Consider the following 56,255-nt stretch of genomic DNA (forward strand, 5'->3'; position numbering starts at 1 on the left):
TATCCCTCCGACAGCTACGCCAGCCGCCTCTCGTCGGCGGCGATGTGGGAACTCCTCATGAAACCGCTCGGTGATGCAGAACGGATTGATTGTCCGACACTTGACGCGATTATTTCGCATGCGACCAGCGAATGGCCAGATTCGTGGGCTCCGCCTGTAGGCCCCTAAGGCAACAGGGAAGCTATAACAACATCAGACCAAGGTTGTTGTCGCCCGCCACCAGATCGGTCAGCGCTCGTGGTTGTCTTGGTGGATTTGCTTGGTCCGGGATCTCTGCGGCCAACAACGCCTGCGGGTCCGAGTTGGCCAAATCGTCGTCGCAACTGCTCTCAAGGAGGCAGATGAATGTCGTGCCTTCACTTGCTTGTCCCATCGCTACGTTGATGTCGTCGTGAATCCCAACCACTTCAGTTGATTCTGGGTCCAAGTTTGGAACGGGAGGAAGTGGAACAACAAGCATCCAATTGATGCTGTTCGTGAGATCCCAATGTGGCTCGGTCATATCGCCGGTTACAATGCCGAGCCACATCCTCAAGCGAACTTCTCCTGAAGCCACGCGCCCGCGGTTTCCGAGCACAAAGCCTTGTGCTGGGTCAACCATCCACGCACGTTCCCCGGTCCAGTCGAGAGACACGGGCGCGTAGCTGCCTGGCCCGTAGTGCAAGGTGCCACCGAGCACGTCGTCTTCCTCTGGTCTGCCGTCCCGCAGATAGACATCAACGGGTGCAGCGCGGCCCGGGCCGTTTGTTGTTTGCTTGACCTCTTCAACAAACATGCCTTGCGCTTCAAAGGACCACCGCACGACTTTATGCGATATCCCGCCCGACCACGTATCCCCGGCTGTCAGCGCGGGTGTGGTGTCGAGTGTACCCGGTGCCGGTGCTGGAATGCCGACGGCTGTGTTCATTAACAGGCTCGCGTCTTCCATCGCTAGCTCGAGCATCTCCGCTTTCGACGGGGATTGCGCAAAGGATGCTATCGCACGGACCAGAAGGAAGAGCGTCATAAAGGAAGCACGATAGCGGATGTAGCGGTCTGGTTTGCCGTCCTGAACCGTGTCGCCCCCAAGTGCGAGATATAGCCGGAAGACAGTAGAGGACAGAATCTGTTCGCTCAGATACCCTTTAAGGGTATCGCAGCTGGTTGGAGGTGCGGCAATCACTGAGCGATTGAGGGCTCCATACCACGCCCAACCCAGTAGCGGGGACCGGTCATGTCTTCGTGTTGTGAAAACAAAGGGGTATGTGATTCCCCGGAACTGTGGGCCGAGACCGTCTGACGGACCACCCAGCCGAGAAAAGGGATCATACCAAACCGCCGCCAGCGCATCTCCCGCACTGTGCGCGAAATCGAATTCCAGTTTGCCGAGACGCGCGGCAATCAGATAGTGCCCCATTTCGTGCAGCATCCAGCGCCCACTGGATGCAATTCCAAGTGGCTCAAGTGGCAGAAATCGTTTGTCCGGATGTGTCGACCCTGTGGCGGCGGGGTTCTCTGGCCGTGCCCAACGGTTAAGATTGGCCAATGCCAGCCGGATTTGTACTTTTGGCTGAACACCTTGTGAGGCCTCAGCACAATCGAATGCAACCTGTGCATTGACCGTTTTGCCGTCCCGCCCTGGGCCCGGAAAAATTCCGTATCGATAGAAAATCTCGACCTTCTTTTGTGCGCGCACCGCGTAAAGAGCCGGCGGCAACCCGACTGCTTCCATGAAGTGAAAGAAATCGAGGCTGTGGCAATAGGTCATGATCGCAGAAAAGTCGTTGCGGCGTGGCGCAGGGTCCTCTCCGCCTGGAAGCGGGACAGTTTTCACGCCGGGGCCGTCCTCTTTGTCTGCAATCACGTAGTCCGGGCAGCGGCGGACTTCAAAACCGTCATCTTCCAGCTCCATTTCCACTTCAGGCCCGATGTCGCGGGCGACACGGTACGCCTCAAGGACCTTGTCTTCGCGCGAGGGACGTCTCAGCGTGTACTTGTAAAGCTGACCATCTGCCTCAATCCAACCTGGCGGTGTTTTTACGAAAACCTCCGCGGCCCCCGGGTCCGCGCCATGAGAAACCAGCGGGCCGACCTCGGTAGATATGGGTGTGTCTTCAGGTTTCAGAGGCAACGAAAGCTCAAAATCGGAAACGATCTGATAGCTTTGAGGAATTGGATAGCCCGGTCGCACATTGTATTGCGTTGAGTTCTGAGGGGCGGAATTGGCTTTCGAAGACAAGGCAAATCGAAATACCTGGGTCTCGCTTGTCCCGACTGGAACTGCTGGTATGAGAAGTTGTTCCGCGTTCATTGTATTTTCGTCAACAAACGCATCTTTGGCACTTAATGCCGTGAGTTCACCCAAGATCGACTGAAATGAGCCTACATCGCTACGAGCCAGAAGTGCCTGAATGTATGCTTCTTCGTCAGGGTCACCATTCATCAAAAGTTCGCTGGCGCTGATATAGCCTTCAGCAGGACGCTCGACCGTGACAGAGCGGACAGTTACGCGGAAACCGCCATCGTAGGACGTCACCGACATGGGAACGCGCACTCCGAATGAGTAAGACGCCACCTTGTCCACAACGGAATAGGTTTCTGCGGCTGTCATGATCACTGTGGCTGGCAGCTCGCCGTTTTCTTGCCGCGACAGGTTCCACGACGCAAGTGTCGGCGGATTGGCACCGACTGCTGAGCCAATGGCAGGCCAGATGTCGAGCCAGCTAATGAGACCGGGCTGGGGCGTGGGGGGCACAGGACCAAGCGCATCATGCCAGCTCGTCGGCATCAACGGAGTTACAACTGGTTTTTCTTCCGTAGGGTCAGATGACTTCCAGTCAGAGTCCAGCAGATCGCGAATTGCTTCGACGTATCGAGCTGCGACGGTTTTCAGCGCAGCTTCCAAGTCGTCTTCACCTGTTATAATCGCAATGTATGGCACATTTTTGTGCGCGATCAGTCGCGACGGATGACCTGATCCCGGATACCCATCTTCTTCGCGTAGCCAGTTTGGAGGCCAAAAATCCTTTTGATACTCGTCGGGCGGCCATTTGAGAGATGTAATCGTCAATGTGGGTATCCTGTCGGCATCGGCAAAAAAGCGGCGTTTAAATTGTAAAAAGGTTAACACAAGAATTGCGTTCTGAACACTGGAACGGGGGCAAGACGAGGAAGCAACAGCCGAGACACCCGCCGTGAACGTCGGCTTGGTCCGCAAAGCCGACGTTCATGCTTGGCGCAGCGGGCGACCGCTCTGAGCCCAAAGTTACCAGGTGCTGCAGTCCGCGCTAAGGACGGCAATGCGCAGAGACCCGACCCATGATCTCACGCCGGCCTCATCAGTTGTATCGACCGGTGCGATCTGCACTCCGCCGTCGATTTCGTCTGCCGCCGCATGCAACTTGGCAGCGCTTCGGCTGGCGATGGTGATCTTTGCCCCGAGGGCGGTGGCCATCTCTGCCGTTGCCTTCCCCATACCACTGCTACCGCCGACAATGACAATATGCTTGCCTTTCAGGGCGGTCTCGAAAACCGTACTCATTGCTATTGCTCCTCTTTTTTTGTTGGATTGATCAGTCGATGCTCAGCACCAGTTTGCCGGTGGTTTCACCGGCTTCCAGACGACGGTGTGCCTCGGCGGCTTGAGCGATGGGCAAAGCGGCGACTTGCGGACGCAGAACGCCCGTCTCAAGCAAATCAAACACTATGGCCATATCCGCGCTAAACTGATCGGGTCGGTTACCAAAATATGTGTATATGTCGCTGACTCGGATCGAGATGGATTTCTGGAAGTGCTTCGCCAAGTCTTCGGCAAAACTGCCTGCTGGCAGACCGGCAAGGAACCCGAACAGAACTGCAGTGCCCATAGGTGCCAGCATTTCGAGATCTGATTTCAGAGACTCGCCCGAGATTGGGTTCAGCGTCAGATCCACGCCGCATCCATTGGTGATTTCCATCACCCGTGCGGTTACATCCTCGGTGCGATAATCGATGACATGATCGGCACCTTGATCTTTGGCATACCTAACCTTGTCGGTGCTGGTCGAAGCGATCACGGTCATGCCCAGATGCTTTGCGATGTGCAGTGCCATGGTCCCTACGCCCCCGGCTGCCGCGTGAACCAGCACGGATTTGCCCACCGCAGCGCCGCCCAGATTGACCAGCATGTGATGCGCGGTCGTCCCGTTGACGGGGATTGCGGCCGCGGTTTCGAATTCCACGGTATCGGCCAGCCGGGTGACATAGGGCGCAGCGATCACCGAATGGGTACCGTATCCACCGGCTCCAATCGGCCCCATCCACGCCACGCGGTCCCCAACAGAGAAGCCTTCGACCCCCGCACCCAGCGCCTCGACAACTCCGGCTCCTTCAACTCCGGGTATATGAGGCAGATCGGGCATCATCCCCTCAGGCATCTCACCGCGACGGATGATCGTGTCGATAAAGTTGACCGCTCCGGCTTTGTTGCGGATCAGGATTTCCCCGGCGCCGGGGGTCGGCGTCGCCCTTTTGGTTTTGCATAAATCGTCCGGTTTGCCGGTCTGGGTGATTTCAATGGCGAAAGGCATGAGCTGTCTCCTTCTGTCGCGCAGAAGGTAGAAGTCACGGCATCGAATGATAATAGTTGATATTGAGAGATATAATCCCAAAAATAGGATAATGATCTATAACGACCTTGCCCTGTTTACTGTCGTCGCCAACCATCTCAGCTTTTCCAAGGCTGCGGACCGTTTGGGCATACCGCTCAGCCGGGTCAGCAGAAGGATTGCAGAGTTGGAAGACCACCTGGGCACCAAACTGTTCGAGCGGACAACCCGCCAGGTTCGCCTGACGGAGGAGGGCCGTCGCGTTCTGGACCGATGCCAGAACCCGATTGAGGCGCTGCAAGGTGTTGCGGGATTTACCGACGATACCAGGCGCCAGAGCATCCGCATCACGGCACCACCGTTGGCCGCGCGCACGACCATTGGCCCTCGGCTGTTGGATTTTGCGGAACAGAATCCGGATGTGGCGCTGGAGATGACAACGACCAACATCATGCTGGACTTCTTTCGCGACAATATCGACCTGGCCTTTAGGGTCGGCCCGCTGACGGATTCCAGCCTTGTCGCGAAACGGCTTTGGTCGGTACCCTACTGCTTTTGCGCAGGAAAGGGCTTCATTCAGAAGTGCTGGTTGGATGGACCGATATCCAGGTTGGACTTCCTAACCTTGCCCGCCCTGACAGCTGGTCAGCCGTGGGTGCTTGAGAGCGGGGAGACACTACACCCTAAACATACCGCGCACAGTTTAACCGACCTTGATGTCATTGCGCAGGCGGCCCGTCGAAACCTGGGTGTCGCCATGCTGCCTTTGGATATGATGGACGGTGATTTGCAACGGCTGCAGGTCACAGACGCTACACCGATGACGCGGGACATGTTCGCCGTCTATCCCAGTCGCCGCCTTTTGCCCACGCGGGTCAGGAAGCTGATTGATTTCATGACACCCGGCTAAACTTACCAATCAATTGCGACGCCATCGCGAAAGAACCCTCCGGTCGGGCCGCCTTTCGGCAAGGTCGCTGCCCAGACAACGCCCTTGGCGCCCTCGGAAATCGGACGTCCCCCGCCGCCCATATCCGTGGCAACCCAGCCGGGACACACGGCATTGACGAGAATACCCTGAGGTTTCAACGCGGCAGCGGTCTTGAGGGTGAGCGCGTTCAAAGCCGCTTTGGACACGCCATAGCCGGGTGTGCCGGCGGACATGCTGGTCAGCGACCCCGCGCCAGATGAGACGTTGACGATCCGGGCATCCGTGCCTCGTTGTAACAGTGGCACCGCCGCGATTGTGGTATCCCAAGGGCCAAAGAGGTTCGTATCAAACGCCCGGCGCACCCGATCCAGATCGGCGAGGTGGACCTGTTGGTCGGTGTCGTAATCCAAGCCCGCGTTGTTCACCAAAACATCAAGGCGACCAAAGGCGGCTTCAATCTGCTCGAAAGCCGCAGCGACTGAGATGGGATCGGAGACGTCCAAACGCAACGCTTCCGCCCCATTTCCGATCTCATCCGCAGCAGCCTGCCCTTTGACCAGATCGCGCGCACCCATCAAAACCTTCATCCCGTGGTCTCGGGCCAATTGCCGGGATACTTCTTTACCAACACCGCGATTGGCTCCGGTCACGAGTGCGATGCGCTGACTGGTCATGGTTCCTTCCTTCAATTCGCCTCGGCCGCGCGCTGGCCGGCAAGAGCCACTAGCCCACGGTCACCAGATTCCCAGATTCCCGTCATGGTCATCGATGTGACAACCCAGCGGCCGTCTGATTTCGCAAGCTCATAGTCGTAGCGGCCACCCAGCACCCACAGGTCGTCATCAAGACGATGGGTTGCTGTGAAATCAGCCTGTGCCGTGGCGGATGTGTCGGACAGAGAGGTGATCGTATGATTGGTCACCATATGGTGCGTCGCGTCGAAACCGGGCAAGAAAGCGGACCAACCCGCCACAAGCTCATATGCGGGTTGTGTAACCGGTCCTCCGCCCCAGAGGCTGGTGTAATCCGTCGTGACGGTATCGGCAAACGCGCCGCGCACACGGGTCCAGTCGTGGCGGTCAGCGCCTGCTGCGATGTCGGTAATGGCGGTCGAGATATCGGCTTGCTGCTCGGCAAACGCTGCGGTTCCGATCATCGAGACGGCTGCAAGGGTCGATGTGAGTTTTCTACGCATGAGGATGCTCCGAATAGTTGAGGGTGGACGCCGATCGATTACTCGGCGTCCGGACAGTGCTTAGTTGCTCGAACCGGCGCGGAAGTGGTCAGCGACGGTATCTGCCGCACGGGTGACATCCTCGGGGTTGTCGTAGAAATCGAACTGCGTGACATCCTCCAGCCATTGCGCGGTCGCATCGCCTGCGAAACCGGCAAGAAATGTCTGTACGCCTTGTGGGATCGCCGCGCTTTCCGAGTGCACAATGGCCAGTGGCTTATCCAATCGCTGCGGATTGTCGGCGGGATGATAGGTCAGCCAGCCCTCCCAGCCCGCATTGTTCCACTTGTCGTCATATTCCGGGATCGCGCCGCGGTCGGCCTCATAGTAGTATCCGCCGATCGGCATCAGCACGCCCTCGGCACCCTCGGGGCCTGCCGCCGGAATGATCTGGCCACCAGCGGCCTCGGCGGCGTGGGACACCTCAATCAGCCCGGCGACACCTTCTGCACCGCCATAGACTGCCTCGACAATCTCTTCATTCTGCAACCATGGTGCAACCAAGCCCAGCGCCTGAATCAGCGGGTTGCCGGAAACCGCATCCACCATGTACCCGGCCGAAGCGCAGATCCCCAGACCGTTGATGTGATCGGCGTCCACTTCGGGTAGCGTCGCGACGAATGCGATGGCTGCTTTAATATCCGATGTCTTCGCCTCTGGGCTTTCGACGAAGCGCACGTTGTTCGGCAGATCACCCGATTTGCCCCAGCCGCGGAAATCAAAGGTGAAGGCAGCAAAGCCGCGCTCGGCCATCTCGCGGGCATAGTTCGCAGGCATCTGTTCCTGAACCGAGGTCCAGGCCCCGGTTACGACGACTGTGGGCAGCGGTTCAGATCCGCGCTCTTCCGGCAGGTACAGCGTGCCGGACAGGGTAGCGCCTTCGTTCTCGAACGTGACCGTGCGGGTTTCTACCTGAGCAACGGCGGCTGTTGATGCCATCAGCGCTGCGGCAGTAGTCAGAGTGAGTGTGTTCATAGCGGTATCTCCCAAAATCTGTCTGGATGGGCTCAAGCCCGATGACATATGAGATACGCCGCCGGTGGCAGGGAAACTTGCACCGGACTGCCGCGTTTTTGAAAGATTCTGCTTTATACAGCATTCGCCGCACGGAACGCGCGCGGGGTCTGCCCTACCACCTGTTTGAAACTGCGCGTGAAATGCGCCTGATCCGAAAACCCACAGGCCAAAGCGATATCCCCCAGTGGGCGCGCGGGGTCTTCGATCATCTTCATAGCCTGTTCGACCCGGTAGGCCATGACATATTGCATGGGGGTCGAGCCCAGCGTTTCCTTGAAAACCCGCGCGAAATGCGAAGGGCTCATGCCCGCCTCAGACGCCAATTGATCGACGGTGATCGTCTGATCCAAACGGTCCTGCACATAGGACAGCACCCGTTGATAGTGCTGCGAGGTAAAGCGCGAGGACAGCTCAACCTCTTCGGCGCGGCGTTTGCCGTATTTCTGCAGCAGTTTGACCAAAAAAACCCGGCTCATGGCTTCGAACATCACCGCCGAGGACATGTCGTCGGTCGCAAGCGCGTCGCGCAGGATGACGCCCGCAGCACATAGGTCAGGATCAGAAAACTGCGGTTGGTCGTGAAACTGCTCCGGAGCCAGCAGCATACCAAGTTCAGACTGCGCAAAGTGCTGAACCTTGTCCGGATGCAGGGTAATCACAATCACATCGGACTGTCCGTACCACCGCCACCCCGACCGCATACCTGCCGGGGTCACGATGACCTCGTCCTTGCAAAAGGTGAAATCCCGCAGCGTGCCATCCCGCCAGTTTTGCACGCGATGCCCCTTTTCCTGCAGGTTCAGAAGGACGTGGTGTTCTGCAAACACCTCCTCTGGCATCCGATCAGGTTCGGCCCGAAAATAACGCACTGACATCAAACCAGCCGCCGAAGGGCGCTGCATCGCATCGCTGTTCAGCAAAGGTTCTGACGGGTAGATATCAGCGTATCTTAGGGGCAAAAAGCGGCTCCGGCTTGCAATACTCGATATGTGAGGTCTGAGCGTGCAGGGTCAAACAGGTTGCTGGTGCTTTATGTGGTCGATGAATAACCTCAAGGGCATCATAGATTTATACTCGCGCGGGAAATACATGAAAATTCCTGGGGTGGGGGCCAAATGGTCATCCAGAACCGGCTGCAACTCTCCTGCTGCGATCTGCGTGTCGACATAGGCCTTGAAGGTATAGGCCAGTCCCAGTCCTCGCTTGGCCAGATCGACAGAAGCTGGAAGAGCGTTCGCGATCAGATTGCCTTGCACATCGACAGAGTACTCCCCTTCGCTCGATTGAAAACTCCATGGCGCAATCTGACCTGAAGACTGAAATCTATAGCGGATGCAGTTGTGCCCAAGCAAATCACGCGGCGTTTCCGGGATACCCTGTGCCGCAAAGTAGTCCGGGCTGGCGACAACGGTCACCGGAAGCGGCGGCGTCAACCGCACCGCCACCATGTCTTGCGCCACACGATCCCCCAGACGGAATCCAGCATGCAACTCCTCGCCGAGTATGTCTGACAGCGCATCGGTCAGCGACAGTTCCAGTTCGATTTCTGAATATGCGCCGCAAAAACTCTTGAGCGCCGGACCAACATACAGGTGGTAGGCGAATTCCGGCATCGCCAGTTTCAACGTGCCCCGCGCGGCGTGACCGGTGCTTCGGGCACTTTCGACTGCTTCGGACAATTGGTCGAAGGCAGGGCCTGCGCCACGGATCAGGGCCCGTCCGGATTCTGTTAAGCTGATTGAGCGGGTCGTCCGGACAAAAAGCGCGGTGCCCAGCTGTTCTTCCAGCGCTTTCAGCTGATGGCTGACGGTCGACGGTTTGATGCCCAGCACCTCTGCCGCAGCACGCAACGACCCATGGCGCGCGATGGCGGTAAAGATCTCAAGGGTGGAAAGTGGCAGGCGCATCGTGTCCCCGAATTACTCCATTATTAGACTGTATACATGAAAGAGGTGAATGAAGAGTGAATTATCACGTGCGACCGGAGTTATTATCTTTGTGTCATCGCAGCCCAGAAGGCTGTCACCAAGTATTCAGGAGGACACAAGATGAACAGTCTGACCAAAGTTGCTGCCCTCACCGCTGCTTTGATCGCAGGAGATACCGCCATGGCCGCATCCTCCGAAGACAATATCAAAGTCGTACAGGACTTCTTTGCCGCCTATGGCACCAGTGATCTGGACGGCATCGCAGCCGTGATGGACGAAAACGTCAAATGGCACATCCCGGGCCGCCACCCCTTGTCCGGAACTAAGATTGGTCGTGATGAGGTGCTGGCCTTCTTCGAACAACTGGGCAAAGCCGGATTTCAGGCTGAACCCATCTATTTCGGAGCGGACGAGACCCATGTGGTTGATATCCACCGTGGCTGGTCGAACGCAGACGGCAAACCGAATGTCGATACCACATGGGCCCTCGTCTATCGGATTGAGAATGGCAAGATCGTCGAAGCAACCAACTTGTCCGCCGATCAGGACGCGGCAAACACGTTTTTCTGGTCCCAATACTCGCTGGCTCCGGTCCCTGAGCGACTGGCCAAATAAACGATTAACAGGTGTTTCAAGTGCCCGATTACCCCGAAATCCGCAGTTTCATCGCAGACTGGTTTGCCCGGTTTGACAAGCTGGATCCGATCGGAGAATTCCTGCCTGATCTCCACCCAGACGTGCACTGGGACATGCCTGACGTCGACACCACACTCAGCGGGCATGACCGCGTGCGGGCCTGGTATCGTGGCGTGCTTGAGACTTTGCAGCGCCCAACCGAGCATCACGTTAGCAAGGTTGCAATCAAGCCCGGTGTCGCACATTTCGAAGTTCTGTTTCGTGCCACGACCGTTTCAGGAGACCACATTGAAGCCCGCGTTCAGGAACACTGGCGCTTCGAAACCCGCACAGATGGCCGCCAGCTGATCACTCATTATTCCGCTAAGTTCCTGCAAGAGGCAGACACATGAAAACTCTCGTACTCACCGCTCACCCGGACCTGGGCAAATCGCGCATCAACCGCGCCTGGTTTGACGCACTTTCAGAGGCCGCCGACGTGACAACCCGCGATCTGGCCGCCATTGGCCGCGGCGATATGCGTTTTGACGTCGAAGCCGAACAGGCCCTCTTGCTGGCCCATGACCGGATCGTGTTCCAGTTTCCATTCTACTGGTATTCAGCACCCCCGGTGATGAAAGCTTGGATGGATCAGGTGCTGAACTATCGCTTTGCCTATGGGCCGGGCGGCGACCAACTAAAAGGTCGTGAGTTCCTCATCCTTGTCTCGACCGGAGGTCCCGAGCACAGCTATCACGCAGGCGGATACAACAACTTTACGATGGCCGAGTTTCTGAAACCGTTCCAACAGACAGCGAACCTGGCCGGAATGACGTATCTAAGGCCGTTCGTGGCTCATGGCATGGCTGTGGCCACTCAGGAGCAGATTGACGCGAACGTCCCCCATATGTTGGCGTATTTGAGCGACCCCGAACTGGACCCCAAGGTGAGACAGGCCCGTTTGCTCAAACAATTGGAAGGCGACCCCTCACTGGCAGCGGCAGTAAGCTGAGGCCGACCTATCCTGCGCCCGGCATAAAAGCACAGGTTTTTCCAGCCGGCGCGGGTTTTCTAACTACCAATGACGGGTAAACTATCAGCGCGGAACAAGAGTGTGAGAGCCCAGTGACCGAGATTGATCGCCTGAACCACTGGTTGATTTCCGATGGTCGCCTGCTGGGCGACGAGAGGCTCATCGTCAAAGGGTATTGCGAAGGATTGACCGCGCTTGGCGTACCTTTGGCCCGCGCAAGGATTGCACAGAATTACTCTAACCCTTTGCTCAGCGCGTGGGGGATCATCTGGACACCCGAGGAAACCCGCCGTTACACCGTACCGACCACGGTTTTGTCGACCAGTGCGTGGCAAGGCAGTCCGTTCGAATATGTCGTCACCCAGCGGCGCCCATTGCGCAAGCGTCTGACCGATCTCAATGTCCAGGCAGAACATCCGGTCTATGCCGAGCTGGCCGAAGCAGGCGCCACCGATTTTCTGGCCATCCCGCTAGAACATGGAAACGGCTCGGTTCAGGGCACCAGTTTTACCTCTAACGCAGATGCTGGATTTTCGGACTCGCATATCCGATACATCGAAGACACGCGATACGCACTTGCCGCTGCTTTGGAACCCATTGCGATACGCCAGTCGCAAAAGAGCCTTCTTCAAACCTATCTGGGGCACGGCCCCGCAGAAGAAATCGATCAGGGGCACATAAAGCGCAACGAACACAGAACAGTTTCTGCCGCAATCCTGTTTGCGGATCTGCGCGGTTTCACTGAGAAAGCTTCATCCTGGTCCGAAAGCGACTTGCTTTGCATGATGGGTGAGTATTTCGAGATGGCGGTGTCACCCATCCAGGACAATGGGGGTGATGTTCTTAAATTCATGGGGGATGGCATACTCGCTATTTTCAACGTTGATGACGATGCGGCAGCCTCGTGCAGATCTGCGGTACAGGCGGCAGAACAAGCCCTGGCCAATCTGCGCGACTACAACGATGCAGCAGTCGAAAAGAAAAAAGAGCCAATCAAATTCGTAGTCGGCATTGATTTCGGTCGCGTCACCTTTGGCAACATCGGCAGTCCGGACCGTTTGGATTTCACGGTCGTCGGTCAGGCTGTGAACGTGGCTAGTCGGGTTCAGGACCTGTGTAAGAAACTGGACGAAAAGATATTGGTGGCACAGAGCGTCGCCGAGCACATGAAGCGAAAAATCCAGTCAGCCGGCTATCATTCTGTTCGCGGCTTGCCTGAGGAAATCGAGGTGTTTAAGACCCGAGAGAAACGCTCCTGAAATCAACTAGTCGGCGAACTCAATTGTTATTTTCGTACCGATCGCAAGAATATATCTTTTCGCCGGGAAGGTAGCTATTTCTGCACTTTGATACCAGTCGGCGAAAGGTAGGAAAGAGCACAGGTTGGCCACGTGCCTCTGGATTTGGTTGAAATACCAATTTCTGTTTTGGGTGAAGTTAAACCACTGAATCGGGTCAATAGAGAATGACCGCAGCCTACCCTTGGTGTGATTTCGCTGATGGTGCTGACTCCAAGGCAGACGTAGAGGGGAACGGCAGCTTCGTTCCCCGGTGTTGGCCTACTTCAACTTCCTCATGATGCGCTTAATGAGAATGCTCGCAACGTCGGTGATACTGGAATGCAGCGACTTCAATCAATGTCTGCTTTGAGGAAGCTTCAACGCAGCGGATACGGTTAGGATGAAAAACCACAATCGGTTGGTTTTTCGACGTTGAAGCTTGCGGCCCGACTGTCTGGTTCGTCCGCAAAAGGGTCATTCTCGGTGCAGTGCATTAATGACGACTCTGCGGACAAACTTGCCGTTCGTTTCCTGAGCCACGAGGCCCGCTTTGGAATGAATACGGCCCCTCGGCAGCGTCTAGCGAAACAACGCTCCATATACCACTCTTTCCGGTCTCAAGAACGGCACTTCCCCTGGCTATTCAGTCTCTTACCGGCAACCATATCAGTTTCGATATGTTGGCTATATTGGCAGACCTATGGAGCCTCACAATGGTGGCGGAACTGAGCCTCCCGGAACAGATTTCCAGTTCGTTGAGTGCAATCCTAGCCAAGACCGGGATAAAACCACTTACACCTGTTTCCGCAGTTTATCTGTCTTTGAATATTGGTTGAGTTGTCTTGGACGGTTTGCGATTGGTGCCAAATTAGTATTCGAAACCAAGGGTGGGCCAACCTCCGCGTGTTGGAAACGCTAATGCGGCGCTGGGTCGTGCGGAAATTGGCAGATTAGGACGTTGCTTGAAGATCTGTATTTCGGCAGTGAAGCTCAAAGCGCTCAAATGAACCCTGTCGCTTCTTCGGACATATCCCACAGTTTTGTCATGACTGTCTTTTCATTAGCGTAGGAATGCATCATGCCTGCGCAAGTGCCCCAACGAAGTCCAATATTCCGGTAGGACCATATAGCGCTCGCGCTCGTGATCTATTTTGTCGTCGGCTTCATTCTGATCGATACGTCTCAGGTTTCGTTAGAGCTTATTCACGCAATCACGACCGCGCTGGATGATGCGTTCCGGCTGTTCTGGTCATTATACTGGCCGTCATGAAACAACCTCCAATCTCGTCGCTGTTTGCTGGACTGTTGCGGGCGGCTCCATGGCCATTTTTTTCAGGCGGCCGGACTGCTTGAAGCGTTCACTTTCGGCAAGAACGGCTATTTTATCAATGCCGGGTTTCCTGAGATTGACCTCCTTTTGAACCGCAGCGGCATTCAGTCGATGATGTGGACAATCTCATTGGTGCTGTTGGCCCTGGGTTTCGGCAGAGCGCTTGAACGCGTGAGTTGCCTTAAAGCCATCATCAAAGTGGTCCTTTCAAAGGAAAAGACCTTCGCCGGTGTTCCGACCTCGGCGGTCCTGAGATCCGTTGCCACCAATACCGTTACGGGTGATCCATATTTGTCAATCGCACTGCCGGGGCGAATGTATGCGCCGGTCTGTCGCGCCATGGGCTGTTCCCCGTTGAACTTGTAACGTGGCCTTGAGGAAGGTGGACATTGGTTTCTCCGCTGATCCCTTTGAATGCGGGCGGTGCGTTCGTTAGCGCGGCGCTTGGCTTGGGTATCGCAGACAGCAATTTAGTAAACCTGCTGTATATTCCGCTCGCATTTGCTTGCTTGCTGGCCGTCGCCAGTCATTGGTATCATTTACGCCATGACGGGCTCTTCTGACCCAGAGCGAGCAACGATGGGATACGGTCCTGGGAGGAAAGCGGTGAACCTGTTGCGCAGATGAGCACCTGACCGTCCTGCACCAAAACTCAATGCGTATTGGTGCCTTCCATCCGTCCTGATCCAAGCTGGGAGCAGCGAAAATGAACCCAAGAAACTTTGTCCCAAAGGGCGCCGCCAGCTATCGTATAGAGTATGATGGGTCGGCCAGAGAAATCTATTTCCTGCTGCTGCCAAAGCTGACCATGCTGGCCTTTAGCGCTGCGGTGGAACCCCTGAGGATCGCCAATCAGGTTACAAACAAGGAACTGTATAGGTGGTTTCTGATCACGGAGGACGGAAGACCGGTTTCTTGTTCGAACGGGATAGAGATTACGCCGGACTCTGCGTTGCACAATTTACCGAGATCCTCGCGACTGCTTGTTTGTTCAGGAATTGAACCGGCGGAAAGTACGAACCCGAAAGTCCTGTCGTGGATCAGGCGTCAGAGAACCTTTGGGTGTAATTTGGGTGGTATTTGCACAGGAGCTTTTGCCCTTGCAAAGGCCGGAGTTCTCACAGGCAGACGGTTCACATTGCATTGGGAGAACCATCCTGCATTTGTCGAACATTTTAATGATTTGGAACCGTCGGCAAACCTGTACGAGATCGACGATGAGCTTATGACATGTGGTGGTGGCAATGCCGCTACCGACATGATGCTGGACATGATCGAATCCGATTTTGGAAACGAACTGGCGGTCATCGTGTCAGACATGTGCATCCACTTTCGGTCCAACAATAGTAAAACGCTTCAGAAATCAGCCTTCTCGGTGGCATTGGGCAGTCGCAACCAGCACCTGATCAACGCCATGCAGATCATGCAGGCAAACCTGGAAGATCCGTTGGATGTCTCTGAAATAGCCGAAGCCGTGCAGATATCTCGTCGCCAGCTTGAGCGTCTTTTCCAAAAATATGTCGAAACTTCACCTGTTCAGTTTTACATCGAACTGCGCGTTTCGCGGGCTTACGCATTGCTCAGCGAAACTGAGATGACGGTTGCCGAAATCGCGGCCGCGACAGGTTTTGGCAGCGCGACACAGCTTACGGTGCGGTTCAAAAAACGCTACGGCGAGGCGCCAACGTCATTCAGAAGGGGGTGGTCGCACAGGCGTGCATGATTGGCGTCTGGCCGGGGTTTGAATTCTTGGCTTCTGGATTTTGACACAGATTCGGTACGGCCAGCCAGGGTCCGCTTTGGGTCCGCGCATTGAAACAACGGACGCATAGCCTTGGTTTACAGTGTTTAAAGTCGATCAGTGAGGCATTGTTGAACAGCCCCGGCCTCAGCTTGGTTCACCGGCCAGCTCCTGGGCGAAGGGCTGGACATCCCCGATATGTGCTTTGACCCAATCTGGATCGTAATACGTATCCAGATACCGATCTCCGCTGTCGCACAGCAGGGTGACGATCGAGCCGTTCCGGCCGGCGTCCATCATCTCGTTTGCAATCTGCAACGCACCCCAAAGGTTGGTTCCCGTCGACGCGCCGGCGCGTCGTCCGATCCGCTTTTCCAGCCAGAGCATCGTGGCGACACTTGCTGCGTCCGGCACTTTGATCATGCGGTCGATGATATCTGATTGAAATGAGCGCTCGACTTTGGGTCGACCAATGCCCTCGATCCGGCTGGAGGTTTCAGACGTCAGGCTTCGGTCTCCCGTCAGGTAGCTGTCGTAGAACACAGAGTTCTCCGGATCGACGACGGTCAGGGCGGTATCATACCCTTTATAGCGAATGAAACGACCAAGCGTGGCCGACGTCCCGCCGGTGCCCGCGCTCATCACCAGCATCGCAGGCACTGGATGAGGTTCACATTCCATCTGACGGTAGATGCTTTCCGCTATGTTGTTGTTGCCGCGCCAATCGGTGGCCCGTTCTGCATAAGTGAACTGATCCATGAAGTAGCCGCCAATGGAGTTGGCAAGTTCAACCGATGCGCCGTGCATTTCCGGTGCAGAGTCTACGAAATGCGTTTGGCCCCCAAAAAACTCGATCATTCTGATCTTGCTATGCGCGGTGCTTCTCGGGATTACAGCGATGAAGGGAACGCCGATCATACGCGCGAAGTAGGCCTCGGACACCGCCGTGCTGCCGGATGACGCCTCGACGATCGTTGTGCCTTCTTTGATTTTGCCGTTGCACAAGGCGTAGAGGAACAGGGATCGGGCCAGCCGATGTTTGAGACTGCCCGTCGGATGTGTGCTTTCGTCCTTCAGGTAGATATCCACGCCTTCCAGATGCGGAACCGGCAGTTTGAACAGGTGTGTATCCGCCGACCTGTGTGCATCTGCATTGATCTTTGCGATAGCGTCCGCGACCCAACTGTTCATTTCACCCTCATGTCCGCAGTTTTATCCTGTCCAATTATGCGTCTGCCCATTTGCAGATGGCAAATGGGCAGGATCCGACGCGTCATGTTATCCGCAGCACGCACCCGATTTGGTTTGTGTTGGTTCGCAAGGGACTTCGTTCGGATTGGCCCCACGTCCCAGCCATGTCCGTTCGGCCAGATAGAAGTCAGAAAACCTCTGGTGAAAGTCTTCAGGCACAGATTTCGAAGGAACTCCGCTAGTCAAAAGCGCTTGCTGCCAGGCCTTTACTTTCGGGAAATCCGAGAGCATGTCGTAACCGCTGTGCTCCTCAACAATTGCCGCGCGATGCAGCAGAGGGAGCCAGGCGATATCCACGTTCCCAATCGTGTCGCCCGAGAAATACTGTCTTTGACCCAACTGGCGCTCGGCCTTTTCGAAGGATTTTCTGAGTTTCGCCATGCGTTCGTCCAAAACCTCTTTGTTGGCGCTTTGCATCGTGCTGCATTGAACCAGATAATGTTTGGTTGCCTGATAGCTCCAGGCCCGATTGGTCGCGCGCTGCTCGGGCGTCAAGTTCTCCTGGAGTGGTGGCGTGATCTCGTCGATGTACTCGACGATTGCATCGGACTCGAACAATGACTGGCCGTTTTCGGTGATCAATACAGGAACCTGGCCGGTGGGTGAGATATCGAGAAACCACGCGGGCTTGTTTTTCAGGTCAATGTACTCAATATCATAGGGAACCTGCTTCGCTACGAGCATCGCGGTGACGCGCTGAACGAACGGGCAGATCTTGAAACTGACGATCTTGATCATGGGTGAAGTCCTTTCTGGTTGATCCGACCTGTAAGACGACCAGCGATGCAAAAAGACGAATCTATTGGGAAAAAACCTTCCAACAAGTTGATCTTGAGGGATATGTTTTGGCAGTGATGGGGTGGCCGCGAATGGCGCAAGCGAAACCAGATATCGAACGTGTTTGGTCGGAATACCGGGCCAGCCTGTTTGCCTTCCTTCGCTCAAAAGTATCGAACGAGGCAGATGCAGAGGATTTGCTTCAAGTGATCCTGCTGAAAGCGCACCAGGGCATGAGCGGTCCAAATGAGGTCAAAAGCCTGAAAGCGTGGCTGTTTCAGATTGCGAGCAACACGATCACGGACTTTTATCGAAGCAGAGGTCGGCAAAGGACTGTTCATCCGGATGACCTTTGGTACGGCGATCTGGATGAAAATGACCAGCATGTGCTGGAGAATTGTGTTGCACCATTCATAGATGCTCTGCCGCCTGAAATGGGCGAGCTGCTGCGCAGGATAGACTTGCAGGGCGTATCGCAAAAAGATCAAGCGGCCGAACTCGGTGTTTGCTACTCAACATTGAAGTCCCAGGTGCAGGCCACCCGTCGTCAACTGCGCAAACTTTTCGAGAATTGCTGTGATTTCTCTCTGGATCAAAAGGGCAACATTGTTGGCTATGAACGCAAAGTGGGAAACTGTGGCCCGTGTTGAACCATCACCGCGAAGCGTCCTTGAAGAGGAATAAGTGCACGAAATGCTGCGCATATTTCGAAGTCTGGCAGGAGCCCAAATAGATCAGACCCTTAAGATCGACCAATGTTCGGACACAGGAAAAACTGACCACCGCCAAGCGATCTTATTTATGTATCAGCGCATTTTCCCATTCTGAAAGAAACTTGTTTCGCTTCAGGGTATCCAGAAATGTCATCAAGGCTGGTTCAAGCGCAATGGTTGCGTGTTCCGTGCCGTTCTTTCTTTCCTGAAGCGGCGGCAGAGTATGCGCTCCGTCCGTGGGGTTGGATTGATACTTCAGAACAAACTCGATGAACCGCCGGGCTGTTGCCGGTTCACCGGATGCCCTTGAAACCAACGCTGTCCGCATCATTGTTGTCGGGTAGTCAGAGGGCAGCACAATTTCAAGGATGTCCTGGCTTTCGGCACGCGCTTCGGCGTAGCTGCCAAGCACATTGTAGGCGACCGCAATTTTTCCGTTGGTAAGGTCGTCGATCATCTCGCCCGAACAACAATAAAGCCGGGCATCAAGCCAGCCCATCACTTCCATCAACCTCCAGAACGTTTCGGACGCCCGCGCGTCCTGCGTCGCAAAAAGATAGCCCAAACCGGACTGGCGGACGTCGTAGGTTCCAATCCGGCCTCTGAATACGTCTGGGTGCGCACGCAGCGTCTCGATCAGCTCCTGCCGGGATTGCGGGATTGGGAGCCCTTTGAAGGCGGCGCGGTTGATGACAATGGCCGCTGGTTCAGAGGTGAAGGCAAATAGGCTTTGCCGCCATTGCGCCCAGGCCGGATGTGAAAGGTCCTCCAGAGCTAGGGCGTAGCCATCGTTTGTGAGTTTCAACTGCAAATCCATGGCGCTGGAAATGGCAATATCGAAAGCCCCGGGCTCCTCACGAAAACGCCGGTCGATATCGGCTGTTCCGGTGACCAGGTATTCGATGGCCACGTCCGGATTGCTGGCGACGAAGGCTTCGATCAGTGGCGCGAACAAGTCCGTGTCTGTGCTTGAGATTACACGCAGGGACGTGGTCGCCTGGGTTTCGTTGAAGATCTGCCGATCTTCCCAGTCCTGCGCCCATCCGACTTGGCACAGCCAGATCAAACCTAGAGCGATAAGGTTACGCACGCGCCACCCTCCGGTCGGTTTTTCAGAATTAGCTGGCCGCCATGGACCGATGCGACATCCCGCGCGATCGTCAGTCCTAGTCCTGAGCCGATGGTATTCGAGGCATTTGCTCCACGCTGAAAACGCGTGGTCAGAGTTTCGATTTCATGAGATGGAAAACCGGGCCCGTGGTCGCACACCGTGATCCGGGGGGTCGGTTTGCTCCAAACCGTGATCTCGATCTCACTTTCGACAGGTCCGTATTTCATCGCATTGTCAATTAAGTTTCGCACAGCGCTTTGGATCAAAATCGCGTCCCCGGCATAACGAACGTGCGCGTCCCCTGCCAAAGAAAGAGAAAGATCTTTCATTTCCACGATGGGCGTCAGGCGCAAAACCAGATCGCGCACAAGTTCGACAAGGTCGATCTCGTGCCGTTCCAGATGATCGGCCCGGAATGTGATCATCGCATGATCCAGAAGCTGACCTGCCGCACGAGAACTTTCGTCGATGGCCTTCACCATCGACCGCATGGCTTCGCGATTTTCCTCTTTTTCAACACGCTGCAACGTGGCTTCCGCGTAGGAACGGACGGTTGCAAGTGGCGTGCGGACTCGGTGCGCAGCCTCTGCGATGAAGTCCTCGGACTGGCTTAGGGACTGGTCCAGCCGTCCCATCAGCGAGTTGAGCGACTTGACCAGTGGCGCCATTTCCCGTGGCACTGGTTTGGCGAACGGGCTCAGGTCCTGCGGCCCCCGTCGCGCGACGGATGTCGTCAGCTTGCCAAGCTGGCCAATTGTGGTCGACGTCGCCCAAAATGAAAGTCCAGCAGCTAGCGCAAAAAAGCCGATACCGAGAAGGGCAGCATTTCGTGAAATCTGGTCGAGTGTTTCGGAAAGAGCGTCTTGCGTTTGCGCAAGGACAATCTGGATTTCTGTTCGTCGGTTCGCCCCGATCAAGGTGCGGCTTGCGCTGATTTTCCGGACGTCTGAACCGCGAATATTGTCGGATTGAAATGTCTGATCATCGGCAAATGTCAGGTCCTCGTAGCCCGACAGGAATTGGCCGTCCCGCAGGATTGCATAAAACACGCGGTCGTCGGCCGGGGTGCTTAGCATCGAAAACGCCGAGTAGGGCAGGTCAAGCTCAACCGTGCCATCCCGAATTGTGGCGGCGTCCAGCATCGACGTGACCGAAGCGTCAAGGATGTTGTCCTGACCCTGTTGCGCCACCTGCACCGCAAAGTTTCGGACGGCGAAGAACAAGACCAGTGCGAGAACCGCGGCGCCTCCGATCAGGATCAGTACCAACCGATTTCTGAGCGATCCTGATACCGCAACGCTATCCATCTTGGTCCAATCGGTAGCCAAGGCCACGCAATGTCGTGATCCTCAACTTCGAGGCTGACAAATGTTTGCGAAGGCGTCCAATGTAAACCTCGATCGCGTTTTCCGAAACGTCCTCATCGTAGGAAAACAACCGATCGGACAGCTTGTTCTTGGAAAAGATCTGGCCGGGTGCGTTGAGAAACAGTTCAAGAAGGCGCAGTTCGCGATTGCGCATTGTAACGGCCTCACCCCCGACAGTCAGGTGGCCTGCGACCGGGTCGAAAACGACGCCACCGATCTCGATCTTGGTTCTTGCATTGCCGGACCTGCGACGCAGGACGGCGCGGATACGGGCCTCCAGTTCGGCGTGATCAAAGGGTTTGGTGACATAATCATCAGCACCCAGATCAAGCGAACCGATTCGATCCGACACCTGGCTTCGGGCGGTCAGGACGATCACCGGAGTGTCCAAATCACTGGCGCGATGCTTCTCAAGGAACGTGCGGCCATCGCCATCCGGCAACATGATATCGAGCAGGATAAGATCGTATTCCCCGGTCGCAACAAAGGCCGAGGCGTCTTCAAGTTTCTCTGCATGATCAATGACATGACCATCTATTCGCATGCGTGATGCGATGGCATTGGCAAGGTCAAGATTGTCTTCGACAAGAAGGAACTTCATTGCGCTCTGGAACGATTTTTTCTGCGTGACAGGTCTGTGTCAGGTTGGTGTGCATTCTCCAACATCAACTGATCCGTAGTGCGGACGGTTGTCAATTGGGAGGACATTATGTCGAATTTCGAACTGGGCCGTCGGGCCCTTCTTGCGGCTGTTGCGGCGTTTGGTCTTGTCGGCTCGGCGGCTGCTGATGGTCACCAGGTCGTGGACAGCATCCACTTTCTGATCCCTGGCGGTGCCGGCGGCGGCTGGGATGGCACGGCGCGCGGAACTGGTGAAGCGCTGACCAAGTCGGGTCTTGTTGGAACTGCCAGCTACGAGAACATGTCAGGTGGCGGTGGTGGCAAAGCCATCGGTTATCTGATCGAAAACGCGGCCAGCAATCACGGCACGCTGATGGTGAACTCAACGCCTATCGTGATCCGTTCATTGACTGGTGTCTTCCCGCAAAGCTTCCGCGATCTGACACTGGTTGCCGGAACTATCGGTGACTACGCGGCGCTGGTTGTTCCTGCGGACAGCGACATTCAAGACGTCAATGGCTTGATTGAGGCGTTCAACGCCGATCCCGCGGGCGTTGCCGTAGGTGGTGGTTCGGTCCCGGGCGGGATGGATCATCTGGTTGCCGCGATGGTGTTCCAGGCGGCGGGCGCCGACCCGGTCGCGATGAAGTATGTCCCATATGACGGCGGCGGTGCGACGATGGCGGGTTTGCTGTCTGGCGAAGTACAGGCGGTTTCAACCGGCTTTTCCGAAGCCGTGGAACTGGCCAAGGCCGGAGAGGTCCGTATCATCGGAGTGACGTCCTCGGATCGCGTGGATGCGTACCCGGATGCACCGACCATGGTCGAGCAAGGCAACGACACAACCTTTGTCAACTGGCGTGGGTTCTTCGCGGCACCGGGTCTGCCCGCCGACCAGTTGGCGGCCTATCAGGAGGCCATCGCCAAAATGTACGACACGCCCGAATGGGAAGAAGTTCGTTCGCGCAACGGTTGGGTGAACATTCACAACCCCGGCGACGATTTCCAAACCTTCCTGGAAAATCAAGAGAAGGTTATCGGCGATCTGATGCGGCAGCTTGGCTTCCTCTGATCACGCTAATTCGCTTCCAAACACAAATGCGCCCGGGACTGCCCGGGCGTGGTACCGATAAAAGAGGGAGAGGTCGATGGTGATTGATCGCTGGATAGCGCTTGTCATCCTGATGCTATGTCTTGCCTATGGCTACGCGGCTTATTTCACAATGGACGATCTGCTGCCGCCGATCATGAAACAGCGGCCGCTCTGGCCGTCGACATTTCCCAAGGTTCTTGCCGCAGGTGGAATATTGCTGTCACTGGCTATTCTGCTCGGCTTCGAGAAAGCCCCGGCGAAAGAGGAAGCCGCGGATATCAACCTGTCCCGATTGGGCGAGTACAAGGTTGGGCAAGCGCTGTCTCTATTAGGCCTCATGGTTGCATATGCTTTTTTGCTCCGCCCGCTTGGGTTCCTGGCGGCCACGTTCCTGTTTCTTACTTGCGGTAACTTCATTTTGGGGGAACGCCGCTATGTCCTGATGGCTGTGGTAGCGGCCATCGCGGCCGGCAGTATCTGGTATCTGGTTGATGTGGTCCTGGGCATTTTCCTCAGCCCGATGCCATCACTTCTGAACGGAGTTTGAGATGCTCGAAGGATTAATGACGGGCCTTTCAACGGCTTTTACATTCACCAACATTCTAATGGTTGTCGGCGGTTGCCTGATCGGAACATTCATCGGCATGTTGCCGGGCCTGGGCCCGATGTCGATCATCGCAATCATGATCCCGGTCGCAATCACCATCGGTGATCCCTCGGCGGCACTGATCCTGCTGGCCGGTGTCTATTATGGCGCGGTATTCGGGGGCTCGACCTCATCGATACTGATCAATGCGCCCGGGGTTGCCTCAACCGTGGCCACGAGCTTTGACGGCTACCCCATGACGCGCCAGGGCAAAGCTGGCAAAGCGTTAACGGTCGCCGCAATTTCAAGCTTTGCGGGCGGTACGATTGGCGCGGTCCTGTTGATGATCTTCGCCCCTGCGCTGGCTTCAGTCGCGCTTCTGTTCCACTCATCCGAATACTTCGCCCTGATGGTTGTGGGGCTTTCGGCCATCGCGGCTTTTGCCGGAACCGGGCAGGTCAGCAAGGCGCTGTTGATGACGTTTCTCGGCCTGATCATGGCCACTGTCGGAGAGGGCGTCTTGTTCAATTCGCCGCGTTTCACGATGGGCATCATGGATTTGCAGTCGGGCTTTGGCTTCATAACTCTGGCCATGGCGATGTTCGCGTTGCCCGAGGCGATCTATCTGGTGCTTGATCCGAACCGATCCAAGACGGGTGATGGCGAAAAGGCCGGCGAGATCAAGGACCTTAGGATCACACGCGACGAGGCGCGCAGGATTACCCCGGTCATCGGACGTCAATCCCTTCAGGGGTTCTTCATCGGAGTACTACCCGGAGCCGGGGCGACGATCGCCTCTTTCCTGGGTTACGCCGTCGAGCGCAATATCGCGTCCAAAGAAGAGCAGGAGCAATTTGGCAAAGGTTCCGTCAAGGGGATCGCCGCACCCGAAAGTGCCAACAACGCCGCGTGTACGGGGTCGTTTGTTCCGCTCCTGACGCTCGGCATTCCCGGGTCTGGTACGACGGCGATCCTTCTCGGTGCGTTGATTGCCCTGAACGTGTCGCCCGGTCCGCGCCTCATGGTTGACGAACCGCAGATCTTTTGGGCGGTCATTATCTCAATGTATCTGGGCAATCTGGTTCTGTTGATCCTGAACCTTCCGCTTATTCCCTACATCGCCAAGATTCTGGCCGTACCGCGCAACTTCCTTATACCGTTCATTCTGTTCTTCACCCTCATGGGTGCCTATATCGGGCAGAACAACGCGACCGAACTGCTTATTCTGGTCGGTTTTGGTGTTTGCGCCACGTTGCTGAGGTTTGCCGACTACCCGCTTGCACCCCTGCTGATCGGGTTCATCCTTGGCCCGCTGCTGGAGAACAACTTCTCGCGCGCGATGCAACTGTATGACGGAGTAAGCTTTATCTGGGAACGTCCAATGACTTTGGGACTGCTGGTGCTGGCCGTCGTATTGGTCGTCCTTCCCAGCTATCGCCAGCGCCGAGCGCTTGCACGGGCAGAAGGCGTCGCCGATGGTGACTGATTGTTTTTGTCGATGAAGGTTCAAGAGACTGGATGAACAGACCGTTGTGCTTTCAGTTGCCAAACAGCGAAAGCTGATGTTCCTGGGGTTCGGTGAAAAGGTCGCAAAGTCCATATGTCAGTCCCTGAGGGGCTGCTGGCAAGCGTCCGCGTGTCCGAAGCGGCCATTCATTTTCACGCTTCAAACATTTGGAAAGCGCTGATGGCAGAAGTTTGCTGCGCGCGCGTTGCTGGCCTCACTTATACATAGACTTTCGCTCAATTCTTGCAAAAGCCTTTGGAATTGCTGCGCTGTTCAAAGCCAGCCTTGAGAACGGGTCGACCGCTCATCTGAATACATGAGCGAAGCAACTTTGCTGTTTCCTGTACCTGCGTTTTCAGGCACGCATCCCCAAGAAAAAAATTTGGTATACCAAATTCCAAATACCTGATACGAAATCCGGGCGAGATTGCGAATCGGATCTGAGGAGGCCCGGTTCGAGAACTTAGGAGGATCGATAAATGATGAAGTTTCTTGCCACCGTTTCGGTTGCAGCCATGACCCTGACCGGGACCATCGCCGCCGCTGATGAGTACCCATCCAAAACCATCGAGGTCGTGACCCATGCCGGAAACGGTGGTGGTACGGACGTCACCACTCGGATGATGATGCTGCGTGCCCGTCGCGAATTGGGCACCGACATGGTTGTCGTAAACAAGAAAGGTGGCGGCGGTGCAGTCGCCATGGACCACTACCTGACCGTCCCGGCGGATGGTTACACGATCCTGACCTTCACCATCGGTCACGCGGCGACAGTTGCAAAAGGCAAGACCAAGATGTCTCTGGACGATATCCGCCCGATCGCCCGCGGTACCGATGACCCGCAGATCCTGATGGTACGTTGCGGTGCATATGAGGATGCCGAAGCCTTTGTTGCAGCTCAGAAAGAAGCACCAATCAGTTATGGCACCACCCACCTGGGCAACATTGACGACGTATCGGCGTTCATGTTCACCAAGAAAGGCGGCATGCAGACCCCGAAAATTGTTCCCTTCGAAGGCGGTGGTGAACTGGCGACCCAACTGGTTGCAGGTGCGGTTGACGCGGCTGTTCTGAACCTGGCCGAAGCCGGATCTCAGATCGATGCAGGCGACGTTTGCCCCATCGTTGTTTTGGCCAACGAGCGTATGGCAGGTCTGCCAGATGTGAAAACCGCCAAGGAGATGGGCATTGATGTCAGTTTCTCGACCGTTCGCGGCTTTGTTGTTCACGCCGACACGCCCGATGATGTTGCTGTCAAGATTGAGGATTCCCTGCTGAAGTCCATGAACCATGGCGTATACCAAGGCTTCCTGGAATCCGTCGGGTTGGACAGCACTTCGGTCGTGGGTTCCGATGAGTGGGGCAACCAGATCACCACTATGGTCACCGATATGGAATCCGCTCTGAAAGAATTGGGCTTTATCGAGTAATCTGAACCATTTAGCGCGGCCGGTCAGGTGCTTGCCGCGCTAACTTTTCCAGCGGACGGGTACAAAGAATGCAAAAGTCCAATGACAATACCGGACATGGTCCAAAGGGTGGCTTCGCGCAGTTTGCTGTCCCGCTGGGGATCTTGGTGTTTTGCGCCTGGGCCTTCTGGCTTTCGACGCAATTCGAGCGCGTCCCGCCGATCCTGAAACGCGGCATGCAGCCCTCTGATTTCCCTCAGTTGGTTATCGGCCTGATCGTTCTACTGTCAGTCTGGTTGCTTTTTAAGGACCGTGATGAGGCACCTGCCAGGCTCTCGCGACTTGTGCAGTCCACAATCGGGTTGCTGATCGGTTTCCTGCTGATCGCCGAGATTGATCTCTTTCTGGGGCTGGGCCTGTTTGCCGTGTCGCTCGCGGCCCTGTGGGGTGAGCGGCGTGTCTGGGCACTTGTACTGGTCGGCATCATTGCGCCGCTGGCGGTGTTCTTCCTGTTCAACGGCATATTCGAGGTCCGCTTCCCGCGCGGGATCCTCACCAACCTCTGGTACGGGTAAAGACAATGGATGCTGCTCTGAACGGCCTTTTGGCTCTTGCTGATCCCAACCTGCTGGCGTTGATATTTGCAGCGACACTGGGCGGGGTGTTGGTCGGCGCTCTCCCGGGATTGAATGCGACAACAGGTGTTGCGCTGCTTCTTCCCTTTACGATCACGATGGAGCCCATTCCGGCCATTGCGATCCTGACGACAATTTATTGCGCGGCGACTTTTGCCGGAGCGATCACCGCAATTCTCATCAATACGCCCGGGACGTCGGCCAGTGCCACCACTTGCTTGGACGGCTATCCCTTGGCGCAAAGGGGAGAGGCAGGCCGCGCGCTGGGGATGGCCGCTGTCTCCTCGACCATTGGTGGAATTATCTCGGTCGTGTGCCTGATGGCCGCTGCCCCATTGATGGCGCGGGCTGCGTATAACTTTGCACCGCCTGAATACTTTGCGCTGACAGTTTTCGGTCTGTCGATGCTGGCAACAATTGGAGATGGATCGCCGGTCAAGAACATCCTGTCCGGCGCGTTTGGCGTGCTGATCGCAACTGTCGGCATCGATCTGCTGACCTCGATCGAGCGTTTCACCTTCGGCCTGAACGAGCTGAGCGAAGGTATTCCATTCGTACCCGTCATGATAGGTGTGTTCGGCATCTCAGAAATGCTGGTCCAGGCCGATAACCTGCATGTAGAGCGCAAGCGCGTCATCATGAAGGCCATCCGCTTGCCATCGCGCGAAGACTATTCGCGGGTTTGGAAAACCATTTTGCGGTCGTCCGGTATTGGCACGTTTATCGGCATTCTGCCAGCTGAAGGTGCGACGGTAGCCTCGATGATCGGCTATAACGAGGCCAAGCGCTGGTCGAAGAGGCCTGAAGAGTTTGGCAACGGCTCTCTTGAAGGTATCGCTGGGTCCGAGGCCGCAAACAACTCGGCCACGGGTGGGGCGATGGTTCCGACTCTTGCGCTGGGGATTCCAGGCAGCCCGACGGCTGCTGTGATCCTCGCCGGTCTGATGGTGCATGGCCTGCGACCCGGCCCGACGATGTTTACCGAACAGGCCGACTTTGCCTTCGCAATCTTCTGGTCGATGATGCTGGTGAACATCTTGTTCTTCTTCATCGGACTGTGGGGTGCCAAGATCTTTGCCCGCGTCACGCTGATCCCGATCCAGATCTTGTGGCCTTGTGTCTTCATCTTCTCGATCGTGGGTGCCTATGCGCTGGAACAATCCATGCTGGATGTCTGGATCGCCATCGGCTCGGGGATACTGGGCTTCTTCATGCGCCGTTACGGTTTTTCCGTGGTGCCCATGGCCATCGGCCTGATCCTGGGCGGTATGCTGGAAACACGCCTCGGTCAGTCGATGGTGATGCTGGACGAAAAATGGTGGCTCATGCTGACCCGTCCGCTGACGCTCTTCTTCTTTGTTCTTACGGTCCTAGCTCTGTTTGGCCCGCTGCTGTGGGGACGCCTTTTCAAACAACGCTCGCCGCTTAAGTCGACCGGAGAATAACAATGACCAAGATCAAATTCGTCCGCACCCGTGTCTGGAATTGGAAAGGCAAGACCGTTCCACCGCAGGGTAATTTCTGCACCAACGCCAGCGACTTGTTGTGGGAAAAGGGCGATGCGATGTCATCTTTCCGGTTTCACCAGTGGCTGACCTGCGAGATTGAAACCGAAGACGGCACAGTCGGCATCGGCAACGCGGCGCTTGCCCCGGGTGTGGTGAAAAAGGCCATCGACGAATGGTTCGCGCCCATGGTGATCGGCGAGGACCCATTCGACTATGCCTACCTTTGGGAAAAGATGTACCGCCGCTCGCATGCTTGGGGCCGCAAAGGTATCGGAATGACCGCGATTTCTGCTGTCGACATCGCCATCTGGGACCTAATGGGCAAACTGGCGGGCAAGCCTGTGTTCAAGTTGCTGGGCGGTCGCACCAAGGAAAAGATTCCGGTCTACTATTCTAAGCTCTATTCGGGGCCCATCGAAGCGATGCAGGCCGAGGCGGAAGAGGCCAGGAAGAACAAATATCAAGGCTACAAGATGCGGTTTGGCTGGGGCCCCAAGGACGGCATGACCGGCATGCGGGAAAACCTCAAACGCGTGGAAGCGGTGCGTGAAGTTATTGGCTATGATGTAGACCTGATGCTGGAATGCTATCAGGGCTGGAACGTCGATTACACCAAGCGGATGCTGCCCAAGCTTGCGAAGTACGAACCGCGCTGGCTGGAAGAACCGGTGATTGCCGACGATGTGGAAGGATACCGTGAACTGAATGCTATGAATATCGTGCCCATCTCGGGCGGGGAGCATGAATTTTCGCTCATCGGCTGCAAGGATCTGATCCAAAAGAAAGCCGTCAGTGTGCTGCAATATGACACGAACCGCGTGGGTGGCATCACGGCCGCGCAAAAGATCAACGCCGTCGCCGAAGCTTTCCAGGTTCCGGTCATCCCGCATGCAGGTCAGATGCACAATTATCACCTGACTATGGCCAATGCGAATTGCATGATCAGCGAATACTTCCCGGTCTTCGACGTCGAGGTCGGAAACGAGCTGTTCTATTACATCTTCGAAGGCGACCCGGATGCCGTGGATGGCTATCTGGATCTGGACGACAACAAGCCCGGCCTCGGGATCGAGATCTCGGACAAGCATCTGCATGACTTCGAGGTGAAGGAATGAACCGGAAATACGCAGGTATCTGGCCGGTTGCGCCAACACCGTTCAATGGTGACGGGACGCTTGATCTCGAAGGTATGAAACGGGTGCTCGACTGCCTGATTGATCAAGGGGCGGATGGAATCTGCGTTCTGGCCAACTTTTCGGAGCAGTTTCTGATTTCGGATGCCGAACGCGAAGTACTGGCGCGGCTTTCGGTCGAACATATCGCGGGACGGGTTCCGGTCATCGTAACGATCAGCCACTATGCCACGCAGATAGCCGTTGAGCGCGCGCAATTCGCCAAGGATTTGGGGGCTGACATCGTAATGATGATGCCGCCATATCATGGTGCACTTCTGAAAGGCACACCCGAACAGAGCTTCGAGCAGTTCGCATCTGTTGGCGAGGTCGGCATTCCGATCATGGTGCAGGATGCACCACTTTCCGGCGTGGATCTGCCTGTGCCACTGCTGGTGCGAATGGCACAAGAGATTGAGGAAGTGAAGCTGTTCAAGATCGAATGCCCCCGTGCCGCCAACAAAATCCGTTCGCTGATAGAACAGGGTGGCGACGCAATCGAAGCGCCTTTTGATGGCGAAGAGGCCATCACCCTTCTGGCGGATTTGGATGCCGGTGCAACAGGTTCGATGACCTCGGGCATGATCGTGGATCAGATCAAACCGGTGCTGACCCACCACCATGCCGGACGCATCGACGAAGCGACAGCCGCATATGGTCGAGTAGCCATGGCAATTAATCACGAAAACCGTCAATGCGGCTGGCAATCGTGCAAGGCCGCGATGGTCGAAGGCGGCGTAATCAAATCAGAATTTTGCCGCCACCCAATTCCGCCGTTGCATCCCGCCATCCGCTCGCGTCTGATCGACCTGCTGCGGCCGTTGGATCCTATGGTTTTGAGCTGGGGGAAGTGATTTGAGCGAGAGCTGGATTGATAGCCTGAAAGAAGAAGGTGGTGTAAAGCCACGCAAGACACTTGCCGAAGAAGCCGCCGACAACCTGCGCGAATTTATTCTGCTGGGTAAGCTTGCCCCCGGTACGGCAATTCCCGAACGTGATCTGGCCGAGGCGCTCGGCGTATCCCGTACGCCTTTGCGCGAAGCCTTGCGGTTGCTCGAAGTTGAAGGGTTGGTGGAGTACTCGGCCACACGGCGCCCGCACGTTGCCGACCCTTCTCTGCACGAGTTGACGCAGTATATTTCGGTCTTGGGCGCTCTCGAAGCGTTGGCGGGTGAAATCGCCTGCGTCGAAGCAACGATGGCTGAAATAGCCGAAATCGTTCGTTTGGGCGCTCGTATGTCCAAAGGTTCCGGAAAGCTCGAACCGCTGGAGTTCTTTCAACTCGACATGCAGTTTCACGCGGCCATCGTTGAAGCCAGCCGGAATGAGCCCCTTATCGAAACGCACCGGCAATATAACGCCCGCCTTTGGCGTGCACGGTTCTTGTCGTCGCAACAGGTTGATCGCCGTGACAATACTCTGTCCGAACACTCGCGGATCACCGACGCCCTACAAAAACGTGACGCAGCCGCGACGCGGCGGGCGCTGCGCGATCACCTGAATAGTACAATCGAGAATATTGAACGCCTTCACGCCCAAAGCAGTGGAGCAAAGTCCGAGGACTGAAAGATGAAGCCCAGAATTGGTATTATCCCCGGTGATCCAAGCGGCATCGGGCCGGAACTGATCGCACGGTTGCTGACTTCGGAGGGCGTTTCCGAGGCGGCGGACATTCTGCTGATCGGCGACAGGCATGTGTTTGAAACGGGACAGACCGTCGCCGGTGAAACTTATGACCTGACCCCCGTTGACGTGTCGGGCGACTGGACCCAAGCCCCTGCGTTCGCCCTACACGAGATGGAGACGATTGCGCCTGACGAAGTGAGGGTTGCCGAAGTGACCGAAGCTGGCGGAGCATCGGTTCTGCGAACGCTGGATTCCGCTCTGGAACTGACGCGCTCCGGTGTGATTGACGCCATCGTATTTGGACCGTTCAACAAGGCTGCGATGCACTTGGCGGGGCTGGGTCATGATGACGAGCTTCACTACATGGCCGAAAAGCTGGGCGTGACGAACTACATCTCGGAACTCAACACGCTTGACGGCATGTGGACCAGCCGCGTGACCAGTCATGTCGCCCTGCGTGACGTGGCCGACATGATCAGCGAAGAACGCGTTGCCGAAGCGGTGCATCTGATCCACAACACACTGCGCCGTTCTGGTTTGAATCGCCCTCGGATTTCAGTGGCCGCGATCAATCCGCATGCCGGTGACGGTGGAAATTTTGGCACCGAGGAGATCGACATCCTCAAACCGGCAGTCCGCAAACTGGCGCGGGGGCAGATGTCAGTTGATGGTCCGTGGCCGTCCGACACCGTGTTCCTCAAGGCGGTTGCCAAGGAAATCGACGCGGTTGTGACGATGTATCACGATCAGGGTCAGATAGCGCTGAAACTGCTTGGCTTTGACCGTGGTGTGACGGTGCAGGGTGGGCTGCCATTCCCCGTGTCCACTCCGGCCCACGGAACGGCGTTTGATATCGCAGGCCAGGGCTGTGCGGATGTCGGCGCAACCCGCGCTGCTTTTGACATCGCATGTGACATGGTCACGCATTGGGACAACTGAAACATGACTTTCAAGCCGCACGGAAAACACCTGATTGCAGGTGAATGGATCGCTGGAGACGTGAAATTTTCATCCTCCCCGGCGCGTGGGGACGCACATGAGTTTTCATCCGGAACCGCCGCCCATATCGACGCATCGGTCCAAGCCGCCGAAGAGGCATTCTGGAACTTTGGGTATTCCACCCGCGAAGACCGCGCGGCCCTGCTGAATGCGATTGCCGATGAGATCGACGCGCGCGGCGATCTCATTACCCAAATTGGCACGCAGGAAACCGGCCTTCCCGAAGCTCGGATTCAGGGAGAGCGGGGTCGTACCGTAGGCCAGTTGCGCCTTTTCGCCTCTCATATACTGTCAGGTGACTATCTGGACCGCCGCCATGACAAAGCGTTGCCGGATCGAGCCCCTTTGCCGCGTCCTGATCTGAAAATGGTACAGCGCCCTATCGGGCCGGTTGCCGTTTTCGGGGCATCTAACTTCCCGCTTGCGTTCTCAACCGCTGGCGGCGACACCGCTTCGGCGCTGGCCGCCGGTTGCCCTGTTGTGGTCAAAGGCCATCCCGCGCATCCGGGGACCGGAGAGATTGTTGCAGACGCCATCAAGGGCGCAATCGACAAGACGGGCACGCATCCTGGCGCTTTCTCATTCGTACACGGTGACACGATGGCGGCAGGGCAGGCACTGGTGAGACACCCGCTGATCCGAGCGGTAGGGTTTACCGGCTCTTTGACCGGTGGCCGGGCACTGTTCGATCTTTGTGCGCAGCGTCCTGAACCCATTCCGTTCTTTGGTGAGCTAGGCTCAATCAACCCGATGTTCATCCTGCCGGCAGCCGCGGCGACACGGGGTGCTGAGATTGGCGCCGGTTGGGCAGGTTCGCTTACGATGGGTGCGGGCCAGTTCTGCACCAACCCCGGCATTGCAGTCGTCTTGAAGGACCACGCCGAAGAAATCGCCAAGGCAGCAGTCGAAGGCTTGAAGAGCACCGCCCCACAAACCATGCTGACAGACGGCATTGCGGCGGCATACCGTAGCGGTCAGTCGATGATTGCTGCAGAACCGTCTGTTACCGAATTGCTGGCAACAGCGTGCGACGGGCGCACGGCAACCCCTTTCCTTTATCAGGTCTCGGCAAAGGGTTGGCTGGGCAATGAAACACTGGGACACGAGGTTTTCGGGCCATTGGGGCTCCTGTTAGTCGCAGAAAACATCGGCCAGATGCGGGAAGTGTCTATGTCCCTGCAGGGGCAGCTCACATGCACGCTGCACGTGGATTCAGATGACGCGGAAATTGCGCAAACGTTGTTGCCAGTTCTTGAACGCAAGGCTGGCCGGATTCTTGTAAATGGTTTCCCGACTGGTGTGGAAGTCAGCGACACGATGGTACACGGAGGTCCATACCCGGCTTCCACGAACTTTGGAGCAACATCCGTAGGCACACTGGCCATCCGCCGCTTTTTGAGGCCTGTTTGTTTCCAGAACGTACCGGCAGCAATGTTGCCAGAGCAGTTCTAGCCTTGTCTGACGTTTCCGGGAGAGGCAAATGAAATCGGAATCGGCCGGGTTCGTCACAGTTCATCATCAGCCTTCAGATGTGTCGATCCGGAAGCGCCGGTTGCGCTGACTTTGCTGCAGCAACTGTGCGGCGGCGCGGGGCGTAAAACAAACCATCGTCGGCCGATGACATTGCTCTTGTCACGAAAGGTTAGCTCGGCGAGTCGCTCCACAGTGATTGGTGCGAGTGTTCAAGGTCGACACCGAGCCCATGACTGACGTGTGCTGTTCCATTTCGGAATAGCATTATTGACGTGCTTCCTGATCGCTGAGCAACGCTCGCATGATGGCACGAATACGACGTTGATTGTCCGCGTCTAACGCAAAGTACAGTGCATTTGCCTGGGGGTCGCTTTGCTGGGGGCTGATGAGGTCTCCCGGATCAGCGTGAAGCACATTCGCTATTCGAACCAGAGTTGCGACGTTCGGCGTACGCGCCCTGCCGCTCAGCAGGTCTCTGACCGACGTCACGCCAAGCCCCGCCGCTTTCGCTACAGCACCAGGGTTGGTGCCTTGTTCTTCGATGAGGTCCGCGATTTTTTTTGCAATTCGCTTTCCGAGTTCGACGTCGCTCTCAACCTGCATGATTTTCCATCGGTAAATAATGTTCTGTCATTCCTTGGGTTAATGGCGATCTACACATCAGTCAACGGTACCGACAAAGGTGGCATTGCAAAAACAGAATACCGGAAATGCGCGCAAAATCATTGCGCATAGATGATTGAACGTCTATATTGGCCTCACAGAGATGATTAATCACACTAGATAGACGGAGGAACGACAATGACCCTCTTTTCAAAAGTAATGATGGCAACCCTCATGGCCTCGACCGCATTGGCGTCATCAGCGGACGCCTGCTCGCGGCTTGCCAAGCAATCAGACCACGGTGTCGCCTATGTTCGCTCAGTAGATTGGGGCACAAAAACCGGAATGGATCTTGTGACTTTCGGCGTTGGCGATGACGTCACATCTTACGAAGCCGATGGATACTCGCGCCAATCAGACGAACCGGCGAAGAACTTCACTGTAGCTTGGGTAGAGAACGAGTCTTTCCACGGTGTTCAGGCACAGGCCTTCAACGACAAGGGAATGGTTGCGGATACGCTCTATATGTCCCCCAGTGCAGACTACATTGGTGATTACAAGGACAATGGCGCCCCGGCCGTGAACTTGGCCGACGCGCCGGGTTATCTGGTCGCAATGTACGACACCGCCCCCGAAATCGCCGAGGCGTATAACTCGGGTGAGTTCCAGTTCGCCTGGTCAGCAGATTTGGGTCATGCGGGTCAGCACGGAGTGCATGTTTCGGCCGTGGACGCAAATGGTGATGTCGTTCTGTTCCAAGTGAACGAGGGCGGTGAGGTTCTGGTTTACTCCGGCAATGTTGAAGGTTCGGACCTTGGGGTAAAAGCGAACGCGCCATTGTTGCAGTACCACCGCGAGAACATTGCAGCGTTCAATGCGGAAGATGGAAAGACTGCAGAGAACGTTCCGGCGGACATTTCCTCGGCAAGCCGACACCTGCGTCTGACCTGGCTTAACCAGAACATTTCTCTGGGTGGTATGTCCAAGCCGGAAGCTTTGGGAACGGTACAGAACATGTATGACAGCGGTGCCAGTGTCCCGCAGCAGGTGATCGACCCAACCATCGGAGCGACTTATACCACCAGACAGACCAGCAGAACGATCCTGGGAGACGACGTCATCACAGTGCGGGATTTCGCGACCGCTGCGGAAATTTCGTACTCGATCACAGATGCCAAAATCGCCCACGATCTTAACGGTGGTCAGGTCTGTGCGGATGCCATGGATCAAGCCAACGAAGGTGGGCGGATGATCGAGTTCCGCCCGTGCCCGAAACCCGAAGCAGGCTCCTGATGCAACTCCTATGAAACTCAAAAACAGCCCCCGTTACCCGACGGGGGCTTTTCTTATATTGAAATGCCCCGCTGCCAATATCCCCGTCAACTTTGTTGCGCACTGCCAATCTCTGGCGGCGACAGGATATTGCCTTTGAACCGAAGTACGGTCTGACAGGTCGCCACGCAGCAATGCGACAATCCGACGAACGGTAAGAAAGGGGCGATTGCAATAGCCTTCGGCAACCTGTTGAAAGGATGCTGGAACCTCTCCGTTGGCGATAGAGTGCTCCGAGCAGATTTTAAAGTGCGGAGGCCGGCCAGGACCGCGATCCGGTGTCGGCGCCGAAAAAACTCAGAACCCAACTACCAAAATATGAAATTCAACCGACTTATTGCCGCCGTGCCATTACGTGATCCATAACCAAATTGAGCACCTCGATATCATCCTGGTTAAACGTCAGATAGCGGAACCGTACCGTTCCCCGGTCCGGCTTCGAGCGCGACGGTGTGAGCACCTCAACCGTAACACGAGCACGAAGTGTGTCTCCCGGGAACACCGGAGCGAGCCATCGTACCTCGTCCATGCCATGGCCGCCCAGGTTGGTGCCAGTAAGTACGCCGGTATCACGAAACAGCCGGAAGGTGAGCGCTATGGTTTGAAAGCCGCTGGCAATGATCCCGCCGAAAATCGACTCCTTCGCCGCCACTTTATTCACGTGGAAGGGCTGCGGATCGTGCGTAAGTGCAAAATCAATTATTGCGCCTTCGGTGAGCGTAATCCCACCAGTCTCGAAGGTGTCTCCGACTGACAGATCGTCAAAAAACTTGCCGCTGATCATTCCAAGAGCATAGAAAAACGCGCAGTTGTCCGTCAACGACAACCCAACGCCTGCCGATCAGACGTAAGTGGCAAACGCGACGTATACATGTTTGAACCTGAAACTGACCTCAGTAAAGGTGAATGCCGCCTTCAATAATCACTTTTCGTCGCGAGACCGATGGACTGCTGCAATAAGTCAGAACCTCTTGGACGATGTGATCGATGGATGTCGTTGCACCTACTACGTGGCGCACCTGAATGACCGGGACGCTCTGGCGGGGATCCCTGATCATTCGTCAGGCCGGCGGTCTTGTACATGCAAGCTCAATCCCGGACATGCTGGAACATGGCAGCGCCATTCTGGCCATTACGCCGAAATTGGAACACTTGACGCTGAGCGACATCGTCCCTCAGGTCCGCCGGACGGATTCAGTGGCCCCGAGAACGAGCTAGTGGGAAAGCCAAATCTTCATCACTGGCAGCATACGTACCGGCCTCTGATTAGATCACCGGCTTCCAGAGTCCACCAAGCTCGCGACGTGCCACGTGTGTTGCAATGAGAACGGCAATCATCCACCCGGTTATGACCGCTGCGGCCGTTCCGATCCACACGCCGATTTCGTTGAAACTCAGCAGGCCGACAAATATCCAGACGAAGAAAGCAACCCCAAAACCCTGCCGATACAGGCTGATCCAGACGGTCCAGATCGGCCTTTTCAGTGCCTGCAAAAGCGAGTTGATCGAAAACAGCATCATGTAGAACGGCAGGATCAGGCTGTCGACGCGTAGGTAGCTTAGTCCCACGCGGATCACTTCGGGATCGTCGGTAAACAGGCCCAGAACCGGACCGCCGAAAATCCACAGGACGGGTGCGGCGATGGCGGTCATGATGAACCCAACCTTCCAGCAATAGAACAAGGCTTCGCGCACTCTCGCACCGTCGCGGGCTCCGAAATTCTGGGAGGCTATGGGCAGAAGGGCGCCGGTGACGCCCAACACGGGCAACAGCAGGATTTGCTCCAGACGAATGGCCACGCCGTACCCTGCGATTGCGTGTTCGCCAAAAATCTTAAGCGCAAACTGCATCACGAACCCGGACAGCAACATCACCATGAACGACGTGGCTGTGGGCAACACCTGTACCGAGATTTCAGTGAATTTTTCCAGGCGCGGAACAAAATTCCGCGCCCGCATCCGTTGCATCCTGCGCCGTCTGAGCACCTGACGTATCAGGAAGAGCATGACCCCTGTCTGACTGATCACGGTTGAAACTGCCAAACCATCAAACCCGATGCCGGGAACCAGGCCCGGAACCCCGTAGATCAGCAATGGATTCAGTCCGATATTGGCGAAAAATGCGACAATCAGCGCCCGCTGCATGGAAACGGCATCGCCATGTGCCTGAAGGATACCGTTACAGCCAAAGGCCAGCAGAAAACCTGGAAGAGCAAGGAGCAACCAAAAGAAATACCGCAGACCTGCATCGCGGTAATCCCCGGGCTCGGACACCAAACGGATCAGTGCAGGACCATACCACAGACCAGCCAGCGCAAGGACGCACGCGGCTAGGAAGCCATAGCTCATGCCTTGTGCGGCCAGTCTGCGTGCCTTTCGATGATCACCCGCGCCCAGTGCGTTGCCGACGAGTGCACTCATTGCAGCGCCAAGCCCAACGCCTATTGAGATCGCAACAAAAAACGCCTGAAACCCAAGTGCGAGCCCGGCCTGAGCACTTGTGGACAAGAGCCCTGCGAAGAACATGTCGACAACATTGTAGAGCGTGTTGAACAGCATCCCGATGGCGCCGGGAATGGCCAAGGTGCGAAAATGCACCGAGATCGGCCCTCGCGTCAGATCAAGATCGGCAGGAATGGCCATTTCAGCATTTCTTTACGGGCGCTCGGCCTGAACGGTCAGAAAAACGAACTCTGGCGTCAAAACCTCTTCGAACCCATGGTTCAGTTCGGCGTCGACGCTGATGCTGTCCCCGGCTGACAGGGTGAAGCGCGCCTCGCCGTAACGATAGACAGCCTGACCCTCCAGCGCCTGAACAAAGACGACACCGTGGCCGACATAAGTCGGCGGGCGCCCTTCATCGCGCAGAAGAGTGACCCGCCGCGCCTGAAATCGCAGGTCCTTGCGGGAATGCAGGGCCAGATTGACGTATTCATGGGAATGCCCGCCGGCAAGACGGGTAGACTTCAGCCCCTGTCCGTGGCGAACCAGGGTATAGTCGGTGTGATCTGTCCGCGCTTCGCGAAACAGCGAGACGATAGGCACTTCAAGTGCCTCGGCCAATGCGGCCAATGTATCGATCGAAGGTGACACAAGCCCGTTTTCAATGCGGCTGACCATCGCCGCTGAAATGCCCGATTGCTCGGCCAGACGACGGGCCGATTGTTTCCGGCTTTGGCGCAGCTCCTTCAGCGATGCACCGATCGCGCGGTCAATCTGTCTTCCCGGAGTGTCATCCTGCATGGTACATCCCGTCACTCGTCGGTGTAGTAACCCACGACATCTCCCTCTGTGGTCACGCCGAGACCGTTCAGCAACCTGTTCACGTAGTTGAAGTACCCAACAATCTGGTTGATTTCGAGGATCTCTCCGTCGTCCCATCCGGCTTTCTTCAGGGCCGAGACGTCAGACTCGGCCATCGCGGCGGGCGATTGGGTAAGTTTCCCGGCATAGATCATCGCTGCCAGCTGTGCGCCGTCAAATGCGTCCTCGGGGCGGTTGGCCTTCAACGCCGCTTCAATCCTGTCGGCGCGTGCATCATCCCCGATCAGATGCCGGGCATTGGCCCAGTGATTGGCATAGGAATAGGGGCAGCCGTTCAGGGTGGACACATAGGAACTTATGACTTCCTGAAACCACATGGGCACGGTGTTGACGTCATCGTGCAGACAGGCCCGGTACAAAATAACGTGCCCATTCATCGTATTGGGCCGCAGCGAATGCACGCGCATGACATTGTCGACGGTTCCGTGCGGCGTACGGGCCAGGTCCAATGCGGCCTTTAGCTGATCGTCGGCATCCTCGTCAGAAATCATCCGAATCCAGGCAGACATTCATGCTCCTTCCCTTGGCCGTCAGCTCAAATTTCAGGCAGTCAGAAACTACCCGCTGAGTTTTTTATTGACGAATATTGCATATTAAGCAACCATATTAATCAGTGCGCAACAGAATTGAGGATTCCATGGCCTTACCAGATTGCCCCACTCAATCGTATCGCCAAGTCGATGGCACTGCTTGGGCCGATCCAGAATTGCGCCGAAACAAGTGTTCCGCGCGCAGGTTTTTCCGAAGGCGACCGCTCTTGCCACAGGCTTCCTGAACTCACAACGCCCTCAATATGCGATCCCGAATTAGAACAGGTCAGGCATGAACCAACCCAGTCCGATGATCGAGGTAAGCAATCTGGACAAGTTCTATGGTGGCTTTCACGCGCTGAAGAACATCGATCTGACCGTTCACCAGGGTGAAAAGGTTGTCATCTGTGGTCCCTCAGGTTCCGGGAAGTCGACCCTGATCCGTTGTTTCAACGGGCTGGAGTGGCATAATTCTGGGCGCCTCGTGATTGATGGGATCGAGGTTTTTGAAGGGGCCAAGGAGATCCGGGAGTTGCGTCAGGAAGTTGGGATGGTCTTCCAGCAGTTCAATCTGTTTCCACATCTGACTGTGCTGGAAAACCTGATGATCGGCCCCATGAAGGTACGTAAGGTCCCGAAGGCAAAGGCCGAAGAAACCGCGCGCAACTATCTTGACCGTGTCCACATTCCGGAACAGGCCGACAAATACCCGGCGCAGTTGTCCGGCGGTCAACAGCAGCGCGTGGCCATTGCTCGGTCTCTTTGTATGGAGACCCGGATCATGCTGTTTGACGAACCGACTTCTGCCCTTGATCCTGAAATGATCAATGAAGTGCTTGATGTGATGGTCGAGCTTGCCGACACAGGCATGACGATGGTTGTCGTCACGCATGAAATGGGTTTTGCCCGCAAAGTCGCTGACACGATGGTTTTCATGGAAGCCGGTCAGATCGTCGAAGTTTCGCCGCCGGAACAGTTCTTTACCAACCCATCCAGCGAACGGTGCCGGTTGTTCCTGAACCAGATACTGGAACACTGACATGAGCGATCTGGGCATATCTGCACCAAAGGGCCAGCCGCTGCCCAAGCCACCGCTCTACAAGCGCTTTTTCGGCTCGGTCCCCGTTTCCGTCGTCATGTATGCGATCATCGTGGGGCTGATTGCCTATGGCTCGTACGTTGGCGCGCAGGGCATGGGATATAACTGGCAATGGTACAGGGTGCCGCAATTTCTGTACCGCAACACCGAACTGGGGTTCGAATGGGGTGAAATCCCGATCGGGCTGGTGGCCACAATCAAGCTATCGGTTACCGCGTTTCTGCTGGCAACCGTTATTGGATTGTTCGTGGCGCTGCTGCGCCTGTCCGGTTTGGTCGTTGGGTCGGCAGTCGCCGTCGGTTATCTTGAGCTGATCCGAAACATCCCGCTGCTGGTCCTGCTCTATTTGTTCTATTACGTTCTGGGGCCGATTTTCGGGTTTGATCGCTATACCGCCAGCATCCTGACGCTGGCCGTGTTCCATTCCGCCCTGATATCGGAAATCCTGCGGGCCGGAATCAACGCGGTTCCGACCGGGCAGTGGGAGGCCGCCAAATCCATCGGGATGAGCCCTGCCCAGACGTATCGTTATATCATCCTGCCCCAATCCGTCCGTTTCATGCTGCCGCCGATGACCGGCGAGGTCGTGCACCTAATAAAATCCTCAGCGATTGTCAGCGTGATTGCGGTGGCCGAACTGACCACCTTCGGGCGCAACATCATTTCAGACACGTATATGAGTTTCGAAATCTGGTTCACCATCGCACTGGTCTATCTGGTGGTGACCCTGATCCTGTCGATTGGCGTAAGCCATCTGGAGAAGAAATATGCCGTCGACCAATAAAACTGAAACAATTGTCGGACAACAAGGAGAACCAAGATGAAGCTTTCTCGCAGAATGCTCGGGGCAGCCCTGGGCGCAGTCGTGGCGACTGGTGTGGCGACGTCGGGCTGGGCGCAAAGCGCGACCCAGGAACTGTCCAGCGAAAGTGTTATTGAAACCATCAAACAGGACGGGGTGATCCGGATCGGCCTGTCGCTGTTTGTGCCATGGTCGATGCGCGACAAGAACGGCGATCTGATCGGCTTTGAACTGGATGTCGGCCGAAAACTGGCCGAGGACATGGGCGTCGAGGTTGAATTTGTGCCCACCGCGTGGGACGGAATCATTCCGGCGCTGGTATCGGGCAATTTTGACGTGATCATCTCGGGCATGTCCGTGACGGCACAGCGTAACCTGACAATCAATTTCACAGACCCATATGCATATTCGGGCCTTGCAATCCTGGCGAACAAGGAGTTGACGGCAGGCATGTCGCGAGAAGATCTGAATTCGTCCGAGGTGACCTTCGCGGCCCGTCGCGGCGCGACCCCGGCGACCGTGATCGCCAAGGCATTTCCCGAAGCCAACCTGTTGCTTTTTGATGAAGACGGCGCGTCCACTCAGGAGGTTCTGAACGGGAATGCCCATGCCACGATGGCGTCGCAACCGACCCCCAACCGTGAGGCAGGTCGCAACCCCGAGACATTGGTTGTTCTCGAGGGCGAACTTTTCGACCCGCGTGGTGAAGCATTTGGCATGCGCAAGGGCGACCCTGACGCCATGAACTTCTTCAACAACTGGATTGCCCAGCAATGGCGGTCCGGCTGGCTGGAAGAGCGTCACAACTACTGGTTCGCCACCGAAGAGTGGGCTGATCAGGTTGCACAGTAACAAATCCGACCGGGGGCGGGCACACCGCCCCCGGAACTAAGGCGGAGCGAACCCGGTGCAGAACTTCCTCAAGAAACTCAGATGGCCTGATTACCTGATCATGGCGATTTTGCTCGCCTTCTTCGGGTATATCTGGGTGTCGATTGAAGGCACGCTGAACTACAAGTGGCGCTGGGAACTGATCCCCGGATATATCGTTGGCTGGCATACAGGTCGTGAGGAGTATTTTGCCAACCTGCTGTTGCAGGGTCTGGCGGCCACCATTCGCATCAGCATTTATTCGGGCATTCTGGCTTTGCTGCTGGGCACGATACTGGGTGTCGCGCGCTGTTCGGCCAACCTGACGATCCGGATGCTGGCGCGCACCTATCTGGAATTCCTGCGTAATGTCCCGCCCGTTGTTGTTGTTTTTATCTTCTTCTTTTTCCTGTCCCAGCAACTGATCGATGCGTTGAACCTGGAACGCTGGGCCCGCGGAATTGCACGACAGGAAGACAACCAGATCTGGACGTTTTTCTTCGGCGAAATGCGACGTTTCCCATCGCTGGTTTCCGGCGTCATCGTTCTGGCCCTGTTCGAAAGCGCGTTTGTGGGGGAAATTGTCCGGGCCGGGATTCAGTCCATCCCAAAAGGCCAGCGCGAAGCTGCTCGTTCGATCGGGATGAGCCGTTTTCAGGAGCTGCGCTACATCGTGCTGCCTCAGGCGATGAAAAAAGTGGTCCCGCCACTGGCAAACCAGTTCATATCCTTGATCAAGGACAGCTCGATCCTTTCACTTATTTCGGTTCAGGAACTCACTTACAAGACCGTTGAACTCGTCGCTTCATCTAGGATGATATTCGAGGCGTGGATCACGACCGCAGCGTTTTACTTCGTCGTATGTTTCGGCCTCAGCCGTCTTTTTGCACGCCTCGAAAAACGATCAGACAAAAGATGAGTTTGTTATCCGTCTGAACGTTCAGCGCGGTTGTCAGAAACGGGCCTGAACCATCCCGTTTTCAACCCGCGTCTCGAACACCCGCATAGGACGCGTGGCCGGGGAAGACACAGGCTTGCCGTCCCGCACGTCGAACGCACCCTGATGCAGCGGACACTCGATCACGTGGCCATCAAAATAGCCGTCGCAAAGATCGGCCCCGCCATGGTTGCACAACGCCAGCGATGCGTAGATGCCGGTTGGCGTATCGTAGATCGCGATCATGCGCGGGCCGATTTCGACCCGCGTGACCCAGTTTTTCTCAAGTTTGGACACCGCGATCACATCGCGCCAGGTTTTTTCGGCCGTCATCGTTCAAACCTCTGCCGCATGTTCGCGTTTGCGCCGCAAGATCTGCCGCAGAATGTCGCGATGGGCGGCCAGATACCCGCCATTTTCAACGAAAATATGGTCTTTCAGCTTTTCATGCAGACGGGGCAATGCATGAAACGGCACAGAGGCGACATAGTGATGTTCTGCGTGATAGTTCATGTTCCAACACAAAAATGCCATCGGTGCCGATACCAGGTTGGTCCGGGTGTTTTCCGACATCTTGGCAACAGTGGGCCGCCCGACATGTTCGGTCATGCGCACAAACCGCATGACCGGTTCGCCCAGAAACAACGGAATGATCCAGTACCAGATCAAACCCCACCACCCGGTCAGCGCCATGGCCAAGACCAGTGCGGCATAGATACCCAGCATCATACGTGCGTCCCGAAATACAGCCTTGTGTTCGACCTTCGGGATAAATCGAAGCTCTGCCTCGCTCAGGCGGCCGGATGCATGGCGAAACACCTCTGTGAACTTGGCGCGCCAGTAGGGCAGAGCGGAAAGGTACAGAAAGTACTGCCCCAAGGACTTGGGCAGCGGAATCAGTTCAGGGTCTTCTCCGGTCAGCTGTGTGTACGTGTGATGATCGCAATGCTCGTACCTGAAAAAGCGGTGCGGCAGTATGATGATCAGCCCGCAGATCTGTCCCACCAGATCATTCAGCCGGCGCGTTCGAAATACCGTGTAGTGCACACATTCGTGCTGCAGCGAGAAATGGTGCACCAGAACGACGCCTTGCAGGAACATGGCAGGCCAAATCAGCCAGCTATCCCAGGCAAGAGTAATGAGTGTTGATGTAAAGGCAAGTAACAGGACCCAAAGCGCCAGGTGGCGTAATCCCGGTCCGTTCGAACGTTGCATGAAGCTTCTGAGCTCTTCGCGCGTGAGTTTTCCTTCGGCCAGGGCCTGAGTCAGCGGCGTGACGATTGGTTTTGGCATGTGATTTCCACAATTTTTGCCGGTGTGGGGGTCGCGCCCTCTGCACATGATCCGGCACCGGAGACGGGAGTGCTCCGCACCATAAGGCCAACTCGGTCAGGCCTTATTAACAATGGATTATCTAACCAGAGCGTGATTCGATCAAGCCGGGATAGGTCAGACAGCCACGCGCAGCCCGATATCCGGATCGGGATTTGCAAACAAATCAGCGGCGCAGGAATGCCGGGCGAGTATCGACGGACCGTTGGGCAACCTCTCCGCGTGGAAAACACCGTGATCCCAATACGTCGCCCCATCAATCACGATTGTCGGATCAATCACGTTCCAACTGATCTCGCCCGGGGCATATGCTCCGCATGTGTGGAAATGCAGAATGCGAGGATTGCCGAAAGCGGCACCTCCCCAGCGCTCGAAATTTTCCCGCATGTCCCATGGGTATCCGCAGCCGGGATGAATGCCCGCGTGCCAGGAATGTACAAAATTCCGGTCGATGCCGAACTGTCCGGCGACCCGATCATAGTGTGCCTCGGCCCTGGCGGCATTTTCGGGGTCACCGTCAAACCGCGTCAGGCGACCGTTCTCCATCATGGCGAAGACCGGCCTGTCAAATTCCAGTGTATAGTCGTCATAATACTTCGATCCTGTGCCCGTCAGGAAGCTGATGGCCACACGACCGGAAAAACTGTACGCGGGAACCGGTGTGAATACGGACATCGGAAACCGCAAAATGGATGTGTCGCCGGTGGGTTTCAAATCCATGATTGGACGCCCACGCACGTCCGATCCCAGAGGGCAGGTGATCCGCACGTCATCCGCCCTGTCCAGAACCGCGTTGACGTCGGCCTTGAGTTCCATGAACGCGTCGTGGTGTCCGTTGGAAAACCCTGAACCCAGAAGCTCCTGATTCACGGCAAAGCTGACGATGATCTTCTTGCCTTGCGGCATGTCCGAAAACCGCAACTGATCCCCCAGACGCGCCAGAAACAAAATGATGTCCGCAGCCTGAAAACGGGCCAGAAGATCATGCGAAAGATGTGGGTTGTCAGGGTTGAAACCGACATCGACCGCGTCAACGACCAACCCCAGCTGCTGGGCGGCATTTCTGACCACCTTGACGCAGTCGGCATCAAAATACCCAAACTCCGGGGGTTCATACGCGATCAGCAGCCGGTCGCCTGTGGATGCACGCGCACAGTTCACCAGCAGATTTCGCGCTCCTCGCTCGGGCGTCGTGTCGGACATCAATAACCCCTAATACCTGACTTTAATGAATTTAATGGACGCACGCGGTTCTAATCCATTTGAAAGAAATAATGGCTGACATTAGGGTGACTAATATGATCCTGAACCTACCATACTCGGCGCTTCGCGCATTTGAAGCCGTGGTGCGCCATTCGGGCTTTTCGCCCGCAGCAGAAGAACTGGGTGTCAGTCAAAGCGCCGTAAGTCAGCACGTCAGATCTCTGGAAGAATGGCTTGGCAGAGAATTGCTGGTCCGTGGAGCGCGCCAGTCCCGTCCCACGCGCGAGGGTGAGCAACTGGCCCTGGCAATCTCCGATGGGTTAGGGCGCATTTCGGATGTTTGCACGCAATTGCGGGACAAAACCCGTAGTGACCGGACAATCGTTATTTCGTGCTTGCCGGGTTTCGCCTTTAACTGGTTGTTTCCAAGGCTTATTCACTTTGACCTGGCCCACCCGGATCTTTCGATTTCGATTGCCACCGACACCGGGCAACACCCTTTTTCACGCGTCGATGCAGATATCGGGATTCGATATGGACTGGGCGAATACCCTGGGTTTCAGGTCGATTTGTTGATGAAGGAACAGTTGTTTCCTGTATGTGCGCCCGGCCTTCTGCCAAGGCTTCAGAGTATCGAGGATCTGTCCCTTCATACGCTTTTGGTGGATGAAAACCTGCACCATGGCACGGCCAGTCCGACATGGGATTTCTGGGCGCGGCAATGTGATTTAAGTTTGCCTGCCGCACTACGCACGCGCAGGTTGGGGCAGTCGAATATGGTTGTGCAGGCCGCAATCGAAGGGTTGGGTGTGGCGCTTGGTCGTGAGCCTCTGGTTATTGATGCGCTCTGCGATGGTCGCCTGGTGCGTCCTTTTCCCCAGCTGACGCAATCGCCCCTGTCTTACTGGCTTGTGCGCCGACCCGAAACCAAGGACAGCCAGAAGGTAAGCGAGTTCCTGAACTGGATTCAGGCAGAGGCTCGGGCGCAACCGGACATACCCGCTCCTGCGCCGGTTTCAAATTAGTCTACCTTATATGTCGCATTACCAATCCGGCATGGCGAAACGCGGGTAAACTGCCCCATACTGCCGCAAAGCCAACAAACCGAACGGAGATCCGGATCATGTATCTGAAGAACTGCTGGTATGTCGCCGCGTGGAGCAAGGATATCAGCCGCGACCTGAGGGCCGAGACGTTTCTGGGCGAGAATATCGTGCTGTACCGGCAGCAAGATGGAACTCCGGTCGCGTTGGAAGACGCGTGTCCCCATCGCAAGCTGCCGCTCTCGAAAGGCAACCTTAAGGGCGATCTGGTCGAGTGCGGTTATCACGGTTTGACCTTCGACTGTTCCGGCACATGTATCGACAGCCCCACACAACGTGGCATGACGCCCCGGCGCGCGGTTGTGAAATCCTATCCGGTGGTTGATCGGTATCGGCTGCTTTGGATCTGGATGGGCGATCCGGCGCTGGCCGATCCCGACACAATATTCCCGGTGGAGAACTTCGACGATCCAAGCTGGGGTCTGACCGATGGTGGCGTGATGGACATCGACTGCCACTACCTTTGGGTCTGCGACAACCTGCTGGATCCCAGCCATGTGGCCTGGGTGCACGTTACGTCCTTTGCAGGAGCGGGCACCGACGAAGAACCCCTGAATGTCGAGAAGACGGACCGTGGCGTGATCGTATCTCGGTGGATCGAGAAGAAGCCGCCGTCTCCGTACTATGCGAAATTGGTGTCCTTCGACGGCGATTGTGACCGGTTACAGCATTACGAGATGTGTATGCCGGCAATCGGACTGAACAAATCCATCTACACACCCGTTGGTACAGGTGGATATGACAAGGACCCGGTTGATGAGACATTCATTAATATCTCGTACAACTTCATGACCCCGATTGATGAGGACCGGACGCGGTATTTCTGGTTCCAGCACCGCAACTCCTATCCGCACAATGCCGAAGTTTCGAAATTCATGAATGATGGGGCTCGAATGGCGTTTCTTGAGGACAAAGACGTGCTGGAAGAAGTTCACAAGGGAATGAAATACGCCAAAACGCCCCACATAGATCTTGGCCTGGATGCCGGGGCAAAACAGTTCCGCCGTGTGCTTGACCGCGCGATCGAGGCGGAAAGCGCCGCAACGGAAAACGTCGCGAAATCTGCCTGAGGTCGCGGTGAAGGGCCGGAACACCGGCCCTTGCCACATTCAGCTTACGCAGTTTCGTAGATAACCGGGAAACGTCCGCCTGCGAACGGAGCGCCGGGTTGCAGACTTTCATCATGCAGCCATTCGGTCACCGCATCGCGCGGTTCATAGGTTGCCCCTTTGACTGCAAACCGTATTGCATAGCCGCGTCTTCGGCGGGTCGTGGTTCTGTTGCCCATCGCCGAATGCACGGTCATCCCGTCAAAGGCCAAAGCGTCACCGGGCTCCATATGGTCATAGTGAAAGATGTCATAATCTGTGCGGTTGGCCTCAAAGTTCGGCATGTCGATGTATTCCGGGTTGTCCTGCTCAAGATAATGCAAGAAACCACCCAGTTGATCGGTTTTGAACGGTCGGTATTTGGCGCCCCAGGCATGTGATCCTCGCACAAATTCCAGTGCGCCATTGTCAGGATCGACTGGGTCAAGCGCGATCCACATCGTCATGATCGGGCCGGACACCGGCCAATAGGGTTGATCCGTGTGCCACCCGGTCTGGGTCTGTGTGCCGGGCTCTTTCACGAAAATCTGGTCATATATCAACGATGTCCAGGGGCTGCCGGCCACCTCTGCCACACGTTGGCCTATGTCCGAGGTCAGGCAATAATCCTGAAACACGCCCGGCATTTCACGCATGTTTTTGTAGGCAAAATACCGATCGCCTTTTTGGACTTCGGTGTCCACAGCTTGGCGCAGTTTGGCCAACCACTCCTCGGACAGGATATTCTTCAGCAACACGACACCATCGCGTGCATAGGCTTCCTGAACGGCCTTTGTGTCAATTGTATATGTCATTGCATTTCCATCCACTAAATCCGCCCGAATTGTAGGACGGTTGAAAATGGGCGCGACGCGCCCGGGCTTTCATGGATTCAGGAAGCCGGTGAACTGCGGCAATTGATTATGAAACAGGGCCATTTCGACCGGGCCGACCACTTGCCGGCAAGGCTTCGATGAAACTGTTCAACGCGGCGTATCATGGCGACATCCTAGCCAAACTGGTGTGAATAGCCAGAAAATACGGAAGCAACCCGAGTGGTCCGCCAAAACAACGGTTCGGTTCAGAGGTTCTGGACGCGAAATTTTGGTTGCTTCCTGGTAAATTTGTTTATTGACGTGTTTTGATTATTAATAAATATTATTACCATCATGCAAAAGTATTCCATATTCTCGCTCGCTCGGAATGCGTTGTCCGGACACCACAACTGGCCTCTGGCTTGGCGCAGCCCACCATTGAAAGACAGGTATGAGGTCGTTGTGATCGGGGCAGGGGGGCACGGTCTGGCTACGGCCTACTATCTGGCGAAAGAATTCGGCATCACAAATGTCGCAGTTCTGGAACGCGGTTGGCTGGGCGGTGGAAATATCGCGCGCAACACGGTGACGATCCGGTCGAACTATATGCGTGATGAGTCGATCCCTTTCTATGTCAAATCTGTTGCGATGTACGAAGGCCTCACGCACGAGCTTAACTTCAACATGATGCATTCAAAACGCACCATGGTTGATGTTGTGCAGACCTGGCCCAAACTGCGGGAGCTGCGGCGGCGCCAACTGGTCATGGATATCTATGGCTCGACCTATGAACAGATCACGACGGAAGAGCTGCGTCGTCGCATTCCGGCGCTGACCGGCGGAGGGCCGGATGCGCGCCTGCCGGTCATTTGCGGCATGGTTCATACCGATGCAGGCGTGAACCGACATGATGCTGTGGCCTGGGGGTATGCACGTGCGGCTGACGCCATGGGTGTGGAAATCCATCAAAAGACCGCCGTGCAGTCGTTGATCCGCAGCTCGGATGGTAAGATTGCCGGTGTCGAAACCAATCGGGGAACAATACACGCGGATAAGGTTGTCGTGGCGGTGTCGGGCCATACCACGACGCTGACGGAAACCGCAGGGCTAAAACTGCCGTTGCGGACGATGAACCTGACGGCTTTTGTGTCGGAACCTGTCAAACCGCTGGTCGACGTCATAGTGAATTGCCCGGATAGCGGCTTCTATTTCAGCCAGTCCGACAAAGGCGAAATGGTGATCGGCGGCGCACCGGATATGGGGCAGAGTTTTCGTCGGGACATCAAGCAAAACGTCTTTGAAGACACGGTTGCTTCGATGCTTTCCCTGTTCCCGTCCTTCAAAAAACTCAAACTGATGCGCCAATGGGGCGGGCATCTGGACATTGCGCATGATGCATCCCCCATCATGGACCAGACCGAAGTGCCCGGACTGTTCGTCACGGCGGGTTGGTGGGGCGGATACAAGGCAATCCCGGCGGGCGGTCTGACGTTGGCGCATCTGGTCGCCAAAGGAGAACCGCACCCGCTGATGGCATCCTTCACCCTCGACCGGTTCCGTCATCTTGAATTCGTGATGGAAGCCGGCACCACCACGGCGCGATGAAAAGGACAGGACCATGATGCTGATACCCTGCCCATATTGCGGCAAACGAAACGAAAGCGAATTCATCTTTGGCGGTCCGGTCGGGGCGGATCGGCCCGACCCGAATGCTGTCAGTGACGCGGAGTGGGTCGAATACCTGACTGTTGTGCCAAACCCATTGGGACCTGTGCAGGAAAAATGGTGGCACGCGCGCGGATGCGGTGAATGGCTGACAATCTGGCGCGATACCCGGACACACGAGATTGTGGAGGCGCCCCATGGCACAGCGTAACCGCCTCGCGTCCGGGGGGCGCATAGACCGCAATCGACCTTTGCAGTTTCGGTTCAACGGCAAACGCTACGAAGGTTACGAGGGCGACACTCTGGCTTCGGCCTTGCTGGCCAATGGCGTTCGTGTGACAGCCCGCAGTTTCAAGTACCACCGCCCGCGCGGCATTGTCGGTCATGGCCCCGAGGAACCGTCGACTCTGGTAGAACTGGATGGCGAGGACGCATCGGGCAACCGCCCCGCAACCACCGTACCCCTTCGGGATGGGCTGAGCGCCCGTTCCGTCAATTGCTGGCCTTCGCCCGATTTCGATTTGGGCGGGGTGAACCAACTGCTTGGTCGCTTCATCCCGGCCGGGTTTTACTACAAGACCTTCAAATGGCCGGATTGGCACTTGTTTGAACCCACAATCCGCAAGGCTGCGGGACTCGCCGCAGCACCCTCTCGGCCCCCCTCTGCGGGCCGGTTCGAGGCGCGGCACGCCCATGCTGACGTTCTGATCGCCGGAGCAGGCCCCGCCGGCCTGCAGGCCGCACTTGAGGCAGGTCGCGCAGGAAAGCGGGTGTTCATCGCGGATGAGGGACCCGAGGCAGGAGGAAGCCTGCTCAACCGGACGCTGACCATCAATGGGCGACCAGCAATGGAATGGGTGGCCGAAGCAGTTCGGGAATTGCGCAAGATGGACAATGTCACCCATCTGCAAAACGCAACTGTCTGGGCTTATCGCGAACACAATCTGCTGATCGTGAACGAACGGGAGCCGGAACAGAACAGCATCCTGGAGCGCAGCTGGCGGGTGCGCGCAGTTGAAGTGATCATTGCCACCGGCGCCACGGAGCGTGCAATGGTCTTTGCCGACAATGATCGTCCCGGTGTCATGCTGGCCTCATCGATACAGGCCTATGTGAACCGCTGGGGCGTTGTTCCCGGGCACCGCGTGGCCTTGTTCACCAACAACAACAGCGTCTACGCGGTCGCCGCTGATCTGTTGGCGGCGGGTTTGGCAGTTGTTGCAATTCTCGATAGCCGCAAAAAGGTGCCTCAGGCTGCGCTGGACAAGGTGCCGGGTATCTCGGTTCATCCGGGGACCGTGGCTGCGGGTGTACGCGGGCACAAACGTCTGCGCGCCGTCCGCGCTGTCGCCGTCGACAGCGGCGCTGAAACATGGATTGACTGCGATGTACTGGGTCATTCCGGGGGCTGGAACCCGACTGTGCATCTGTGGTCGCAATCCCGCAGCTCGCTGCGGTTCGATGACAATCTGGCCGCATTTGTTCCCGAAACAGCGGCCCAGGCTTGCCGGGCCACGGGTGCTGCGGCTGGGGAAATGAACCTGGATCGGATCATCGACGGCGGCGAAGATCTGACATACGACATCGAACCGCTCTGGCGTGTCGATGTGCCGGGGCAACGCGGCAAGGCGTTTCTGGACATCCAGAACGATGTCTCGGTCAGCGATGTGCATCTGGCCTTGCGCGAAGGCTATGACAATGTCGAGCACGTCAAGCGCTACACGACTGGTGGCATGGGCATCGATCAGGGGAAAACCGGAAATATCAACATCATCGGCACCGTGGCAATGCAAAAGGGCGTACCCTTGCAGGAGGTCGGTACGACAACGTTCCGGTCCCCGTACACTCCGGTCTCCTTCGGCGCGATCGGAGGGCTGCGAGAGGACAGCGTTCTGTTTCCCTATCGTCACACTCCGGTGACGCAATGGAACAAAAACAACGGCGCGGTGATGTACGAGGCTGGCGCACGCTGGCGACGCCCCGGCTATTTCCCAAAACCCGGTGAGGGATTGCAGGAGGCCGTTAACCGTGAATGCCGGGCAGTCAGGGAAGGCGTTGGTGTCTATGACGGCTCGCCGCTTGGAACGTTCGAACTGAAGGGCCGCGACGTACCGTGCTTTCTCGATTTTCTGTACACGAACGTCATGTCCAGTCTGAAACCTGGCGAGGGGCGGTACGGGCTGATGCTGTCGGATGACGGGTTGATCATGGATGACGGGGTGGCGTTTCGGCTGGACGCGCATCGCTGGCTGATCTCGACTTCGACGGGCCATGCGGATGCGATTAACCAGCATATGGAGAAACTTCTGCAGACCGAGTTTCCGGACTGGCAGGTGATGATCACCACAGTCACGAGCCAGTGGAACAACGCCACAATCTGCGGGCCGCGCGCCCGGGATGTTCTGCAGGCACTGTGTACGGACATTGATCTGTCAACTGACGCGTTCCCCTTCATGTCTTTCCGGGATGGCACCGTTGCCGGGTTTCCGGCCTGTGTCGTTCGCGTTAGTTTTACCGGAGAGCTGTCCTTTGAAGTCAATGTTGCCCCGCGTCATATGGCCGAACTGTGGGACAAAGTGATGGAGGCGGGTGCCCCATTTGGGATTCTGCCGGTCGGTTCGGAATCCAGCCATGTTCTGCGGGTCGAAAAGGGGTTTCTTTCGCTGGGTCACGAAGTCGACGGCACCGTCGACGCATATGATCTGGGGATGGGCTGGGTCATGTCCAAAAAGAAGCCTGACTATCTTGGCAAACGCTCGGTCTTGCTGCGACGCGAAAGCGGGTGCGTTCGCCGCGAACTGGTTGGCATTCTGCCCGAAGACTCCAACCAGCAGGTTCCGGAAGGCGCGCCACTGACCCCCGGCGGCCGAAAGGAGGCGACCGAAGGCTTGGTTACGGCCTGCGTCTGGAGCGTGGTAAACGACCGCTGGGTCGGGTTGGCCTTGCTGGAAAACGGACATGCCCGGCACGGTGAAACCGCGTATGTCCGTCTTCGGGACAAGGTCATCCCGGTCACAATCACCAGACCGGTGTTTCACGACCCCGACGGCAAACTTCTGAGGTCCTGAGATGAGCTATGACGTACAATTTGCACGCCAGAGCCTGAGCGCACTTTTCGATCTTAAGGGGCAACCCAAGGCAATCGAAAGCTGGGTCAAGGAACTGTTGCCGAGCTTGCCAAAACAACCCAATACCCGGATCGGGCAAGGGGGGGCCGAACTGTACCATGTCGGCCGAAATCACTGGATCGTTCGGACTGGGCCAAATCGTGAGCAGGAATATGAGGAAAGGCTCAAACCGGCGGATTGCCCGGAAGATATCAGCATCGTACGAATTTCGGACATGCTGACGTTTTTCCGCGTTGCCGGACCCGAGGCGGCGGACGTGATGGCCATTGCCTGTCCGCTGGATCTGAACGAAACCATATTCGGCCCGGATGACGTGACCTATTCCGAGGTGTTTGGCCTGAAGGCGCTCGTGACAAGGTGTGATGGCGGTTTCGAATTCGCAGTCGAACAGAGTTTTGGCGATATGATTGAGGATTATCTGGCCCGGGCGACCGCCTGAAGAAACGGCGGTTCACAGCTTGGGCCTTTGTTCTTGCACCTTAGATAGGGCCACTTAGCGGACCAATTTCCGGAATTCACGAGAATAAAGATCCTGACTTGAAGTCAGAGCGAAACCATCGGTTGAATTGCAATTTCCGGCATTAAAAGGTCCGCTCAATAAGCGCCTTTCGAATTGCTGATTGCCATGCTGACAACGCTGACCTCTATTCTGCCGATCTTTCTGATTATTGCCCTTGGGCTGGCCCTTCGGAAAGGTGGCATTCCCAGCACGGACTTCTGGAACCTGAACGACAAACTTGTCTACTGGGTATTGATGCCATGCCTGCTATTCAGCAAGATCTCAATGTCGCCTTTGGACAAATCAGCGCTTGGGCTTTATTCGGCCACGATCCTGGGCGGGTTTGTTGCTGCACTGATCTTTGCGGTTGTCAGTACGCGCCTGATGGGTTTCGCACCGCCACAGGGGACATCTATTTTGCAGGGCAGTGCCCGGCACAATTCCTTCATAGGACTTGCTCTGGCGGCAAACCTTTTCGGTCCGGCAGGGTTTGACATCGCCATTCTGGCGACGGCGATCCTTGTTCCGATCACCAATATCGTCATGGTGATCATGCTGGTCGGTTCTTTGAAAAGCGACAGAACCACGAGTCTGCCGCTGGCCATTCTGCGGGAACTGGCCCGCAACCCCTATGTCATTTCAATCCTGTTGGCAGTGGGTGCCAACCAGCTGATCGGAGACCGGATTCCGGTGGTTCACGATGTGGCGGATGTTCTGGGTGCGGGGGCGCTGCCTATTACTCTGCTGGCCGTTGGCGCAAACCTGAGAGTCCGCGCAATGGCTGCCAGCACAATACCCCTGATCCTTGCGTTCACGGGCAAGATGGTGGTTTTCCCTGTCGCGGTTCTGGTAATCGGACTGGCCGTCGGACTGCCGCAGAACGTGCTGCAGATCGCCGTGGTTTATTCCGTTGTTCCGACGGGTGCGTCCTCTTACACGTTGTCAAAACAACTGGGCGGAGATGCGCCTTTGATGGCGGCGATCGTCACGCTACAGACCCTGATTGCTGCGGTCAGTATACCACTTTCGTTGGCGATACTGCTTCCGATGGCCGGGTAATACAGTTCCAAGCGACCCTCGCTGAAGAATCCCGAACAGCCGTTTGCCCTTTGGGCTGCCGTTTCATGCCTGTCAATTCCAACGCGATGCCGCAGGTATCCGGGCAAACAAGCGTCGCGCTGCTTTCATCCAAGCAGGCTCACTTAAATCATAATATTTTTGAAAGTGAGTTGCTAAATAGTGAGTATTGTATGATAAAAGTAAGCGCCACCTACCCGGCCAGTGACTGCTGGAGGACAAGAATGACTTTAGCCTTGGCGAAATCAGGAATTTCGCGCATCAAACCCCACATGGTCGCAGGGGCGATTGATGCATCACCTCCACCGTCTGTCCTGCTCAACTCCAACGAAAGCGCGTTTGGTCCCAGCCGTTTGGCCCGGGCCGCCGCGCAGGCAGCAACAAGTTCAATCGAACGGTATCTGGAAAACCCCGATCTAACTCTCGCCCCGGCCATCGCTGAACATTTCGGCCTCGATGCCGCGCGGATCACAACCGGGCAGGGATCGGACGACCTGCTTGCACGGCTTGCCCGCGCTTATCTGGGTTCGGGTACCGAATTGATCCGCAGCGCGAACGGGTACCTGAAAGTCCCGAACTATGCGCACGCCAACGATGCAGGCGTCGTGTCGGTTGCGGACGATGGTTTCAAACCCTCTGTCGACCGCATGATCGAAGCCGTGACCGAACGGACCCGTATCGTCTATCTGGCCAACCCGGAAAACCCCGCAGGCACGTATCTGAACGGCTCTGAAATTCGCCGCCTGCACGCCGCCTTGCCAGACAATGTACTGCTGATAATCGACGCGGCGTATGAAGAATACATCGATGCCGAAGATTACGAGCCAGCGCATATTCTGGTTGATGAGGCCCAAAACGTGGTCATGTGCCGTACATTCTCAAAAATCTACGGTCTGGCAGGCGCGCGCGTGGGCTGGTTGTATGGGCCTGACGACATCGTCGATGTTGTTCGCAGGATCGGGCTGACCTTTCCGGTTGCATCGCCTTCGGCAATGGCTGCGATCGCCGCATTGGAGGACGCAGCCCACACTCAGTATGTTCGCGATGCCAACCGCTTGGGCAGGAATTGGATCACCGCCGAGATGCAGGGGTTGGGACTGGACGTCATCCCCAGTCAGGCAAATTTCGTTCTTGTTCACTTCCCGGATGGCAACAAGTCAGCAGAAGCTGCAAAACGCGCGCTTTTGCAGCACGGCATTGCCGTGCGGCGGTTCGCATCGCCAGCGTACAAGGACTATCTGCGCATTACAGTCGGGCATATGCATGAATTGAAAATTGCACGGGACGGAATTGCCAAATTCCTGAACGGTGGCGTGTAATGGGTAT

58 protein-coding genes (1 of these 58 running past the window's edge) are annotated in these 56,255 nt (G+C 56.3%); 36 read left to right on the plus strand and 22 right to left on the minus strand.

Going from position 1 to position 56,255, the window contains the following annotated elements; all coding sequences use genetic code 11:
• Positions 1–181 precede the first annotated feature (181 nt).
• From ACR0MI_RS19955 to ACR0MI_RS19965, 3 genes are all read right to left on the minus strand, one after another.
• Positions 182–3,109: a hypothetical protein gene (locus ACR0MI_RS19955; RefSeq protein WP_480855391.1), complete on the minus strand. Its 2,928-nt coding sequence runs from the start codon at positions 3,107–3,109 to the stop codon at positions 182–184.
• Between the two features lie 135 nt (positions 3,110–3,244).
• Positions 3,245–3,520 (minus strand): SDR family NAD(P)-dependent oxidoreductase, encoded by a 276-nt coding sequence (locus ACR0MI_RS19960; protein WP_170613869.1) that lies wholly within the window; start codon positions 3,518–3,520, stop codon positions 3,245–3,247.
• Between the two features lie 31 nt (positions 3,521–3,551).
• Positions 3,552–4,547, minus strand: a complete 996-nt coding sequence (locus tag ACR0MI_RS19965; RefSeq protein ID WP_170816917.1) for a zinc-binding dehydrogenase — start codon at positions 4,545–4,547, stop codon at positions 3,552–3,554.
• Between the two features lie 91 nt (positions 4,548–4,638).
• Between ACR0MI_RS19965 and ACR0MI_RS19970 the strand changes: the two genes are divergently transcribed.
• A complete protein-coding gene (locus tag ACR0MI_RS19970; protein ID WP_170613871.1) occupies positions 4,639–5,475 on the plus strand; it encodes a LysR family transcriptional regulator in 837 nt (278 codons plus the stop codon).
• Positions 5,476–5,477: 2 nt separating this feature from the next.
• On the opposite strand, the gene ACR0MI_RS19975 is transcribed toward ACR0MI_RS19970, so the two are convergent.
• The 5 genes from ACR0MI_RS19975 to ACR0MI_RS19995 form a co-directional block, all read right to left on the minus strand.
• The gene (locus tag ACR0MI_RS19975; RefSeq protein ID WP_170613872.1) at positions 5,478–6,170 is read right to left on the minus strand and encodes an SDR family oxidoreductase; all 693 of its coding nucleotides are present in this window, start codon (positions 6,168–6,170) and stop codon (positions 5,478–5,480) included.
• Positions 6,171–6,181: 11 nt separating this feature from the next.
• On the minus strand, positions 6,182–6,691 hold the full coding sequence (locus ACR0MI_RS19980) for a nuclear transport factor 2 family protein (RefSeq protein WP_170816918.1): 510 nt from the start codon (positions 6,689–6,691) through the stop codon (positions 6,182–6,184).
• A gap of 60 nt (positions 6,692–6,751) precedes the next feature.
• On the minus strand, positions 6,752–7,705 hold the full coding sequence (locus ACR0MI_RS19985) for an alpha/beta hydrolase (RefSeq protein ID WP_170816919.1): 954 nt from the start codon (positions 7,703–7,705) through the stop codon (positions 6,752–6,754).
• Between the two features lie 113 nt (positions 7,706–7,818).
• Positions 7,819–8,706: a helix-turn-helix domain-containing protein gene (locus tag ACR0MI_RS19990; protein ID WP_170613875.1), complete on the minus strand. Its 888-nt coding sequence runs from the start codon at positions 8,704–8,706 to the stop codon at positions 7,819–7,821.
• 51 nt (positions 8,707–8,757) lie between these two features.
• Positions 8,758–9,654 (minus strand): LysR family transcriptional regulator, encoded by an 897-nt coding sequence (locus ACR0MI_RS19995; protein WP_170613876.1) that lies wholly within the window; start codon positions 9,652–9,654, stop codon positions 8,758–8,760.
• A gap of 141 nt (positions 9,655–9,795) precedes the next feature.
• Between ACR0MI_RS19995 and ACR0MI_RS20000 the strand changes: the two genes are divergently transcribed.
• From ACR0MI_RS20000 to ACR0MI_RS20035, 8 genes are all read left to right on the plus strand, one after another.
• Positions 9,796–10,290, plus strand: coding sequence for a nuclear transport factor 2 family protein (locus ACR0MI_RS20000; protein WP_480855397.1), 495 nt, complete (start codon positions 9,796–9,798; stop codon positions 10,288–10,290).
• Between the two features lie 20 nt (positions 10,291–10,310).
• Positions 10,311–10,703 carry a nuclear transport factor 2 family protein gene (locus tag ACR0MI_RS20005; RefSeq protein WP_170816921.1) on the plus strand — a complete coding sequence of 131 codons (393 nt, stop codon included), beginning with the start codon at positions 10,311–10,313 and terminating at the stop codon, positions 10,701–10,703.
• Positions 10,700–11,302, plus strand: a complete 603-nt coding sequence (locus tag ACR0MI_RS20010) for an NAD(P)H-dependent oxidoreductase (RefSeq protein WP_170613878.1) — start codon at positions 10,700–10,702, stop codon at positions 11,300–11,302. The genes ACR0MI_RS20005 and ACR0MI_RS20010 overlap by 4 nt, the downstream gene beginning before the upstream one ends.
• Positions 11,303–11,415: 113 nt before the next feature.
• Positions 11,416–12,582 (plus strand): adenylate/guanylate cyclase domain-containing protein, encoded by a 1,167-nt coding sequence (locus ACR0MI_RS20015; protein WP_170613879.1) that lies wholly within the window; start codon positions 11,416–11,418, stop codon positions 12,580–12,582.
• 1,162 nt (positions 12,583–13,744) lie between these two features.
• On the plus strand, positions 13,745–13,873 hold the full coding sequence (locus ACR0MI_RS20020; RefSeq protein WP_480492280.1) for a hypothetical protein: 129 nt from the start codon (positions 13,745–13,747) through the stop codon (positions 13,871–13,873).
• Positions 13,874–14,047: 174 nt separating this feature from the next.
• Entirely contained in the window at positions 14,048–14,299 is a 252-nt protein-coding gene (locus ACR0MI_RS20025) for a Na+/H+ antiporter NhaC family protein (protein ID WP_480442045.1), read from the plus strand.
• A 23-nt stretch (positions 14,300–14,322) separates the two neighbouring features.
• Positions 14,323–14,496, plus strand: coding sequence for a hypothetical protein (locus ACR0MI_RS20030; RefSeq protein ID WP_480442011.1), 174 nt, complete (start codon positions 14,323–14,325; stop codon positions 14,494–14,496).
• A 143-nt stretch (positions 14,497–14,639) separates the two neighbouring features.
• On the plus strand, positions 14,640–15,656 hold the full coding sequence (locus tag ACR0MI_RS20035) for a GlxA family transcriptional regulator (RefSeq protein ID WP_170613880.1): 1,017 nt from the start codon (positions 14,640–14,642) through the stop codon (positions 15,654–15,656).
• A 165-nt stretch (positions 15,657–15,821) separates the two neighbouring features.
• On the opposite strand, the gene ACR0MI_RS20040 is transcribed toward ACR0MI_RS20035, so the two are convergent.
• On the minus strand, positions 15,822–16,865 hold the full coding sequence (locus ACR0MI_RS20040) for a PLP-dependent cysteine synthase family protein (protein ID WP_170613881.1): 1,044 nt from the start codon (positions 16,863–16,865) through the stop codon (positions 15,822–15,824).
• 87 nt (positions 16,866–16,952) lie between these two features.
• Positions 16,953–17,663 (minus strand): glutathione S-transferase family protein, encoded by a 711-nt coding sequence (locus ACR0MI_RS20045; protein WP_170613882.1) that lies wholly within the window; start codon positions 17,661–17,663, stop codon positions 16,953–16,955.
• 2 nt (positions 17,664–17,665) lie between these two features.
• Between ACR0MI_RS20045 and sigZ the strand changes: the two genes are divergently transcribed.
• On the plus strand, positions 17,666–18,352 hold the full coding sequence (gene sigZ, locus ACR0MI_RS20050) for an RNA polymerase sigma factor SigZ (protein ID WP_480442013.1): 687 nt from the start codon (positions 17,666–17,668) through the stop codon (positions 18,350–18,352).
• A gap of 145 nt (positions 18,353–18,497) precedes the next feature.
• On the opposite strand, the gene ACR0MI_RS20055 is transcribed toward sigZ, so the two are convergent.
• The 3 genes from ACR0MI_RS20055 to ACR0MI_RS20065 are packed head-to-tail and all read right to left on the minus strand — an operon-like array spanning position 18,498 to position 21,494.
• A complete protein-coding gene (locus ACR0MI_RS20055) occupies positions 18,498–19,505 on the minus strand; it encodes an ABC transporter substrate-binding protein (protein ID WP_170613883.1) in 1,008 nt (335 codons plus the stop codon).
• Positions 19,484–20,833, minus strand: a complete 1,350-nt coding sequence (locus tag ACR0MI_RS20060; protein WP_170816923.1) for a sensor histidine kinase — start codon at positions 20,831–20,833, stop codon at positions 19,484–19,486. The genes ACR0MI_RS20055 and ACR0MI_RS20060 overlap by 22 nt, the downstream gene beginning before the upstream one ends.
• The gene (locus tag ACR0MI_RS20065) at positions 20,826–21,494 is read right to left on the minus strand and encodes a response regulator transcription factor (protein ID WP_170613884.1); all 669 of its coding nucleotides are present in this window, start codon (positions 21,492–21,494) and stop codon (positions 20,826–20,828) included. Before ACR0MI_RS20065 ends, ACR0MI_RS20060 begins: the two co-directional genes overlap by 8 nt.
• Before the next feature lie 108 nt (positions 21,495–21,602).
• On the opposite strand from ACR0MI_RS20065, the gene ACR0MI_RS20070 reads away from it, so the two are divergent.
• The 11 genes from ACR0MI_RS20070 to ACR0MI_RS20120 all read left to right on the plus strand — a co-directional run bounded on the left by ACR0MI_RS20070 (position 21,603) and on the right by ACR0MI_RS20120 (position 33,501).
• On the plus strand, positions 21,603–22,586 hold the full coding sequence (locus ACR0MI_RS20070; protein WP_170816924.1) for a tripartite tricarboxylate transporter substrate-binding protein: 984 nt from the start codon (positions 21,603–21,605) through the stop codon (positions 22,584–22,586).
• Positions 22,587–22,662: 76 nt separating this feature from the next.
• Positions 22,663–23,154, plus strand: coding sequence for a tripartite tricarboxylate transporter TctB family protein (locus ACR0MI_RS20075; protein ID WP_170613886.1), 492 nt, complete (start codon positions 22,663–22,665; stop codon positions 23,152–23,154).
• A gap of 1 nt (position 23,155) precedes the next feature.
• Positions 23,156–24,679 carry a tripartite tricarboxylate transporter permease gene (locus tag ACR0MI_RS20080; RefSeq protein WP_170613887.1) on the plus strand — a complete coding sequence of 508 codons (1,524 nt, stop codon included), beginning with the start codon at positions 23,156–23,158 and terminating at the stop codon, positions 24,677–24,679.
• A 500-nt stretch (positions 24,680–25,179) separates the two neighbouring features.
• The gene (locus ACR0MI_RS20085; RefSeq protein ID WP_170613888.1) at positions 25,180–26,130 is read left to right on the plus strand and encodes a tripartite tricarboxylate transporter substrate binding protein; all 951 of its coding nucleotides are present in this window, start codon (positions 25,180–25,182) and stop codon (positions 26,128–26,130) included.
• Positions 26,131–26,198: 68 nt separating this feature from the next.
• The gene (locus ACR0MI_RS20090; RefSeq protein WP_170613889.1) at positions 26,199–26,684 is read left to right on the plus strand and encodes a tripartite tricarboxylate transporter TctB family protein; all 486 of its coding nucleotides are present in this window, start codon (positions 26,199–26,201) and stop codon (positions 26,682–26,684) included.
• Positions 26,685–26,689: 5 nt separating this feature from the next.
• Positions 26,690–28,189, plus strand: a complete 1,500-nt coding sequence (locus tag ACR0MI_RS20095) for a tripartite tricarboxylate transporter permease (protein ID WP_170619767.1) — start codon at positions 26,690–26,692, stop codon at positions 28,187–28,189.
• Positions 28,190–28,191: 2 nt separating this feature from the next.
• Complete coding sequence (locus ACR0MI_RS20100; RefSeq protein ID WP_170613891.1) at positions 28,192–29,367, plus strand: L-rhamnonate dehydratase; 1,176 nt, start codon at positions 28,192–28,194, stop codon at positions 29,365–29,367.
• On the plus strand, positions 29,364–30,278 hold the full coding sequence (locus ACR0MI_RS20105; protein ID WP_170816925.1) for a dihydrodipicolinate synthase family protein: 915 nt from the start codon (positions 29,364–29,366) through the stop codon (positions 30,276–30,278). The genes ACR0MI_RS20100 and ACR0MI_RS20105 overlap by 4 nt, the downstream gene beginning before the upstream one ends.
• Before the next feature lies 1 nt (position 30,279).
• Entirely contained in the window at positions 30,280–30,990 is a 711-nt protein-coding gene (locus ACR0MI_RS20110) for a GntR family transcriptional regulator (RefSeq protein WP_170613893.1), read from the plus strand.
• A gap of 3 nt (positions 30,991–30,993) precedes the next feature.
• Positions 30,994–31,989, plus strand: a complete 996-nt coding sequence (locus ACR0MI_RS20115; RefSeq protein ID WP_170613894.1) for a 4-hydroxythreonine-4-phosphate dehydrogenase PdxA — start codon at positions 30,994–30,996, stop codon at positions 31,987–31,989.
• Between the two features lie 3 nt (positions 31,990–31,992).
• On the plus strand, positions 31,993–33,501 hold the full coding sequence (locus ACR0MI_RS20120) for an aldehyde dehydrogenase (NADP(+)) (RefSeq protein WP_170613895.1): 1,509 nt from the start codon (positions 31,993–31,995) through the stop codon (positions 33,499–33,501).
• 285 nt (positions 33,502–33,786) lie between these two features.
• On the opposite strand, the gene ACR0MI_RS20125 is transcribed toward ACR0MI_RS20120, so the two are convergent.
• Positions 33,787–34,125 (minus strand): helix-turn-helix domain-containing protein, encoded by a 339-nt coding sequence (locus tag ACR0MI_RS20125; RefSeq protein ID WP_170613896.1) that lies wholly within the window; start codon positions 34,123–34,125, stop codon positions 33,787–33,789.
• A 198-nt stretch (positions 34,126–34,323) separates the two neighbouring features.
• Between ACR0MI_RS20125 and ACR0MI_RS20130 the strand changes: the two genes are divergently transcribed.
• A complete protein-coding gene (locus tag ACR0MI_RS20130) occupies positions 34,324–35,418 on the plus strand; it encodes an Ntn hydrolase family protein (RefSeq protein ID WP_170613897.1) in 1,095 nt (364 codons plus the stop codon).
• A 373-nt stretch (positions 35,419–35,791) separates the two neighbouring features.
• On the opposite strand, the gene ACR0MI_RS20135 is transcribed toward ACR0MI_RS20130, so the two are convergent.
• Positions 35,792–36,241, minus strand: coding sequence for a MaoC family dehydratase (locus ACR0MI_RS20135; RefSeq protein WP_480442023.1), 450 nt, complete (start codon positions 36,239–36,241; stop codon positions 35,792–35,794).
• Positions 36,242–36,480: 239 nt separating this feature from the next.
• On the opposite strand from ACR0MI_RS20135, the gene ACR0MI_RS20140 reads away from it, so the two are divergent.
• Positions 36,481–36,675: a hypothetical protein gene (locus ACR0MI_RS20140; protein ID WP_170613898.1), complete on the plus strand. Its 195-nt coding sequence runs from the start codon at positions 36,481–36,483 to the stop codon at positions 36,673–36,675.
• Positions 36,676–36,723: 48 nt separating this feature from the next.
• Here the strand turns inward: ACR0MI_RS20140 and ACR0MI_RS20145 are convergent, their stop codons facing one another.
• From ACR0MI_RS20145 to ACR0MI_RS20155, 3 genes are read right to left on the minus strand one after another with little or no spacing between them, the layout of a single operon-like run.
• Positions 36,724–38,100, minus strand: a complete 1,377-nt coding sequence (locus ACR0MI_RS20145) for an MATE family efflux transporter (RefSeq protein ID WP_170613899.1) — start codon at positions 38,098–38,100, stop codon at positions 36,724–36,726.
• Between the two features lie 12 nt (positions 38,101–38,112).
• Positions 38,113–38,700 carry a helix-turn-helix transcriptional regulator gene (locus ACR0MI_RS20150; protein WP_170613900.1) on the minus strand — a complete coding sequence of 196 codons (588 nt, stop codon included), beginning with the start codon at positions 38,698–38,700 and terminating at the stop codon, positions 38,113–38,115.
• Between the two features lie 11 nt (positions 38,701–38,711).
• A complete protein-coding gene (locus ACR0MI_RS20155; RefSeq protein ID WP_170613901.1) occupies positions 38,712–39,290 on the minus strand; it encodes a peroxidase-related enzyme in 579 nt (192 codons plus the stop codon).
• A gap of 313 nt (positions 39,291–39,603) precedes the next feature.
• On the opposite strand from ACR0MI_RS20155, the gene ACR0MI_RS20160 reads away from it, so the two are divergent.
• Genes ACR0MI_RS20160 through ACR0MI_RS20175 form a run of 4 tightly spaced genes read left to right on the plus strand, consistent with a single transcriptional unit; the run spans position 39,604 to position 43,001 of the window.
• Positions 39,604–40,350: an amino acid ABC transporter ATP-binding protein gene (locus tag ACR0MI_RS20160; protein ID WP_480442025.1), complete on the plus strand. Its 747-nt coding sequence runs from the start codon at positions 39,604–39,606 to the stop codon at positions 40,348–40,350.
• 1 nt (position 40,351) lies between these two features.
• A complete protein-coding gene (locus ACR0MI_RS20165) occupies positions 40,352–41,194 on the plus strand; it encodes an amino acid ABC transporter permease (RefSeq protein WP_170613902.1) in 843 nt (280 codons plus the stop codon).
• Positions 41,195–41,230: 36 nt separating this feature from the next.
• Positions 41,231–42,064, plus strand: a complete 834-nt coding sequence (locus tag ACR0MI_RS20170; protein ID WP_170613903.1) for a transporter substrate-binding domain-containing protein — start codon at positions 41,231–41,233, stop codon at positions 42,062–42,064.
• 55 nt (positions 42,065–42,119) lie between these two features.
• A complete protein-coding gene (locus ACR0MI_RS20175) occupies positions 42,120–43,001 on the plus strand; it encodes an amino acid ABC transporter permease (protein WP_170613904.1) in 882 nt (293 codons plus the stop codon).
• A gap of 33 nt (positions 43,002–43,034) precedes the next feature.
• Here ACR0MI_RS20175 and ACR0MI_RS20180 read toward each other — a convergent pair whose 3' ends face one another.
• From ACR0MI_RS20180 to ACR0MI_RS20190, 3 genes are all read right to left on the minus strand, one after another.
• Positions 43,035–43,352, minus strand: a complete 318-nt coding sequence (locus ACR0MI_RS20180) for a non-heme iron oxygenase ferredoxin subunit (RefSeq protein WP_170613905.1) — start codon at positions 43,350–43,352, stop codon at positions 43,035–43,037.
• Between the two features lie 3 nt (positions 43,353–43,355).
• The gene (locus tag ACR0MI_RS20185; RefSeq protein WP_170613906.1) at positions 43,356–44,312 is read right to left on the minus strand and encodes a fatty acid desaturase family protein; all 957 of its coding nucleotides are present in this window, start codon (positions 44,310–44,312) and stop codon (positions 43,356–43,358) included.
• Positions 44,313–44,468: 156 nt separating this feature from the next.
• Entirely contained in the window at positions 44,469–45,554 is a 1,086-nt protein-coding gene (locus ACR0MI_RS20190; RefSeq protein ID WP_170619769.1) for a hypothetical protein, read from the minus strand.
• Positions 45,555–45,625: 71 nt separating this feature from the next.
• Here ACR0MI_RS20190 and ACR0MI_RS20195 point away from each other — a divergent pair, with 71 nt between their 5' ends.
• A complete protein-coding gene (locus ACR0MI_RS20195; protein WP_480442028.1) occupies positions 45,626–46,579 on the plus strand; it encodes a LysR substrate-binding domain-containing protein in 954 nt (317 codons plus the stop codon).
• Positions 46,580–46,677: 98 nt separating this feature from the next.
• Entirely contained in the window at positions 46,678–47,727 is a 1,050-nt protein-coding gene (locus ACR0MI_RS20200; RefSeq protein ID WP_480855413.1) for an aromatic ring-hydroxylating dioxygenase subunit alpha, read from the plus strand.
• Between the two features lie 44 nt (positions 47,728–47,771).
• On the opposite strand, the gene ACR0MI_RS20205 is transcribed toward ACR0MI_RS20200, so the two are convergent.
• Positions 47,772–48,560 carry a phytanoyl-CoA dioxygenase family protein gene (locus ACR0MI_RS20205; RefSeq protein WP_170613910.1) on the minus strand — a complete coding sequence of 263 codons (789 nt, stop codon included), beginning with the start codon at positions 48,558–48,560 and terminating at the stop codon, positions 47,772–47,774.
• A 354-nt stretch (positions 48,561–48,914) separates the two neighbouring features.
• On the opposite strand from ACR0MI_RS20205, the gene ACR0MI_RS20210 reads away from it, so the two are divergent.
• The 7 genes from ACR0MI_RS20210 to ACR0MI_RS20240 all read left to right on the plus strand — a co-directional run.
• Entirely contained in the window at positions 48,915–50,165 is a 1,251-nt protein-coding gene (locus ACR0MI_RS20210) for an FAD-dependent oxidoreductase (RefSeq protein WP_170619770.1), read from the plus strand.
• A gap of 13 nt (positions 50,166–50,178) precedes the next feature.
• Positions 50,179–50,436, plus strand: coding sequence for a sarcosine oxidase subunit delta (locus ACR0MI_RS20215; RefSeq protein ID WP_170613912.1), 258 nt, complete (start codon positions 50,179–50,181; stop codon positions 50,434–50,436).
• Positions 50,423–53,293 carry a 2Fe-2S iron-sulfur cluster-binding protein gene (locus ACR0MI_RS20220; protein WP_170619771.1) on the plus strand — a complete coding sequence of 957 codons (2,871 nt, stop codon included), beginning with the start codon at positions 50,423–50,425 and terminating at the stop codon, positions 53,291–53,293. The genes ACR0MI_RS20215 and ACR0MI_RS20220 overlap by 14 nt, the downstream gene beginning before the upstream one ends.
• Before the next feature lies 1 nt (position 53,294).
• On the plus strand, positions 53,295–53,792 hold the full coding sequence (locus ACR0MI_RS20225) for a sarcosine oxidase subunit gamma (protein WP_480855416.1): 498 nt from the start codon (positions 53,295–53,297) through the stop codon (positions 53,790–53,792).
• Between the two features lie 186 nt (positions 53,793–53,978).
• The gene (locus tag ACR0MI_RS20230) at positions 53,979–54,911 is read left to right on the plus strand and encodes an AEC family transporter (protein ID WP_170613915.1); all 933 of its coding nucleotides are present in this window, start codon (positions 53,979–53,981) and stop codon (positions 54,909–54,911) included.
• Positions 54,912–55,153: 242 nt separating this feature from the next.
• Positions 55,154–56,248 carry an aminotransferase class I/II-fold pyridoxal phosphate-dependent enzyme gene (locus tag ACR0MI_RS20235; protein ID WP_170816926.1) on the plus strand — a complete coding sequence of 365 codons (1,095 nt, stop codon included), beginning with the start codon at positions 55,154–55,156 and terminating at the stop codon, positions 56,246–56,248.
• Positions 56,248–56,255, plus strand: partial view of a decarboxylase gene (locus ACR0MI_RS20240; protein WP_170613917.1) — the start only. Its footprint extends 541 nt past the window's final position; the window shows 8 of its 549 coding nt (coding positions 1–8); its start codon is at positions 56,248–56,250; its stop codon lies off the right edge, out of view. Before ACR0MI_RS20235 ends, ACR0MI_RS20240 begins: the two co-directional genes overlap by 1 nt.

The organism is Ruegeria sp. D4 (genome assembly GCF_056534475.1).

What these genes read in the sequence shown, in the direction of transcription:
- ACR0MI_RS20105 (WP_170816925.1), top strand. Translation starts at nt 29,364, where the DNA reads ATGAACCGGAAATACGCAGGTATCTGGCCGGTTGCGCCAACACCGTTC.
- ACR0MI_RS20130 (WP_170613897.1), top strand. Translation starts at nt 34,324, where the DNA reads ATGACCCTCTTTTCAAAAGTAATGATGGCAACCCTCATGGCCTCGACC.
- ACR0MI_RS20045 (WP_170613882.1), bottom strand. Translation starts at nt 17,663, where the DNA reads ATGATCAAGATCGTCAGTTTCAAGATCTGCCCGTTCGTTCAGCGCGTC.
- ACR0MI_RS20140 (WP_170613898.1), top strand. Translation starts at nt 36,481, where the DNA reads ATGACCGGGACGCTCTGGCGGGGATCCCTGATCATTCGTCAGGCCGGC.
- ACR0MI_RS20185 (WP_170613906.1), bottom strand. Translation starts at nt 44,312, where the DNA reads ATGCCAAAACCAATCGTCACGCCGCTGACTCAGGCCCTGGCCGAAGGA.
- ACR0MI_RS20060 (WP_170816923.1), bottom strand. Translation starts at nt 20,833, where the DNA reads ATGGATAGCGTTGCGGTATCAGGATCGCTCAGAAATCGGTTGGTACTG.
- ACR0MI_RS20080 (WP_170613887.1), top strand. Translation starts at nt 23,156, where the DNA reads ATGCTCGAAGGATTAATGACGGGCCTTTCAACGGCTTTTACATTCACC.
- ACR0MI_RS20180 (WP_170613905.1), bottom strand. Translation starts at nt 43,352, where the DNA reads ATGACGGCCGAAAAAACCTGGCGCGATGTGATCGCGGTGTCCAAACTT.
- ACR0MI_RS20125 (WP_170613896.1), bottom strand. Translation starts at nt 34,125, where the DNA reads ATGCAGGTTGAGAGCGACGTCGAACTCGGAAAGCGAATTGCAAAAAAA.
- ACR0MI_RS19995 (WP_170613876.1), bottom strand. Translation starts at nt 9,654, where the DNA reads ATGCGCCTGCCACTTTCCACCCTTGAGATCTTTACCGCCATCGCGCGC.
- ACR0MI_RS20090 (WP_170613889.1), top strand. Translation starts at nt 26,199, where the DNA reads ATGCAAAAGTCCAATGACAATACCGGACATGGTCCAAAGGGTGGCTTC.
- ACR0MI_RS19975 (WP_170613872.1), bottom strand. Translation starts at nt 6,170, where the DNA reads ATGACCAGTCAGCGCATCGCACTCGTGACCGGAGCCAATCGCGGTGTT.
- ACR0MI_RS20115 (WP_170613894.1), top strand. Translation starts at nt 30,994, where the DNA reads ATGAAGCCCAGAATTGGTATTATCCCCGGTGATCCAAGCGGCATCGGG.
- ACR0MI_RS20135 (WP_480442023.1), bottom strand. Translation starts at nt 36,241, where the DNA reads ATGATCAGCGGCAAGTTTTTTGACGATCTGTCAGTCGGAGACACCTTC.
- ACR0MI_RS20155 (WP_170613901.1), bottom strand. Translation starts at nt 39,290, where the DNA reads ATGTCTGCCTGGATTCGGATGATTTCTGACGAGGATGCCGACGATCAG.
- ACR0MI_RS20025 (WP_480442045.1), top strand. Translation starts at nt 14,048, where the DNA reads ATGTGGACAATCTCATTGGTGCTGTTGGCCCTGGGTTTCGGCAGAGCG.
- ACR0MI_RS20120 (WP_170613895.1), top strand. Translation starts at nt 31,993, where the DNA reads ATGACTTTCAAGCCGCACGGAAAACACCTGATTGCAGGTGAATGGATC.
- ACR0MI_RS20205 (WP_170613910.1), bottom strand. Translation starts at nt 48,560, where the DNA reads ATGACATATACAATTGACACAAAGGCCGTTCAGGAAGCCTATGCACGC.
- ACR0MI_RS20160 (WP_480442025.1), top strand. Translation starts at nt 39,604, where the DNA reads ATGAACCAACCCAGTCCGATGATCGAGGTAAGCAATCTGGACAAGTTC.
- ACR0MI_RS19965 (WP_170816917.1), bottom strand. Translation starts at nt 4,547, where the DNA reads ATGCCTTTCGCCATTGAAATCACCCAGACCGGCAAACCGGACGATTTA.
- ACR0MI_RS20040 (WP_170613881.1), bottom strand. Translation starts at nt 16,865, where the DNA reads ATGAACAGTTGGGTCGCGGACGCTATCGCAAAGATCAATGCAGATGCA.
- ACR0MI_RS20070 (WP_170816924.1), top strand. Translation starts at nt 21,603, where the DNA reads ATGTCGAATTTCGAACTGGGCCGTCGGGCCCTTCTTGCGGCTGTTGCG.
- ACR0MI_RS20150 (WP_170613900.1), bottom strand. Translation starts at nt 38,700, where the DNA reads ATGCAGGATGACACTCCGGGAAGACAGATTGACCGCGCGATCGGTGCA.
- ACR0MI_RS20035 (WP_170613880.1), top strand. Translation starts at nt 14,640, where the DNA reads ATGAACCCAAGAAACTTTGTCCCAAAGGGCGCCGCCAGCTATCGTATA.
- ACR0MI_RS20170 (WP_170613903.1), top strand. Translation starts at nt 41,231, where the DNA reads ATGAAGCTTTCTCGCAGAATGCTCGGGGCAGCCCTGGGCGCAGTCGTG.
- ACR0MI_RS20230 (WP_170613915.1), top strand. Translation starts at nt 53,979, where the DNA reads ATGCTGACAACGCTGACCTCTATTCTGCCGATCTTTCTGATTATTGCC.
- ACR0MI_RS20075 (WP_170613886.1), top strand. Translation starts at nt 22,663, where the DNA reads ATGGTGATTGATCGCTGGATAGCGCTTGTCATCCTGATGCTATGTCTT.
- ACR0MI_RS19970 (WP_170613871.1), top strand. Translation starts at nt 4,639, where the DNA reads ATGATCTATAACGACCTTGCCCTGTTTACTGTCGTCGCCAACCATCTC.
- ACR0MI_RS20165 (WP_170613902.1), top strand. Translation starts at nt 40,352, where the DNA reads ATGAGCGATCTGGGCATATCTGCACCAAAGGGCCAGCCGCTGCCCAAG.
- ACR0MI_RS20085 (WP_170613888.1), top strand. Translation starts at nt 25,180, where the DNA reads ATGATGAAGTTTCTTGCCACCGTTTCGGTTGCAGCCATGACCCTGACC.
- ACR0MI_RS20210 (WP_170619770.1), top strand. Translation starts at nt 48,915, where the DNA reads ATGCAAAAGTATTCCATATTCTCGCTCGCTCGGAATGCGTTGTCCGGA.
- ACR0MI_RS20095 (WP_170619767.1), top strand. Translation starts at nt 26,690, where the DNA reads ATGGATGCTGCTCTGAACGGCCTTTTGGCTCTTGCTGATCCCAACCTG.
- ACR0MI_RS20100 (WP_170613891.1), top strand. Translation starts at nt 28,192, where the DNA reads ATGACCAAGATCAAATTCGTCCGCACCCGTGTCTGGAATTGGAAAGGC.
- ACR0MI_RS19980 (WP_170816918.1), bottom strand. Translation starts at nt 6,691, where the DNA reads ATGCGTAGAAAACTCACATCGACCCTTGCAGCCGTCTCGATGATCGGA.
- ACR0MI_RS19960 (WP_170613869.1), bottom strand. Translation starts at nt 3,520, where the DNA reads ATGAGTACGGTTTTCGAGACCGCCCTGAAAGGCAAGCATATTGTCATT.
- ACR0MI_RS20145 (WP_170613899.1), bottom strand. Translation starts at nt 38,100, where the DNA reads ATGGCCATTCCTGCCGATCTTGATCTGACGCGAGGGCCGATCTCGGTG.
- ACR0MI_RS20225 (WP_480855416.1), top strand. Translation starts at nt 53,295, where the DNA reads ATGAGCTATGACGTACAATTTGCACGCCAGAGCCTGAGCGCACTTTTC.
- ACR0MI_RS20215 (WP_170613912.1), top strand. Translation starts at nt 50,179, where the DNA reads ATGATGCTGATACCCTGCCCATATTGCGGCAAACGAAACGAAAGCGAA.
- ACR0MI_RS20190 (WP_170619769.1), bottom strand. Translation starts at nt 45,554, where the DNA reads ATGTCCGACACGACGCCCGAGCGAGGAGCGCGAAATCTGCTGGTGAAC.
- ACR0MI_RS19985 (WP_170816919.1), bottom strand. Translation starts at nt 7,705, where the DNA reads ATGAACACACTCACTCTGACTACTGCCGCAGCGCTGATGGCATCAACA.
- ACR0MI_RS20200 (WP_480855413.1), top strand. Translation starts at nt 46,678, where the DNA reads ATGTATCTGAAGAACTGCTGGTATGTCGCCGCGTGGAGCAAGGATATC.
- ACR0MI_RS20235 (WP_170816926.1), top strand. Translation starts at nt 55,154, where the DNA reads ATGACTTTAGCCTTGGCGAAATCAGGAATTTCGCGCATCAAACCCCAC.
- ACR0MI_RS20010 (WP_170613878.1), top strand. Translation starts at nt 10,700, where the DNA reads ATGAAAACTCTCGTACTCACCGCTCACCCGGACCTGGGCAAATCGCGC.
- ACR0MI_RS20195 (WP_480442028.1), top strand. Translation starts at nt 45,626, where the DNA reads ATGGCTGACATTAGGGTGACTAATATGATCCTGAACCTACCATACTCG.
- ACR0MI_RS20000 (WP_480855397.1), top strand. Translation starts at nt 9,796, where the DNA reads ATGAACAGTCTGACCAAAGTTGCTGCCCTCACCGCTGCTTTGATCGCA.
- ACR0MI_RS20220 (WP_170619771.1), top strand. Translation starts at nt 50,423, where the DNA reads ATGGCACAGCGTAACCGCCTCGCGTCCGGGGGGCGCATAGACCGCAAT.
- ACR0MI_RS20065 (WP_170613884.1), bottom strand. Translation starts at nt 21,494, where the DNA reads ATGAAGTTCCTTCTTGTCGAAGACAATCTTGACCTTGCCAATGCCATC.